This is a genomic window from Haloarcula sp. CBA1122 (assembly GCF_009741785.1).
GTDB classification, from domain to species: Archaea; Halobacteriota; Halobacteria; order Halobacteriales; family Haloarculaceae; genus Haloarcula; species Haloarcula hispanica.
This window is the reverse complement of the sequence record NZ_WPCB01000028.1, coordinates 1-46,476: the sequence shown is the minus strand read 5'-3', so window position 1 is coordinate 46,476 and position 46,476 is coordinate 1. Positions and strand designations below refer to the sequence as shown.

The window sequence follows — 46,476 nt, the reverse complement described above, 5'->3', positions numbered from 1 at the left end:
TCCCGGGTCGCGCCCGAGCGGGAGCGTGACGAGTGGCACCGACCGCGTCTCGACGGGTGGGTCCGCCCGCGTCCGGCAGTCGTCACACTGGGCCTCCGGCCTGTCCGGTGGACAGCCGTAGGGACAGTCCGCGACCGCGCGCTGCTCGGGCAGCAGGTCGGCGAGGGCGCGCACGGCCGTCGATTTCGCCGTCCCCTTCTCGCCGCGAACGAGCAGGCCGTCGAGGTCGTCGTCTGTCGCGACGGCCAGCAACCCGTCTTTGAGGTCCCGCTGGCCCACCACGGCTGCGAAGGAGGCCTCCTGCGAAGCTTTTTTGCCGTCGCCGAGTACAACCATACTTGTATTAGTGCAAACGGAGATTTAATAACGTTATGCCACAGCTAGGACTCTACACCGCGACGGAGAACGAACTCGGGGCCGTCCAGCGGGCCGCGGACGAGGTCGACGCCGACCTCGTCGTGCGCTCGGAGAGCGACCTCGACGACGAGCCAGCGGTCGAGGCGTTCGTCGACGAACTGACAGACGCCGACGCCGTAATCCTGTGGCTCCACGGAGCCGAGGACAGCATGCCCGGCTACGAGATGGCCGTCGAGCGGTTGCGCGAGGCCGGCGTCCCGCTCGTGGTGAAAGCGACGGGCGACGCCTTCGCCTTCGAGGACACGTCGGTTCCGGACGAGCACCGCGACACCGTCTACGACTACCTCGACAAGGGCGGGGCGAGCAACGTCGCCAACTGCCTCCGCTACCTCGTGGCGCAGTACGGCGACGCCGACCCCTCGTACGACGAGCCGGTGACACTGCCAACGGAAGGAGTGTATCACCCTGACCATCCGGGCGCGAGCATCGACGACCTGCGGGCGACATTCGACCCGGCGGAGCCGACGGTCGCCGTGTGGTTCTACGAGTCCCACTGGACCCACGAGAACACCCGCTACGTCGACGCGCAGGTCCGGGCCATCGAGGCCCACGGGGCGAACGCGCTCCCGATATTCTGTGAACCGGCGACCGACGCCGAGGGCCAGTGGAACGCCGAACAGGTCACTGAGGAGTGGCTCCTCAATGCCGACGGCAACCCGCTGGTCGATGCAGTCTGCTCGTCGTTCATGTTCTCGCTGTCGATGGACGAACGCGGCCGCAGCGCCGACGACGAAGGCCAGAGCGCCGAGGACGTGTTCCTCGACAAACTCGGCGTCCCGGTCATCCAGACCGTGACGACGATGCGCTCCCGGTCCCGCTACGACAGCAGCGACACGGGCGTGATGGGCTTCGAACTCGCCCTTTCGGTGGCGCTGCCGGAGTTCGACGGCAACGTCATCACCCACCCCATCTCGGGCAAGGAGCGCACCGACGACGCCGCTGACATCGGCAGTGCGCCGAAACAGCACTTCCCCATCGACGACCGCATCGACCACGTCGCTCGGCTGGCGGTGAACTGGGCCGAACTGCGCCACACGCCAAACGACGAGAAGCAGGTCGCCGTCGTGTTGCACAACTACCCGCCCAGCGACGACGGTATCGGGACCGCGTTCGGGCTGGACTCGCCCGAGAGCACGGTGAACCTCTTGGAGGAACTGGACAGTCGCGGCTACGATTTGGGAGACACAATGCCCGACAGCGGCCAGTCCCTCGTCGAACGCCTCACCGCCCAACTGACGCTGGACGACCGCTGGGTCGCGCCCGAGGACGTGCGCGAGATGAGCGTCGACACCGTCTCGCCGGCCCAGTACGGCGAGTGGTTCGAGACGCTGGACGCGGACTTCCGCGAGAACGTCGTCGAGGAGTGGGGCGACCCGCCCGAGCGCCCGTTCGCAATTCCCGGCGTGGAGTTCGGAAACGTGCTCGTGACGGTCCAGCCCCCACGCGGGTTCGGCATGGACCCCTCGAAAGTGTACCACGACTCGGACCTCCAGCCGCCCCACGACTACGTCGCCTTCTACCGCTGGCTCCGCAACAGCTACGAGACGGACGCTGTCGTTCACCTCGGGACCCACGGCAGTCTGGAGTGGCTACCGGGCAAAACTGTCGGGCTGGACGGCGAGAGCGCGCCGGACCAGCTCATCGACGACATCCCGAACGTCTACCCGTACATCGTCAACAACCCCGGCGAGGGGACCCAGGCGAAGCGGCGGTCCTACGCCGCCATCGTGGACTACTTGACGCCGGTGATGGCCAACGCCGGGACCTACGACGACTTGGCCGACCTGGAAGAACTGGCCGACCGCTACCGCGAGGCCGGCATGGAAGACGCCCGGACCGACGACGGCGAGCACCTCGCCGAGCAGCTCCGCCAGACCGTCGACGAACTGGACCTCGCCGTCGAACTCGGCATCGCCGGCGAAATCGACGAGAAGGCCGACGTACGTGGCCCTGACGAAGCCGGGTCGACGCTCGCTGAGGGTGACGTGGCTGGCGACGACCTCGACATTGACGCTCTCGTCGAACGGGTCCACGAGTACCTCACCGACGTGAAGACGACGCAGATCCGGAAGGGGCTGCACACGATGGGCGAGCCGCCGGCCGACGACCGACTGGTCGACTACCTGGTCGCGCTCACGCGCCTCGAGAACCCCGGCGCGCCGTCCCTGCGCGAGAGCGTCGCTGGCGTGCTCGGCGTCGATTACGACAAACTGCGCAACGCCCCCGGCGAGTACGACGAGGCGCTGGGGATGACCTACGCCGAGGCCGCCGACCACGTCCACGAGACCAGCAAAGACCTCGTCCGGACGCTGGCCGAGCACGACTTCGACGTGCCCGAGAGCGAACTCGAAGACAGCACCTCGGAGGTGAACATGAACCTCCTCGTGGTCGACATCGAACCGCTCGGGGATGCTCGCGTGCGCTCGGGCGCACACGACGACCTGCGCGAGGCGCTGGCGTACATCTGCGAGGAGGCGGCCCCCCGGGTGGCCGGCGCAGCCGACGAGATTCCCCGCACCGCCGATGCTCTGGCTGGCGAGTACGTCCCACCCGGCGGCTCCGGCGCGCCGACCCGTGGCGGTGTCGACCTGCTCCCCACAGCCAGAAACTTCTACACACTGGACCCGCGGAAGGTCCCGGCCAAGACGGCGTGGGACGTGGGCAGCGAGGTCGCCGACGGCGTGCTGGAACGGCACGAGACCGACGAGGGCGAGTATCCCGAGGAAATCGGCGTCGTCGTCTGGGGCACGCCGACGGTTCGGACCCGCGGCGAGACAATTGCGCAGGTGCTCGCGCTGATGGGCGTCGAACCGGTCTGGTCCGACGCCGGCCGCGTCGAGGACGTGGAGCCGATTCCGCTCGAGGAACTCGGCCGCCCGCGCATCGACGTGACGACGCGGGTCTCCGGCCTGTTCCGCGATGCGTTCCCGGCGGCAGCGGGGGTCGTCCACGACGCCGTCGACGCCGTCGTCGACCTCGACGAACCGCACGAGATGAACTACGTGAAGAAACACGTCGAGGAGGAGACCAACGACCTTGTCGCCGACGGCATGGACGAGGGCGACGCCGAGAGCGCGGCGAAACACCGCGTGTTCACCACTCGCCCCGGCGGCTACGGTGCCGGGACCAACAAGGCCGTCGACGAGGGCAACTGGGACGACCGCTCGGACCTCGCCGACGTGTACGTCCAGTGGGGCGGCTACGCGATGGGGTCCCGGGGCCGGGTCAGCGACGCCCACGACGCCTTCGAGCGCCGCCTGTCCTCGGTCGACGCGACGGTCAAAATCGAGGACACCGCCGAACAGGACGAGTTCGACTCCTCGGACTGGTACGCCTTCCACGGCGGTTTCATCTCCGCAGTCACGGAAATCGCCGGCGAGGAGCCCAATTCCTACGTCGGGGACTCCTCGGATCCGGACAACGTCGACGTCTACACCAACGAGGAAAAGGTCCGGAAGGCGATGCGCGCCCGCGTGCTCAACCCCTCGTGGCTCGACTCGATGGAGGAACACGGCTACAAAGGAGCCGGGGACCTCTCGACGACGGTTGACGTGGTGCTGGGCTGGGACGCGACGACCGACGTGGTCAGCGACACGCTGTGGGAGGACGTGGCCGAACGCTACGCCTTCGACGCGGACCGTCAGGAGTGGCTCCGGGACGTGAACCCCTGGGCGCTGGATTCGATCACCGACACGCTACTCGAAGCTATCGACCGCGGGCTCTGGGACGCCGACGACGAGACGCGGGACCGCCTGCGGGATCTGAACCTGGAGGTGGACGGTGATTTGGAGGCCCGTGCCGGGGCTGGCTCCAGCAACGATTCGACAGAGGTGACCTCAGATGACGACTAACACAGACGACGCGACAGACGGCGACACGAACAGCGAGGACGACTTCGAGGAGTACGCCGACCTCGGCGCGACCACCTCGAACGCGATGGATATCGCGGAGACGTCGATGGACCGCGTCCGCGAACTCGTTTCGGACGAGACGCTGGCCGACCGCATCCGCCAGAAGTCCGTCCACGCGACCGGCGACCCAGAGTTCCAGCACCTGATGCGGTTCACCGGGACGGACGACGACGAACCGGTCCGTGCGGGGGCTCGCGCTGTCCTCGATGAACAACCCATCGTCACCGACATCACGATGGTCAAGGCCGGCATCACCGGCCGCGGGCACGACTGTCCGGTCCAGAAGGCCATCGGTAACGGCGCGGAACTGGCCGCCGAAACCGGGATGACCCGCACGGCCGCGTCAGTGCTCGAACTCGACAAGCAGGGCGTCTACGACGGGGCGATTGCCGTCGTCGGGAACGCGCCGACCGCCGCGCTCGCGCTGGCGGACTGCATTGAGGACGGCACGCGCCCGGCGGTCGTCGTCGCCACGCCCGTCGGCTTCGTCAAGGCCGCCGAGAGCCGAGAGCGGCTCCGCGAGGTCGCCGCCGAGCACGGCGTGCCGACCATCACGAACGTCGGCCGCCGCGGCGGGAGCGGACTGGCCGCCGGGCTGACGAACGAACTGGTGCACGTAGCCTCAGACGTACGAGACGGGGAACTCACGCTCGATGAGTAGCGACGACTACGACCTCGATAGCGGGCCGGACCCAGCGGCCATCGCGGCGAGCGCGCCCGAGGACCCCGACGCCGACCGGCCGGTCCACGCTGTCGGCATCGGCCCGGGGAACCTCGATTTCCTGACGCCGCGCGGTGAGCAGGCGATTCGCGAAGCTGACGTAGTCGTCGGCTTCGAGACGGTCGTCGACTTCGTCGCCGACCGGACCGACGCGGACCTGCTGACCTGTGGCTACCGGGACGAACTCGACACGCTGGAGACTTTCGCCGAACGCGTGGCCGACGGCGAGCGTGGGACTGCGGTGGCGATGGGTGACCCGAACCATTCGGGCTACCAGTTCGTCGGGAAGGTCCAGCGCGCCGTCGACCGGCCGGTTCGTATCGTGCCGGGCATCTCCTCGCTGCAACTGGCTGCCAGTCGCGCCCGGACGCCAATGGAGGACACGACCTTTGTGACGCTCCACAAGAGCGGCGACCTCTCCATCGACCTCGACCGGCTCCGGAGTGACGTGGGCGACCGACACCTGCTCGTGTTGCCGCGCCCCTTCGACCTGATGCCCGAAGACGTCGCAGCCGAACTGCTGGACGCTGGCGGCAACCCCGAGCTGCCGGTGCTGGTCTACGAGCGACTGACCCACGACGACGAGGACCGGACCGCGACGACGCTCGGCGATCTTGCCAAAGATGCTGGCGGTGGCGGCAGGGACGACACGCGGTTCTCGGACCTGTCGGTGTTCGTCGTGCGGCGAGACTGAGGCCGTTTTACTGCGGTCAGCTAACTGCGGCGGGCTCTTGCTGCCGCCGCCTGTATTCGTTTATCAGACGGAACGCCAGCACGTACCCGATAGCAGCGAACACGATGGCCAGGATGATGTTCCCCGTCCACAGTCGGACCAGCACGTCGCCGCCCATCGACATCGACACACCGTCGAATGATAGCCCGGGTATCGGCCCCAGAATCCGGTTGCCGAGCCAGAAGCTCGACGCGTACACGCCCCACTTGACTGGCGGATTGAGTATCAGCACCGAGGCAAACAGCGCGACCTTGCTGAGCTGTCTGAACAGGTACGCGAGGACGAGAAAGGCGATGAACCCAGTGCCAAGCGTCGGTAGCGCGGTGAGGAACACACCGACGCTGAAGCTCATCGCGACCTCTCGCGGAGAGTGGTCCTCTATCAGCGCGGTCACCAGCTTCTCTTTGACCTGTTCCCGCGTCTGCGCTACTCGTCGGCGAACCATCTACGTGCCAGAATGTACCGTGGGTACAAATCGCTTCCTCTCGTCGACGGGAGCTCGGCACTGCCGCCGCGACAGCCCTAATCGCCCTCGCCGTCGGTCGCCATCGGCCGGTTTGTGGCGGCCAGCGTCGCCTCGAACGTCTGTGGCGTGCGCGTGTCGGCCATCGTCCGTGCCGTCTCGACGGCGGTTGCGACGGCCTCGGTGACGAGCGGATGGTCGCCCAGCGTGTCAGTGTAGGCGAGCCCGCCTCTGTCGAGGTCGAGCTTGGCGGGAATCTGCGTCTCAGTTGCGTCGGTCGGCGCGAGAAAGAGCGGCACGGCGACGGCGTGGTCGTGGGTGAGGTTGTACCTGACACATTCGACGGCGGGGTTTTGCAGCAGATAGCACGGTTCGACCTCGCCGAAGGCCGACCGCTCGCGCAGGCGCTCGGCGTGGTACTCCGTCACCTGCCGCTGATACGGCTTGCCGCTGGAGCCGAAGGCAACGAGTGCGACGGACGAATCGGCAGCTTCCGGTACCGCAGCGGCGGCACGATCACGGAGCGCTTCGGTCAGCAGTGGGCTTCGCCCAACCGGTTCGCAGTAATGCGTCTCGGCGTCGACCTCCTCGAGCGCCGCCGGAACGTCCGTGACTGTCGTGTGGTCGTGAGCGACGGTCATCGGGAGCGCAAACACCCGGTCCGCATCGATGGCTACCAGTTCGTCGCGTAACTCCCGACGGGGTTCGTGGTCGTAGGTCAGCACCCTCACGTCGGTGGCTACCCCGCGCTCGCGCAGACGGCGAGCGTGTGTCTCGTAGGGCGTAGCGCGTGACGTGTCCCGACCGATGAGCAGGAGTGTGTCGTGTGGCATTGGTAGCTCCTAACGCTAAAACAAGCTGAGTTGTTTTAGCGAAAGTTGGCTTGCCTGAACGTTGGCAGGAACCCACTAATACCTTTGGGTCCCCCGTCGTACCGGCTATCGACGACCGTCTGTGCAGCGCAGCGGGCACCGGGTCTTATGGATGCTGGACCGCAATCTCGGGCTATGGACGTGACCGAGAGTGACCTGCCCGGCGTGGGAAAGAAACACGAGGTGGACATCGGCGGTGGCCAACAACTGGTCGTCGTGACCCACAACACGGGCACTCGCGAACTGTATCTGAGAGAGAGCGAGGACGCCGACTCTGTGAAGTTGCTCGAACTCTCTGACCGGATGGCTCGGATAGTCGGCACGATACTCGAAGGCGCGTACTTCCAGCCGGTCGAATCCAATCACGTCGAGACGATGCTGTCGGAGGGCACGCTGCTCGAGTGGTACGCAGTCGAGGACGACTCACCGCTGGTCGGTGAGACGCTGGCTGGCGCTGATGTCGGTCAGCGGACTGGCGTCACTGTCGTCGCGATACAGCGCGACGACGACGTCATCGCCGCCCCCGCGTCCACCGCCGAAATCGAGGCCGGTGACACAATCGTCGTCATCGGCGAACGCGACAACTGTGAGCGGTTCGAGCAGCTCCTTGGCGGAGAGCTGTAGACAGATGCCTGTAGCCGGCTCGTTGGGGGGCTACCGCCGTGGCTGACCTGCTCGGTATCGGTGTGTTGTTCGCCGCCGTCGCGGTCGCTACCCTCGTCGCCGTGTGGCTGAACAAGTCGGTGATTCCGTTCTACATCGTCTTTGGGATGGTGCTGTCGCCGTCGGTTGCGGGGCAATTCTCCGTCGCCGGCTACGGCCTCCCCGTCGTCGAGTCCTCCGAGTTCATCGAACTCGGCGCGGAGCTCGGTATCGTCTTCCTGCTGTTTTTCCTCGGGCTTGAGTTCAATCTCGACCGGCTGCTGGACCGCTGGGAGCGCATCACCAGAGCGGGGACCATCGACCTCGCCATCAACTTCGGTGCCGGTCTCCTGCTCGGGTTCGCGCTGTTTCGCGACCCGCTCGCGGCCTTTCTGGTCGCTGGCATCGTCTACATCTCCTCGTCGGCCATCATCACGAAGTCGCTCATCGACCTCGGCTGGATCGCCAACGACGAGGCCGACCCGTTGCTCGGGACGCTCGTGTTCGAGGACCTGGTCATCGCAGTGTATCTCACGATAGCCGCCGCTCTCGTCGACGGCGGGTCCGACGTGGGGGCCGCCGTGACCTCCGTCGGCGTCGCGCTCTCGTTCATCGTCGCGCTCCTGCTCCTGGCCCGCTACGGGACGCCGTGGTTCGAGCGGGCCCTGCAGACGAACTCGAATGAGTTCACAGTGATACGAGCCGTCGGCATCACGGTTCTCGTCTCCGGCATCGCCCTCGCTATCGGCGTCAGCGAAGCTGTCGCTGCCTTTTTCGTCGGGATGGCCTTCGCCTCGACCACCCACACACATAAACTGGAGAACCTGTTGGAGCCTGTCCGCGACACGTTTGCAGCGGTGTTTTTCTTCTGGATCGGCGTCGAGACCGACTCCCGATTGTTCGCAAGCGTCGCGGGGCTGGTCGCCGCCGCTGTCGTCGTCACCACGCCGACGAAAATCCTGTCGGGCTATCTGGGCGGCCGCGCGTACGACCTCGACCCCCGTCGGTCGATACGCGTCGGCCTCGGCATGGTCACTCGCGGCGAGTTCTCTCTGATCATCGCCGCCGTCGCACTGACCGGCGCAGGCACGTCGCTGTCGTCCGAGCTAGCCAACGCCGTCTACTCCTTTACTGTCGCCTACGTGCTCGTGATGAGTATTCTCGGGACGATGCTGATGCAGTACTCTGCTCCCTTCGAGGACTTTGCAACGGCCCGCTTCGGGGCGGAGTAACGAGAAAAATGTGGGGGCGGCCCTACAGTTCGCTGTCGGGAACGACGACGACCTTCCCGAAGCCTTCGCGGTCCTCGATTATCTCGTGTGCCCGAGCGATCTCGCTCATCGGCAGCGTCTCGCGGACTCGCGGCTCCATCTCTCCTTGCCAGACCAGATCAAGCACTTCGTCGGCCTGCCCCGGGGTGGCCATCGTCGAGCCGATGACCTGCAACTGGTTCCAGAAGATGCGGTTGATGTCCGTCTCCGGGTTGCCGCCGGTGGTCGCGCCGCAGGTGACGACCCGGCCGCCCTTGACGAGGCTTTTGAGCGAGTCCTGCCATGTCTGTGCGCCGATGTGATCGACAACCATGTCGACGCCGCGGCCGTCGGTCAGGTCCCGAATCTCGCTCGCGAAGTCCGCCTCCTCGTAGTTGATGGTGTGGTCCGCGCCCAGTTCTTCGGCGTAGTCGAGCTTTTCCTGGCTGCTGGCAGTGGCGAACACCTCAGCGCCGGCGTGGTCGGCTATCTGGACGGCCGCGTGGCCGACACCGCCGGAGGCACCGAGAACGAGAACGGACTCGCCGGCCTTCAGGTCGCCGCGGTCACGGAGCATCCGCCAGGCGGTCTGGAACACCAGTGGCGACGCGGCGGCCGTCTCCCAGTCGACGCCCTCCGGGACTGGCGTGAGATTCTCCGCTGGCACGGCGGCGTACTCGCTGTGGACACCCCGGACGTGCTCGCCGATGATGTGGAAATCAGGCGCGAGCGTCGGGTCGCCCTTCCGCGTGAACTCGTCGCCACCGCCGCTCTTGCCGGCGAGGACGGCGACGCGGTCGCCCGGCTCGAACCGCGAAACGCCGTCGCCCACCTCGTCGACGACCCCGGCGGCGTCACTCCCCGGGATGTGTGGCATATCGAGGTCGATGCCGGGGAGTCCGCGACGGGTCCAGATGTCGAGGTGGTTCAGTGCGGCCGCCTTCACGTCGATGACGACCTCGTCGCGGCCCGGTTCGGGGTCGGGAAACTCGCCATACTCGAGCACATCACGATCGCCGTGACTGTCGAACTGAACGGCTTGCATCGTCATCACTTCCCGTGGCTCGCTTATAAACGCCAGCCTCCCGGAGGCTATTCTGGTTGTCGTCGCCAGTGTTCGGTCTACCAGCGCCGCTCAATCTGTGTCTATTGCTTATTCTATTCTGTCTATGCACTGTATGGTTACAGAATACACATCTTCTCTCTATCTAGCCGACTTCTATTATTATCTATCGTATATGCGGCCATATCAGCCTGAGATACTGTGGATATCTGGAGATAAAAACACAAAAGACGCTAATTCAGATATCCGAGCGTCCTTCTCGGCCTTGCAACACTGTCTGGGCTTGGTGTGTGCTACTACTCACCACTGCTGGCTCGATGAGGAGCATACTTATCGCTCGAACCCGTTCTCTACGGCACCAATGACACACACATCAAACACACCCACTGGTCGCTCTCGGGCCGTTCCGACACGCGACTGCGTGGCTCCTCGCTGTGGGACAGCGGTGACCGACCGATGAATCTCTCGCTCGTTATCGTCGCGACGATGACTGGCGTCGCAACCGGCGTCGTGTTCGGACTGCTTGACGTTCCCATTCCGGCCCCACCGAATCTCGCCGGTGTCATGGGTATCCTCGGAATCCTCGTCGGCTATCGCCTCATCGAGTACTTCGACGTCGGCGTCAGCCTGCTGTCGTTGCTGAAGGTCTGAGACGATAGAGCGCTTTTCGGACCTGAGCGTCCCAGCTTCTCGCTATCAGAACGACAGTGACGGCAGTGACGACACTGCCGCCGTCAGTGGTCCGCGTGCTCGGTTCCGTTGTGGTGCTGGTGAGAGCTTTCGTTCCCGCCGTGGTCGGTTCCAGCCTCCCCGTGATCGTGATCGCGAGTGAGGCGGCCGTGGTACGTGTCGAGCGTCCGTTCGAGGAGCGCGGTCCGCGTCTCGTGGCCCTCGACGACCGGTTCGACCCACCGCGATTCGGTTCGCCAGTAGCCCATCACGTCGCCGGACGGCTCGATCACCTCCGCGTCGAGGCCCTCGACCCCCCAGTCGTCCGTGTACGCCTGGATGAACGAGACGACGACCGTCTCGATGCCGGCCGCGAGTTCGTGGCCGCGCGTGCTCTTCGTGACGTACGTCAGCCTGACGCGGCTGTCTTCGACGGCGAGCGAGTCGATGTCGACGAACCACTTCCGCAGGTTGGACTCGAACGCGGCCAGTTCGGTGTCGGCAGTACCGTCGGCTTCGTCGTCGCTACCTGCGTGTTCGTTGCCGTGGCTGTGTCCCTCGCCATGGTCGTGACTGCCGTCTGTGTGCGTGTGGCCGTGCGCCTCGTCGTGATGTGGCCCATCGTCTCCCTGCGCGGGCGTTGGCGTCGAGCCGCCGGCCCCGATGTCGTCCGACTGGCTGTTCTGCGTCCCGCCGAGGCTGCTACAGCCTGCGCTGGTCGCCGCAGCCAGCGCGAGGGTTCCGAGGAACCCACGCCGACTCCGTCGCTGGCTGGTGTCCCGCATGGATCAGGTCCTCCGTCGTGTTGCGAGCAGCGCCGCGCCGATGAGCGCGAACAGTGTGACGACGGCGGTGAACCCGGGTCCGGACGCGGCGGTCGTCTCCGACTCCGCGGTTGCAGTGTCATCCGCTGCTGTTGCCGCTGACTCGCCCTCGGTGTCCGCCGGCGTCGCAGTCCCCGTAGTGCCGCCGGATTCGCCGTTGCCGTCAGTCCCGGATTCGGCCTGCTGGTCGGTCGAAATCCAGACCGGGCTGGTCAGCGCTCGGTCGCCGTCCTCGTCGACGACGCGGAAGGCGACCCAGGCGTTCCCGTCGATGTCCACGTCAGTGCTCATGGTGTCGTTCGTCCCGTCGAGCGTGACGTTCGAGACCGTCGTGCCGTTCCGGATGACCTCGGCGTAGGCCAGTTCGTCGAGGTTCCGGACCGTTGCGGACGCCTCTACGGACGACCCGGCGGTCGTGTTCACGGTCTCGCCAGGCATCCTGTCGTCGACGGTGAACTCGACGGCGGGACCGTACGTCGCGTACGTATGTCCGTCTTTCACGGACTGGGCCCACTTCTCAGGCGTGACGGGTCCCTCAACGTATGCCCGCGTGCGGGCGGTGCCGTATTTCGCCGGGAAGCACTGCGAACAGTGGTCGTCGCTGACACCGGTCGCCGTGATCTCGTAGCCCTCGTTCCAGAGGGTGAACAGCCCCTGAACGCTGGCAGCGTCGGATTCGCCGTACGGACCGTTGTACGCCTCGATGGCGTCGACCATCGGAAGGTACTCCTCGTGTTGGCCGGGCGCACTGTCGAGGCTGACAAAGCGGTCACCCGGATGGTTGATCTGGAACACCGTTGCGTTGTGTCGGTTCCGGGACTCCTCGATGAACTCCACGAGGGTCCCGTCGGAGTCGACCATCTCCTCGCCGTGCATCGGGTAGGGGTTGAAGTGCCCGAGGTCACCGGTGGTTATCTCTTCGCTCCGGATGAACATGATGTCGCGCTCTGCGGCCTGTGACTCCATCGAGCCCCAGCCGCCGATGGCGTTGTGGTCGGAAATGAACACCGCGTCGACGCCCGCCGATTTCTGGATGGCGACGAAGTTGTCGATGGGCGTCTTGCCGTCGAAGCTGACGCTGCTGTGGGCGTGGGGATCGATGCCGACCCAGTTGCGCTCGCTGGGGTCCAGCTCCTCGGTGAACGTCGCGTTGACGCTGACTTTCTCGCCGGGCGTCACCGAGATGTTCTTCTCGACTGGTTCGGCGATGTAGCCGGTCCCGTGGTTGAACACCAGCGTGTAGTTGCCGGGCGGAAGCTGGAACGAGGCCGTGCCGGCCGGCGTCGTCCGGGTGTAGACGGTCTGGACCGCGGTGCCGCCGTCGAGCACCGTAATCCGGGCATCGGCGGGACTGACCTCGCCCTCGTCGTCTATCGTTGCGGTGACGTTGACGGGAGCCGGTCCTTCTAGCGAGTCGAAGTCGGCGGTTGTCGTTTCGCCGCCGCTGACGGTGACGGACTTGGGCTCTGATGCTGCGAACCCGCTGGCATCGGCCGTCAGCGTGTACTCACCGGCGGGGAGTTCGAGTTCGTACGTTCCGGTCTCCGACCCGACGGTGTAGGTGAACGCGCGGTCGCCCTTCGAGGCGGTGACTGTGGCCTGTGAGACGGACTCGTTGTCCGTGCTTTCGATACTGCCAGTCACCGTCCCTGTCTCGGTTCCCTGCTGCTTGTTGTAGTACTCGCTGGTCGCGCTACTTGAACCGTCCTCGCCGACGAAGAGAGCGAACTCCGCTGACCGCGTTTCGCCGGGGTCGAGACGGTGTTCGAGCCACGGGTCAATCCAGGTTGTGGAACCCGTGTACGAGGTAAAGGAGTCGTTCCCGCCCCAGACGCCGTAGCTCACGCGGTCACCAGTGAGCGCGGCCCAGGGCTGGTCGAGTGTGTCGGCACTCACTGGCGGCGAGCGCGTCTCCTCGATTCTCCCCGAACCGGGGAGCCAGGTCGACTGCCCCTCGGAACTCAGTGCTGCCCCGCTCTGGAGACGCTCGGAATCATTGACCGGAAGGCGCTGGTCGCCGCCGTTCTCCATCGTGGTGTTGATCCAGATGTGGCTGGAATTGGCCGGCAGCGTGTACGTCGTCGTGACTGAAACGTTCGGGTTCGTACTGACGTGGCCGGTCGCGGTGACGACTGCTGCGTCGTTCGGACCGGTTGCGTTCTGGCGCTCGAAGGACTCGTAGTTCGGCCACGTTCCGAAGTTGTTGAACGCGAACTCGGCGACGCCGATCTGGTCGGTCGTCAGCCCGTACGCGTTGGCGTCGTAGATACCGCCCGGCAACGTGCCGAAAGGACCGTTAGTTTCAGTGCCGATAGCGGCGGCGACTTCGCTGTTTTTCAGGACGATGGTCTCGTTCGCCGGCGTCTCGCCGCCCTTGATTTGCTCGCCGGTGACGGCGACCGGCCTGTCCGGTCGCTCGACGTGGCCCGACGAGGCCAGCCACTTCACCGTTCGGAAGAGGAACGGCCGCGTATCGGTCTGCTGGTGTTCGGCCTGCCACTCGTCGGTGAGATACGTCGTGAGCGACTTCTGGCTGCCGAAGGCGACGACGCGGCCGTTGTCACCGATGTCCCACGTCGCGGCCGCACCGACGATGCGCTCGCCGCGGGGGTACTCTTTCTCTGTCGTGGAGTAGGTGTACTCGTAGGTATCGCTGTCACCGTACAGCAGCGGGGCCTGCGTCCCGTTTTCCGTGTCGGTGACGTTGAGACTGACCCCGTCGTACTCTACGGTGTCGACGTTGTTCATTATCGGATGGCGGCCCGTGTTGTGCAGGATGACCCGCCACTCGTAGTCCTCGACGGTCTTGTTGGTCGGATCTTGAACGTTCCGGAGCCACTTGTCGCTCTCGCCGTTGAAGTGGAGGCCGTACGGGTCGGTGATGTCGTTGAGCTTGCCGGCGTGGCCCTGTAGTGGTGAGGTCCAGTCCCCGACGACGAACAGGCTGCCGCCGTTTCTGACGTACTCGTCGATTGCATCCTGCTCGGCCTCGCTATAGGCCGTCTGGGGGACGGGAATGATGACCACGTCGTAGTCCGACAGCCCGTTCGCGGCCGAACTGTTCCACGAGGTCAGCCCGCCGGTCGTCGACCGTTTCGTGTCGACGTCGTACCCGCGTTCGCTGAGTCGGTTTGCGAACTTCGTGAACGTCGAGCCCTGATGACTCCCGTCGATCAACACGTCGACGCCGGCACCGCTGTTGTTGAGATCGACGGAATCATCAGGAACCGGACAGCTCCCGTCGAGCTGACAGGTCGCCCCACCAGCCGAAGCCGTCTGTGTTGCTGTCTGACTGTTCGCCGTTGCTAGCTCGTTTTGTTCGCTCGGTGCAGCAGCGGCGCTTCCGAGGAAGCCGGTGCTGACAACCGACAAAACGAGTAGTACGCTGAGTAGTACTGGCCGTATGTGATTTCTATCCATCACTTCCTGTACGGTATTGTGACTATATAGTTAAAATTTATGATAGACGCACTGTTGCCGGATACTGACTGTTCTCCGTAACGAATGATCGACTTTCCCCCTGAGCTGTGGCCCGGACTTCGGGGATGGATGAACCCTCAGCTGTCCCCCAGTATCGCACCGCTTGGGCAGTATAAGACGGCTTTGGCGGACACACCTGGTCTGTCGGCCACACATTCCGACACACGGATTGTGGTAGCGACGACGGCCCGACAGATCGCCCACAGGTCTGTCTCCGGCGGTGTCCGTGTCACAACCGGTACGTACCAGCTTTTAAGACCCGATGGGCGGAACTTCGGAGGTATGTCACGCAAAGTCTTCTTTGATACGGACCCTGGCTGCGACGACGCGGTCATGCTGGCGATGGCGCTCGGTCACGATGCAATCGACGTTGTCGGTCTCTCGACTGTCTGCGGGAACACGACTATCGAGAACACGACGCGAAACGCCCACGCGATACTGGGCCTCGGTGGCTACGACGTTCCGGTGTCCCGGGGCTGTGGGCGTCCGCTCGTCGACGATCTCACGACCGCCGAGTGGATTCACGGCGAGAACGGGCTCCACGGCGACATCCCCGACGCCGACGGCGACACGCGGGACATCCACGGGGCCGACGCAATCGTCGAAGCCGCCCACGAGTACGGGGACGAACTGACGATCGCAGCCGTCGGTCCGCTTCCGAATCTGGCGATCGCACTGGCCAAGGAGCCCCGGTTACCCGACCTCGTCGAGGACATCTATCTCATGGGTGGGGCGGCGATGACGACCGGGAACGTGACGCCGATGGCCGAGGCCAACTTCCACAACGACCCCGCGGCGGCCAGCCGCGTCCTGCAGGACGCCAACACGCGGATGGTCGGCCTGGACGTGACCAACCGCGCCACCGTCTCCCCCGAGTTCATCGAGGAGTTCCGCACGGCCGACGGCGTCCGCGGAACCATCGCCGAGTGGCTCGACTACCGACCCGACTCCGGGACCTACCCGCTGGCCGACGCGCCGGCTATCCACGACGCCGCCGTCGTCGCCGATCTCATCGACGACTCGGTCCTCGGCTTCGAAGAGTACCACGTTGAGGTAGACACGACCGGCGGTCCCTGCCACGGCGCGGTTATCTGTGACGAGCACGGCACGACCGACAACAAACCCAACAATCGTGTCGCTGTCGACATCGACGTGGACCGCTACCGCGAGGTTCTCGAAACTGGCATCAGAGCGTACGCGGCGGAATGATTCATACCCTTCTGTGACGGCTGCTTGCGGCGCTATTCGTAGATGTGGACGCTCCCGGTGGTGTTGTCCTCGATGTAGTCCCAGTCGTACTCCACGCCCAGGCCGGGACCGTCAGGGACGCTGACCGTCCCGTCGTCGTCGACCGCATCCATCAGGTCGGAGTAGCCGCCCTCGTACACCGGCGGCTGGGTGTTCTGGCAGTCCGGGTGGACCAGCGCCATCTCGTAGTAGTTCGAGTTCCGGCAGGCGGCGATGCAGTGGCGCTGGGCGGGGCCGGGTGCGTGGAACTCCACGTCGAGGCCGTACGCTTCGGCCATGCGAGCCACCTTGATCGCGCCGGTGATGCCTGCATCGTACTCGGGGTCGGCTCGGAGGAAGTCGGTTGCCTCGCTGGCGGCGAAGTCGGATTTGATCTCCAGTCCGCGGATGTGTTCAGTCTGGAGGATCGGCGTGTCGAGTTTCTGTGCCAGCTTCTTGTGGGCGTGCTGTGAGATACCGCCGTCGCGGAACGGGTCCTCGTACCAGAAGAAGCCCTGTTCATCGAGCGCCCGGCCCAGTTCCAGCGCGTCGGCGAACGTCTCCAGTTCGCAGGCGGGGTCGTGCATCAGGTCCATCTCGTCGCCAACCGCTTCGCCGACGGCGTGGACTGCCTCGACTTCGCGGTCGAGACTTCGGGCGTCGTCGCCGCCGCCCCAGCCGTGAATCTTGAAGCCGCCGAAGCCCTCGTCGCGGCACTCCTCGGCGAAGTCGGCGAAGGCCTCGGGCGAGTCCAGCCCGCCCGCGTCGTCGCCGTGGTACGTCGACGCGTAGGTGGGGATACGCTCGCGGTAGGTCCCCAGCAGTTCGTGAATCGGCGCGTCGTAGTACTTGCCGGCGAAGTCCCACAGCGCGATATCGATCGGGCCGATGCCCATCCGGTCGTACTTCCGGAGCGCGCGCTTGCATTCGGACCAGTGTTTCTCGCGTTTCAGCGGGTCCTTGCCGATGAGGTACTTCGCGATGATGTTGTACTGGGCGGCTGCCGGCGAGTTCCCGCCGACGTACTCGCCCGTGATTCCCTCGTCAGTGTGAATCTGTACGCCGAACAGTTTCCGCGTGGTTGTCTCGCCCGGCGCATAGACCAGATTGAAGCCGTGCTTGTCGGTCCCGACGTCATTAAGGGGGTACTCGAACTCTCGGCTTTCGATCCTCGTTATCGTTGGCGACATTTGCCGGACATACTGTGGTGGGGATATTAAAGCTACCCCGCGACAGATACGCCGTCTCTGTTTGAGCGGCCGGCACAGCAGCGACCGGAACCACGGTCTCACTCAGTCCAGCGCGTCAATACGGCGAATACCGGCCTCACCCAGCCGAACCGAACAGCCGATGTACAGCGGCTCGATGACTCGGGGGTAGTCGAACGACACCGCGTGCTCGTGGAGCACCTTCGGGTCGCCGGCTTCGCCCTGCCACATATCGTGATGTGAGGGGAGCAACCGGGATAGCTGGAGCTGATTTGCGGCCTCGATAATCTCGTTTTCGTCCATGTACCACTTCGTTCTGACACCGCAGTCCGGCTCGGGCTCGTAGATAGAGCCGACGGTGCCAAACGCCAGCGCGCCCACGTCGATGTCGAACTGTTCGCCGACGTCGGCAAACGCCTCGGCAGGCCGGCTATCGCCGGCGTGGAAGAACGTCCCGGCGTCGTGCTTGATGACGTACCCCACCGGTTCGATGGCGTCGGGGTCGTTGGTGCCAGTAACGTGAACGGTGAAATCGCCGACAGCGAACTCGTCGCCGACGGTGATTTCGTTGCGCTTCTCGTCGGGCACCCGCATCTCACCGTCGTAGTCCGGAGAGTCGTACGACGCCGACGGCGCATACAGGTCCGCTCCGAGGTCCTCGACCAGCGGGCCGTACGACGGCGGGTGCATGTGGTCGATGTGTTCATGTGTGACGAGCGTGGCATCACACTGGGTCGCGTCGGCGGGGTCCATCGGTACCGGAATCATGCGGATGAGGTTCGGCGGGTCGCCAGTCCCGAAGTAGGGGTCGATGTACAGCGTCGTCGACTGCGACCGGAGTACGAAGCCGTTACAGCCGAGATACCAGATTACGACGCCATCGCCGGGGTCTGTCGCCTCTATCTCGTCGTGGACGAACCAGTCGTCCCACGTTGACTGAACCATGCGCCGAACTACGCCTGGCCGGGTCAAAAAATCTCGTACCGCATTCAGTCGAGTGTGACTGTCGACTCCGTCTCGGAGGCCTCGTAGATTGCCTTGATCGTGTTGATGTCGACGAGGCCGTGTTCACCGTCGGCGTAGGGCTCAGTGTCGGTCAGCAGACAGTGGGCGAAGTACTCGAACTCTTCTTCCATCTGATCGATCTGTTCGAAGTCGATGTCGACCGTCGTTCCCTCGTGAGAAAGCTGGAGCGCGCGGTCGTCCCAGGGATAGAAGGCCGGTTCGACGCGGACCTTGCCCTCGGTTCCGAGTACGGAGATGTGACTGTCGAGATGGGCGTTCTGGCTGGCTGTACACATCGCGTACATGTGGCCGGGGAAATCTAACTGGAACGCGCCGTGTTCGTCTGGCACGTCGGCGAACTCTTCCTGTACCGATGCGACAGTCCCCCGGACGGCCACGGGGTCGGCATCCAGCAGGAATCGGCTCGTGTTCAGCGGATAGAGGCCGATATCCATCACGGCACAGCCGCCGGAAAGCTCCCCGTCCAGCCGCCACTGGTCGGGGTCGGGGACGAGTTCGAGGATGGGCTCGGTCATATTCCCGTGGACGAACAGCGGTTCGCCGATGTACCCTTCGTCGATGAGGTCTTTCGCCCGCCGGACGGCTGGCTCGGTGTGCATCCGGTAGGCGATCATCAGCGTCGCGTCGTGCTCGTCACAGACCTCGACCATTCGCTCGGCGCGCTCGATGGTGGCCTCCATCGGCTTCTCACAGAGGATTGCCTTCCCCAGTTCTGCCGCCGTCTCGACGTAGGGGAGGTGGAGCGCGTTCGGGGTGACAATGTAGACGGCGTCGTACGCATCGCTCGCAGCCCCGTCGTGGAACTCCTCGTAGGTGATCGCGTGTTCGACTGTCTCCGAATCAGCGGCCACATCGGCCGCCTTCTCGCGGTCACTGCTGACCAGCACAGTCGTTTCACAGAGGTCCCCCGCGTCGACGGCGGGCATCGCCTGTTCGGTGGTCCACCAGCCGACGCCGATCATCGCGAACCGTACTGGATCGTTGGTCTCTGTCTGTTCCTGCCAGTCTCGACGGTCGAATCCTCCCGTGAGCGCGTCAACGTTCATGCCACTGCCATCGACTGGCTGGATATTATCTTTTGTGTTGGCACGCCCGTGTCAGCTCCCGCTGTTCCAGAGTAGCGAATGGTAGTTCGTCTGTTGAGTAAACTAGTCCCAGCAGATGACATAGATGTTTGGTATTATGGAACGATATGACAGTCTCACCCGCATATATTCTACAGCGACCCGTCGATAATCCGGGCGGAAAATACTGTTTCACGGGCCGTCTGTGGACTGTCTTCGTCTACGCTCTCCGGTTTCCGTATCGAGAATAACGACAGTACAACCGTTACGGGAACATTCCATAATACTGAACGGACTGTCGAGAGTGGAGCGCCACGGTTCGTTTGACAAGGGGGCCGCTTCGAAGCTCCGCCCCGCTCGCTGTGTTCACATGGGGTGTCTACAATGACTGCCAACGATAGAACGGCGCTGCGCCCAATCGGATACCGGTCCCGTTTCTCGCCGTATTCTGACCGGTCCGGCTAGTGGCACTTCGCGGTAGTGAAACTTGCTTCGGATGCCGGGGCGCTAATAACGAGAGTGGAACGTCTGTACGGGACAGACAGTGTCGATGCTGGGACCGTTCCACCATCGTCGGCCGGTTGGGCTACGACCATGACTTTGTACGCTCGCTCTTGCGGTGGACAAGAGCAACAGGATATTAAGAATAATACTATATAACTTTATTGTAACAGAAACTACACTCCACCGTCAGCGACGGTGGCCGCCTCGATTAGCTGTTGCGGTACACCGTCTTGATGTAGCTGAAGAACTCCAGCCCGGCGTCGCCCTGCTCGCGGTAGGTGTTCGTCGAGGAGCGCTTGAGGCCGCCGAAGGGAACGTGCAGTTCCAGTCCGGTCGTCTTCTCGTTGACCTTGACCACACCAGACTCGGAGCGCTCGATGAACTCGTTTTCCTCCTCGATTCGGTCGGTCACGATGCTGGCCGAGAGCCCGTAGTCGATGTCGTTGGCGACCTCGACACCTTCGTCGAAGTCGGAGACAGGAATCACGGCGAGCACCGGCCCGAACACCTCTTCCTGTGCGATGCGCATGTCAGGTTCGACGTCGGAGAAGACGGCCGGCGAGATGAAGTTCCCGGCGTCGTACTCGCCACCAGCGAGCTCTTCGCCGCCCGTTTCGAGGGTTGCTCCCTCCGACTGTGCGATGTCGATGTACTCCAGGCTCCCCGCGAGCTCGTCCTCACTGACGTGGGGACCCATGCCGGCCCGGTCGAGGCCGTTTCCGATCTCGAGCGACTCTGCATAGTCGACGACGGCGTCGAGGAACTCGTCGTACACGTCCTCGTGGACGATGGCCCGGGACGTGGCCGTACAGGCCTGGCCCGTCCCGCCGAAGGCCCCTGCTCCGACGATGTCGGCCGCTTTGTCCACGTCGGCGCTCGGCATGACAACGGTCGGGTTCTTCCCGCCCATCTCTGCCTGCGCGCGCTTCCCGTTGCTTGTCGCCTGTTCGTAGACGTGCTCGCCGACGGCCGCGCTGCCGGTGAACGACACTACGTCGACATCCTCGTGGGTGGTCAGTCGCTCGCCGACCTCGCTACCGGGGCCACAGACGAGATTGATAGCGCCGTCCGGAATCCCGGCCTCGTCCAGCGCCTCGACGATCATCGCGCCGACGGTCGGGGCCTGCATCGCGGGCTTGATGACGACGGTGTTGCCGACCGCAAGCGCCGGGGCGATCTTCCAGGCCGGAATCGCGATGGGGTAGTTCCACGGCGTGATAAGCGCCGCGACGCCCATCGGCTCTTTTTTCGTCTGCAGACCGGCGCGGCCGCCGCTTGGCTGTTTGACAGTGCCGCCGAAGTCGCGGGCCTTCTCCGCGTAGTAATAGAAGATATCAATCGCACGCTGTACCTCGCCCTCGGCTTCGCCGAGCGGTTTCCCCTCTTCGCGGGTCAGCGTCTCCGCAAGCTCGTCTTTCCGGGACTTCAGGATTTCACCGGTCTCACGCAGGAGCACGCCGCGCTCCGGGCCAGGCATTCCGCCCCATTCGTCTGTTGCTTCCGCCGCGGCCGCGACCGCTTCGTCGGCGTCCGCCGCCGAGGCCACCGGAACCGTGCTGACGACGTCAGTCTCGTCTGCCGGGTTCGTGACGTCCTGTGTCTCTCCGCTCCCGGTCCACTCACCGCCGATATAGTTCTCATACGTCTGCGTCATACGTTTGATTCATCTCATTCCCAATACTTACGCGTTTCCCATCCTTCGCTGTGCCGCGTCGTTCGACGGTATGGAACGACCGGTGGGTCACGGGGGAATGCTGGATAACAGGCACCGTAGCCAGTGTACCCAGCGTCGCCGGTCCAACCCCGAATTCGCGATGCCCGACTCACAGCGGAACCGCAATTGAAGGCACTAAAATAGCTACCGCTGTCAAACAGCACGACAATACGATCTGTGTGTTGCCAGATCTGTCACAACGTCAGCGTGGCCGCGTTGCGGTATCTGCGTTGCTTGGAAATTACTATTCGTCGGTCCGTACCGGTCTCCCTGAGCTATTCGCATTCTGTTGCCGTGTCGCTACGACTGATCGCTGCTGCGCCTCCTCCTAGTATATAAATCTATCTCATAGTATAACATGTGTATGTATGTTATTGATCCGCTGCTGGTAGTTGCTGGACTGGCCGCCGCCCGAGTCGCTCTCCCGACATTTGATATAGCGGTATTTAATTTATAGCGATAAACAGCACCGACGAAAAAATATCAGCCAATGCGCTGTAGTACGCCCAAAGGCTCTTGAACCGGGTCGAATCTACCACGCGAACGGTGCCGGTGTTACCCTCAGATTTCAGAATATGGGTAACAAGTGGACAAGTGTGAACACAAATACTGTACTACTCTCTCCAGAATTAACTATTTAGTACTACCAGATGATACTGACGCCCGTACCGAAATTAAACCCGGGCCAGCTCGTCGCTGTCCACTCTTTCGAGAAGCGCGTCAACAAGTGCGCTCTTCCGGTGTGAGACAAGCAGATGGCAGTAAATGTCGTCTTCGCTGTCCGCACCACAGTTACACAGCGGGCATCCGTATGTGTGGCTCTTTGCCCCCTCGGTCGCTCGCTGCGGGATGCTGGCTTGCATATGCGGATGTAAGGGCCTTGCCGAACATAGCGGTTTCTAGGACCGCTATGTTGCTCTCAATGTGCATATAGAGACTCTCCCCGTGTCAGCCTCAGACGCGACACATCCGGCTGCTCACTCACCTCGACGAGATTGGTGTACAATGTTCGTATCTCTCTCACCCTCAAACGAGACTGTCGTTGGTCAGACACGCCCGCCAAAACCGACGTGTTTCGACCGGTATCTACCACGAAGAATACCGATTCTTAGTCATATATCTCCTATATGTTTACTGAAATGCAAGATATATCTCTAAAAGAGCTAGTGTGCATATACTACGGCGCTACCGACCGTCGCTGAACGACGCAGCTACCGACGGCTGCCTGACGACTCACTCACCCTCGCGGAACTACCGTGCTGCGATCTCCTGTAGCCGCTGTATCCGTTCGTCTATCGGCGGGTGCGTCGATAGGAGACGTGAAAGCTCGCTGTCCGCTTCGCTGTGAACGTATAACTGTCGCAGGAGACCGGTCTCCGGCTTCGACGCCTGCTCGATTTTCGTGAGGGCTCGGGCGAGTCCAACGGGATTCCCCGTTATCTCGATCGCGCGGTCGTCGGCTGCCAACTCTCGACGCCTGGAGTAGCCGAGTATCAGCAGCGTTACCGCGAACCCGAGACCAGCAACGACCTGTAGCGCGTACTGCTGTGCCCGCCCGAGCCAGGAACGCGACCACGACGACGGGTCGCCGCGAAGCAACGCGAGCGAACGGGCGATACCGCCGGTTAGCACCACGGTGGGGAACACCACGAGGCCAGCGAGCCCGACAAACGTCTGGACGAGGCTGTACGCGACAGTCTGAACGAGCGCGTCGCGGGTCTCTAAGTGTGCGAGTTCGTGTGCCAGCAGCGCCTCGAACTCCGTCGCGGATAACAGTTGGAACAGCCGCCGGTCGACGACGATGACCCCAGCGCCGCCGCCGATGGCGAACGCGTTCGGGATCGGCAGCTCCGCCAGTAGCAACGTCGGCGTCTCGACGTCCATCTGATCGACGAGCGTGTCGAGGCGGCGGTAGACCTCCGGCACACGCGCCCGCGAGAGTTCGACTGCGTCGAGAGACCGCTTGAGCCGCGCCGTAGCAGCCCAGTAGTTCACGATGCCGAAAACAATTGCCGTCACGATAACGACAAGGGCGGCTATCAGCGGCGACGGACGGCTGTCCCACACTGGTAGAAGCAGCGCGTACCCCACGTATGCCGCCGAGAGATAGACCAGCAACGACAACACTCCGACGACGGCCATGAGGAGCCGTCGGGTCACAGCCATGTTCGTCGGTACGCCGCTGTGCGAAAAAATCGCTTCGGTGGCGTCACCACTGTTCCGTCCTTCGAATACTGCGATGCCAGTTTCGCGGCCATCGAGGTGAAGATGAGACTACAGCGGGATTAGCGGGGCTGTGATGCGTGGTTTCGGCCGAATCGATGCGCAGAAACTGATTCAGATCGCTTTCTGGCCGGACGTTATAGTTGGATAGTCAACTCATCCGGAGTGTTTCCGAGACCGCGGGTAGTGTAGCCACTCAGACGTCGCGCTACCACGGTTAGAGATCCTCGCTATCCGATGCCGGTTTCCTTCTTCAACAGCGTAAGCGTGTTGTCGGCCGTTACGATCGGCGAATGTTCATACTCACCGGTCAACTCGACCTGTACCAGCAAATCCACTGCTCGCCAGATAGAGTACAGCAGACACGCAAACGAGAAGTAAAAGAAGCGAAGCCCAAAATTCTTCGAGGTCGTCGCAGCCATGAACCGCTTGATCGATTTGTACCCGCTCTCTATCTCCCAGCGGTAGCCGTACTCAGTGAGGTGCCCACTCCCCCGATTCGTCATGAACACTGAATACTGCCGGTAATCGTCGTGCTCGGAGTCTTCTTTCCGGCGGTAGATCAGCGTCGTCTCGTGCCACTCGTTCTTGCCCAGATGAAGCTTGCGGTCGGTTTCATACCGGTCTTGGCCCCGCTGGAGTAACCGCTTGGCCTGGGCTTTCTCGCTGGTCTGCATCCGCTTGGGAACGACGTAGGCGAGTCCACGCTGGCTGATCATCTCCAAGACGTGCTGACTGTCGAACTCCCGGTCCATCAGTACGTTATCGACGTGGACCAACTCTTCAGCCGAATCCAGCAAGTCCTCGACGATTTCCTTTCGTGAATCTCCTCGTCGAACCGGTCGTGCATCAAGCACGAGTGGAACGGCGTTGCCGACTAACTGGACCGTCGCCCACTGATAGGCGTACTCGTCAGTCTTCTCCTTCGTTCCGATGATCTCGTCCTCGTGACCCGTTCTATCGCCTGTGAAGGGGGTAGCTTCGGTAATGTCGATTGCGACGATTCCGGCTCGAACGAACTGCTCTGTCTCGGCAACTTCGTTCAGGAGCCGAGTGATGGCCTGCCGGTACATCGCTCGAACCTGTTCAATCGAGAGGTCCCGAATCTGCTCCCGATGGGCGTGCCCCAGCGGCGTCCGATCCCGAGTCGATTCGTAGACGAAACTGCGAGCCCCTTCGTTCGCAGCCAGCCGCTCGCGAAGTCCGAGATACGTTTGTAAGTCCCAGTACGCGTTCTCATGGATTTCACAGCCATCACCACGGTCCAGCGAGAATGACGGGAAGACAACACGGCTGACGTGATCGCTGATCTTCGCTGCTTCTTCCAAAACAGTCTGGTCGTCCGGATCGGTCGGCCCAGACTCGTCATTATGATACTGGAGCTTTCGTTCTGGGTCACGAGGCACCGCAATACCGGCGTTCTGTGCGTTGATGAGGAGCGTCCGAGCCGTTCTCTCGACTGTCTCACGGAGGTCGGCACTGAAGCGCTTGTTCCAACTGCGCCAGAGTGTCGACTGGTCGGGAACGGAATCGAACCCGAGCGAGCGACGGGTTTCTGAGTGTTGCCGGAGATACTCGACGAGCGCGGTTTCGTGGTCCCAGGCGTGTATCTCCTTCACCAGGAACGCCCTGAAGAGCTGTGACATCTCGTATCGAGTCGGACCGCAGTACTGGTCGTGAGAATTGAACTCCACATAGGACAGTGGATACTGACAGACGAACCCCTCAACCGAGTCGTGGGCGTCGTGCTCAAACCAGATTCCCGAGACGGTCCGGAAATCCTCAGTGAGCGCCGGCAGTGAACTCCGGTCGTACAGTGGCGTCGAGTCGTAGGCCGGCCAGTCGAGATACTCTGTTGTCGCTATCGAACGGAAGACATCGCGCCGAGAGACGGCAGTCGGTGCCATCGGAGACACGTCTGCTGTTCTCGGCCAATGGTATGACGTTCTCTCTGACGCTCCCGTGGGGACTCAGGCCTCCTCAGCTTCGGGATCGTTCACAGACAGCAATCCCGTCGCCATCAGCCGCCGAGTGATCGCGACCAGCCCGTTGTCGAATCCGCGGCCAAAGATTCCTTGTTCGTGCTCACGGCCGTCTGCTCTCGTTTCGGTGAACGAACTCACCAAAATCGCCTCACGGTCGGCCAGCAACAGCCGACTGATTTCCGTATCGTCATCTGGAAGCGGTGACCGGCTCAGCCAGTCCAATCCTGAGACGAACACTTCGACACTAGGCAGGGCATCCTGAATTGTGGCCTGGAGGTCTTCATCGACTGTCCCAATGATGACGTTCACATCGCGTTCCTGAGCCGCCTGCAGCTGTTCGGCCAGCTGGTCGGTGAAAACACTCTCGTGGCCGACCACAAGGATCAACTCCTCTGTCGACCCCTCGATCAACTGCTGCGTCCGACTCGTAATGCCTTGGTCGCCGGAGATGGACCACACCTCGTGGGTGGCCTCTGTCGAGTCTCCCTTATCGGTCGGCTCGAGCCCACTCAGGGCACTTCGGAGTGACTCGGTGCGCTCGGCGTACTCCGACTGGAGGGTGTTGACAGCCTCGTCGATGGAGACTGCTCGAAATATCTGTGGGTTCGAGTGCTGGGTTTCTACCAGCCCCTTCGATTCCAATACGCGAATCGCGTCGTAGACGCGCGTCCGGGGCACTTTGGAGGTCTCGCTGATGTCCTTGGCCGTCCCGCGCTGGCGGCGTGCGAGCGCAACGAACGACTTGGCTTCGTACTCTTTGAGCCCGAGTTGTTGGAGCAATTCGATCGCTTGGTCTTGATTTGAAACATCTTCCATTGGTCCCAACCTCGACTGCTACCGTATGGTTCGTGCCCCGAGTGTTTAGTACGTCGCACCGAGATGCGCCAATGTCACCCAAATTATCACAGGATTACTTCGATTGTGAGTGGTCTGAGCGCTTTAAATTCGGTGCTATTCAGCTATTCACTCACTTAATCACAATACTTCTTTGTGCGGGTAGCACGGAGGGTAGAGTGACGTGTAGGCACAGATTTGGTCCCAACCTCTCTGTCGCTACACGTCAGAAACCACCATACACGGTGGTTTTCACGAGACTGGTCACGAATCAATGTCCGGCGATCCATCCGACCAAGCACGATCCACGGCCGTCAAACAGCTCAAAGCGCTCGGCCTCAGTACCTACGCTGCCCGGACATTCGTCGCCCTCGTCAGCCTCGGCGAGGGAACCGCCCAAGACGTGAGTGAAGTTGCCGATGTCCCCCGAACACGCGTCTACGACGCGGCTGACGAGCTTCATGACCGCGGTCTCGTTGACGTGAAACAGTCGAGCCCCCAGCGATATTGGGCCATTTCGACAGAGACGCCGGCCGTCACTTCGAACAGGAGTACGACCACCGTGTGACGGTCCTGACAGACGCACTCGACCAGCTTGCATCGGCAGATCGCAGCACTGAACAGCAGGGTGTCTGGACGGTAACCGGCCGGGATACCGTGAGCGAACGCGTGGTGGATTTCATCTCGGCCGCGGATGATGAGGTCGTGTATATGACTGCCGAGGAGCTGCTGACCGACGAAATCGCTGAATGCCTCTCGACCGTCAGCGACCGTGGGGTCTCGATTCGGCTCGCAGAAATGTCCCAGTCCGTCGAAGCCCGGCTCGAACAGGATGTTCCTTACGCGCAACTGTTCGAATCGCTGTGGGACTGGTCGGATACGCCTGCTGGTCGCCTCCTAATGGTGGACCAAAATAAAACGCTCGTGAGTGTGCTCGTCGACGGCAACGGTGAACACCCACCCGAACCTCGTGACGAAACCGCTATCTGGGGCGCGGGTCAGACGAATAGCCTTGTCGTAGTCCTGAAAGCGCTGTTCACTTGGCAACTCGACAACAATCGCGACTCGCAAGATGAATAGTCACTCAGATACTCACAACAATGCTATACAGGCCCGGGTTCAATATACGGGGCCAGAAGCAATGGTGGTTGCTCCCGCTGTCGCTTCTTCCACAATAACTGGTGATCGCTAATGGGTGACGACACGAACAGAGTCGATGATTCGGAGATATCCGACCAGACCGACAGCACAGATGCGAGACCCCGACAGTTCGTCACAACTGGCAGCAGTCGGGCCGGCCCAGTGTGATGGTCGTCGAAGCAGTTGCTGCAGCCACTGACCGGCCCACGACGGAACTCCCACCGCTGCAGGGAACTCTCGATGCAGATGCACTCGACACACTACTCAACGGACAGTCATCATCAGTAACAGTCTCCTTCAGGTACGCCGACACCGCCGTCTCGGTGAGCGAGAACGGAAGCATAGAAGTCCACGTCGATGGAGACCTCAGAGAGGAAAACGACGGATAGGAACTGTGGCCCATCAAAACACGCCACCGGACCACGACCATGCGACTGTTGCTCAATCAAATAACGATCAGGAGATAGACGACGATGTCTCTTCTTGGTGATCGTCGATGGCCTCAAGCAGTCTGAGAACATTTTGGAACTCTCGACCTCGATGCACAGTTCCCTGGCTGGTGTCGTACTCGATCACGTTCGCGTCCTGTAACTTCGGCAGGTGAACGTGGTGAAGCTCGATACCTCGATGTTCTACAGAACCGTTGCCATCGGGTTGCAGTGAATCCTCCCCTTCCAGGTGCTGTGTGAGTTGGTCGACAGTCGTCCCGTCGGGTGTGTCAGCCACCCGGCGGAGGATCTGTTGTCGCTGCTGGTTGGTCAGCAGCTTTAGTGCTGTCTCGGTCGTCATCCGCTGTTCTGAGTTGCTCATGAGTAGTCCCACCATGTCCAGTCGGGGCATCGGCTCGCAAGAACATGGACTAGATACTTCACGGAGCTAGCGGATACCCGTGTCGTTAACCCGGATCCTCAAAGTGTGTAGACAGTTCGCGGTGTATCTGGGAAAATTTGGGGAGAAAATGATCTCAAAACCGTATGCATTGAGACGGCCAGTCTCAACTTCTGCCATCGAGGATTTGGTATAGCGATATCGAATTTACTTCGGCTCCAAAAACGGAATACCTACTTCGCCGGACCGGCGACAAATCAGCGTTTCAGGCCTTGCTGCCGGTGATAGATACGAAGCAGCGCACACTGTAGCCGACACGCCTTTTTCACCGCCACACGGACCACTCAGTATGCGAACCGCACGACTTCTGACCGAGGATGGACCGCTCACCGGCGAATACGTCGATGGCGTCGTCCACGCTGACGACGGCCAGTACGTGGTCGGTCGCGATGGACGACTGCTCCCGCCGTGTGAACCGACCGCGCTGTACTGCGTCGGTCGGAACTACGCCGCGACCAACGACCAGATGGATTACGACCGGCCCGAGGAGCCTGACTTCTTCATCAAGCCGCCGACGTCACTGCTCGCCCACGAGCAGGACATTCCCTACCCGCCATTCACCGACGAGCTCACCTACGCCGGCGAGCTAGCTGCGGTCATCGGCGAGCGGTGCCACGATATCGACCCAGCTGATGTTCCGGACGCAGTCGCGGGATACACGATCCTGAACGACGTCGACGCGCTGGACCAGCAGGGCCGAACCGCACGCAAGGCCTTCGACGGGTCCGGGCCCCTGGGGCCATGGATCGAGACTGATGTCGACCCCACCGGTATCGACATGTACACCGATATCAACGACGAGCGCCGGCAGTCTGCCAACACCAGCGAGATGCTGTTCGGTCCCCACGAGGTGGTCGCGTACCTTTCCGAGCGGTTCACGCTCCGTCCGGGCGACGTTGTTGCGTTCGGCAGTCCGGCCAACCCGGGGACGGTCGCGCCCGGTGACACAATCGAGATAACCTACGAGGGTGTCGGGACGCTCCGGAACTCGGTCGTTTCGCTATAACGGCATTAAGACGCTGGAATAGCCATATAGCGGCCTTCTTTAGCCTCTTCTCGACAGATTAGTGAATCTGAGCGCTATGGCTCGATAAACCACTAAACGCTATACAAAATCACTGCAGCCGGGACCGAATCGTCTCCGCGGTTTGCTCGCCGATACCGTCGATAGCCGTCAGTTCTTCATCAGAGGCTGTCCTGACGTTGTCCACACTGCCAAAGCGCCGGAGCAGTCGCTTCCGCGTCTCGGGGCCGATGCCGGGCACGTCGTCAAGGGTCGTCGACACTTCGTCCCGTAGCGTCTGGTGGTACTGGACGGCAAAGCGGTGGGCCTCGTCGCGAATCCGCTGGAGCAAGTGGAGCTGCGGGGCGTCGCTGTCCCAGTCGTACACGCGGTCGGGTGTGATGACCAGTTCCTCGTCCTTCGCCAGCGCGATGGCCGGTACGTCCCAGCCAGTCTCGGCGAGGGCGTCGCGGGCCGCCCCGAGCTGGCCGTCGCCGCCATCGATGAGTAGCAGGTCCGGGTCCGGCCGGTCGTCCCGTCCTTCGACGGCGCGCGCGGCCCGCCAGCGGAGGAGTTCGCGCATGTTCGCGTAGTCGTCGTTCTGTTCGGTGAGCTTTTTCCGCCGGTAGTCGCTCTTCTCGGGCGTCTCGTCGACGAAGGTGACGTTCGAACCGACGGCTGACCGACCCTGTGCGTGGCTCACGTCGAAGCCCTCGATACGGCCCGGACGGTCGATACCCAGTGCGTCGGCTAGACGGCCGCTCTCGTCGTCGGTCCCACCGCGCTGGCGGGCATTCTTCAGCGCGAGGTCGACCAACGTCGCCTCCCGACCGGCCCCGGGCACGCCGAGCGTGACGCCCTCGCTCTCAAGCCACGCTTCGATGTCCGGGTCGGCAGGGGCTTCGGCACAGAGAATCCGGTCGGGGAGCTCTCGCTCGGCGTAGTACTGCGGGATGAACGCCCGGTACACGCCGGCAGTCCCTTCGCCATCCGGTGCTTCGAGTGTATGCCGGTCCCGTTCGACGAGCTTGCCGCCTTCGGCGTGGAGCCGGGCGACGATGGCGCGCTCGCCCTCGATGGCAGCCCCAAGCACGTCTGTTGTCTGATACCCCCCAGAGTCGCTGACGGCAGTGTCGCCCTCGCCGTGGAGCGCCTCGACGGCCCCGAGCTTGTCCCGGAGGTTTGCGGCGCGTTCGAACTCTTGGTTCTGTGCAGCGGCCTCCATCTCGCGGCGCAACGGGTCCGCCAGAACACCGGTTTCACCCTCGAAGTACCGCGTGACGGCTTCGACGTCCTCGGCGTACTCGCCCTCGCTGATTTCGCCGGTGCAGGGTGCGGTACAGATGCCCATCTCGTAGTCGAGACAGGGCCGGTCCCGGTTGCTGTACTTGTGGTCGGAACACCCCCGGAGCCCGTACGTCTCCCGCAGTGCCTTCACCACCGTCTCGACCCGCCCCTTGTCGGTGAACGGCCCGTAGACGGTTGCGCCGTCCGCGGGGTCACGGGTCACCTCGATTCGGGGGACGGCATGGTCGGTCAACTGGACCAGCGGGTAGGACTTGTCGTCTTTCAGCCGGACGTTGTACGGCGGCCGGTGGCGCTTGATGAGGTTCGCTTCGAGGAGCAGCGCCTGCGTCTCGGTGTCGGTGACGGCGAAGTCGATGGTTTCGGCTCGCTCGACCATCTTGGCGATGCGCTCGCTCCGCGGGTCGGCGTACGAGCGCACGCGGTCTCGCAGGTCGACAGCCTTCCCGACGTAGAGGACCCGGCGTTTGTCGTCCCGGCCCTGTTCGAACAGGTACACGCCGGCTCCCGTGGCAACGACCCCGCGCGCTCTCGAACCTCGTCGGCGTCCATTAGCACGGGGTTGGCGCTCGGCGGGGTTGAACGTCACGGGAGCGGGTCGTCTGGTGCCGACTGGGCCGCACTGCCGGCATCGGCAGGCGGAGCCTCCGGAACGATGGCAGCTTCGATCCGGTCGACGACGCTCTCGTCGTCCGGTGCAGTCAGCTCGATATCGTCGTCGCCGGCGACGCGCACGACGAGCAGTCGGTCGCGGCTCCAGAGGTAGACACCGAGGACGACGGCGGCAAAGGCCAGTGCGAGACCGCCGAACAGTCGCATCAGGTCGTCCAGTTGCGCCATCAGCGTCAGCATCGTCTGGAGCATTCCAAGCATGCCCCCGATACCGACGGCGCTCGCGGCACCGCCGCTGTCCAGCGAGACGTTGCCCACGAGGCTGTCGAGGCTCACGGTCATCCCGGCGGCCACAAGCACGACACCGACGACCAGCGCCTTCACGCCGAGTTCGAGAAACGACCAGTCGCCGCTGGTGGTGACGTCGACGCCCTCGACGTTGGGGCGGTCGACCTGTCGGTAGTTCGACCCCTCGCGGTCCGGCGTGAACACGAGGACGCGGTGACTCGTCACGACGACCCCGCCACGGTCCAGCCTGACGTCCGCTTCGATCACCTCGCCGTCGTACAGGAGGCTCTCGGCCCGTGCGACCCAATCCATACACCCTGTTTACCGCGGACACCTGTATATTCTCCCCCCGTAACCGCTAACTGTGCGCCCTCGAACATGACAGTATGACCGCCGACCCCCGCTGCCCTCACTGCTCGGAGAAGGTCAGTGCGACCGCGACGTGGTGTATGCACTGTGGCCGGGACTTCGAGAGCCCGGTCGACGCCGGAACCGGAACGACGGTTCTCGATGCCGGCGGCAGCCAGACCACGTCAGACCTCGAAGCGGCGCTGAACGCCGGCGACGTCGACGGTATCCAGAACGCTCTCGCACAGAGCGACAACGGGCCGACACTCGTCGGTGTCGTACTTGCCGGTATCGCGCTGTTTACCCTCCCACTCGTCTCGCCCCCGGGCGCTGCACTGTATCTCCTCGTCGTCGCCGGTGTCGGGGCAATTGCCGCGACACAGTCGACGTTCGACGCGGCGCTCAGAACCGGCGGGAAGGCACTCGCACTCGCTCCCTTCCTGCTGGTGTTTCTCGACGTGTTCCTCGGATATCTGTTCAGCGGAGCGGTAGCGACCAGTGCCACAGTTCTGTTCGGCCCGGCAATTTACGCCGGTCTGGTCATGTACGGCGTCCGCTGGTATCGTCGTCGCTGAGCGGTCTGCGGTGACCCGAACCCGAGTTGGCGTGCATCTCGACCAGCGTGTCGGCGACTTGCTTGACCGCTCTATCCGCGACGGCCGCTCGCTGGGCATCCGTGAGCGGGGTGTGGCGGCCCATGGACGAATGTGGTTATTCAACTGATAAATACTTCGTGGAAGGTACAACCGCCATCTGTGTCTTTTCCTCGTGAGCGGTCCGCTCTTCTCAGGCCGCACGCCGGTTCGCTTCGCCCGGTATCAAAACTACCATGCCTCCCGGATTCGAGTGGTCATCTACTACAGGTGGTTCTGTGACCGAAAAACGCGAATACAAAGACGACTATCAGGACAAGACGCTGTATCTCCCGGGGCCGACCGAGGTGCGCGAGGACGTTATCGAGGCGATGGCCGAACCGATGTTCGGCCACCGGATGGACCGGATGACGGACCTCTACACCACCATCGTCGAGGACACGAAGGAGTTCCTCGGCACCGACAACGACGTCATCGTGCTCACGGCGTCGGGCACGGAGTTCTGGGAGTCGACGACGCTCAACCTGGTTGAGGACAGCATGCTCGTGCCGACCTCCGGCGCGTTCAGCGAGCGCCAGGCCAACGTCGCAGAGCGCCTCGGCAAGGACGTCGACCGCATCGAGTACGACTGGGGCACGGCGGTCAAGCCCGGCGACATCCGTGACGCGCTCGAATCCGGTGACTACGACGCCGTCGGGGCCGTGATGAACGAGACCTCGACCGGCGTCCGGAACCCTATCGAGGAGATCGGCGACGTGGTCGCGGAGTACCCGGACACCTACTTCATCGTCGACGCCATCTCCTGTCTCGGCGGCGACCAGATCGACATCGAGGCACACGGCATCGACGCCATCTTCACGTCCACGCAGAAGGCCTTCGCCATGCCGCCGGGGCTCGCGGTCTGTGCCGTCAGCGACGCGGCCTACGAGCGGGAACTGGAGAAAGACTCGGCGTCGTGGTACGGCGGCTTCCAGCGCTGTCTGGACTACTACGACCGGAAGGGCCAGACCCACTCCACGCCGGCGATTCCGCTCATGCTCGCGTACCGCAAGCAGATGAAACACATGCTTGATGAGAGCCACGACGCCCGCGACCAGCGCCATCAGGAGATGGCCGAGTACACGCGCGAGTGGGCGCGCGAACACTTCGACCTCTACCCCGAGGAGGGCTACGAGTCCCAGACGGTGACCTGCATCGAGAACACGCAGGACATCAACGTCGCCGAGACGGTCGAGACCGTCTCCGAAGAATACGACATGGTGTTCTCCAGCGGCTACGGCGACATCAGCGAGGAGAGTTTCCGCATCGGGCACATGGGCGAACACACCGTCGAGAGTATCAAAGAACTAACCGACGCAATCGAGGACGTCGCCGATCTGTAAATTGAGAAATAATCGACTGAGGCCGGGGCTATAGGCCGTTCTGGGGCGGTTCGATTCTACCACTTGGCGTTTTCACAGTTTGATAATGCTGGGAAGACTATATTACTGCCGACTACTTTGATGTAGATAGACGAACCATATGAGTAAAAGCAACAGGCGGAGTAGGGACAGCGACTCCTCAACACCGATGAACGTGACCAGAAAACAGTTCGACTGGAGCGAGACGCGACCGAGCGCGGCAGTGACTGAGTACATCTCCGCCATGACCGGCCGGGAACAAACTGACTTCGCACCGCTGTACGAGACTGTCGACCCCGAAGCGCTCGACTCACTCGTCGACTCCTCGAAGCGCTCGACGCCTGTCAGTATCTCGTTTGAATATGCCGGTCACTCGGTCACTGTCCGAAGCGACGGGGAACTCGTTATCAAGGCACCAAGCGCCAGTATTGGCCGATAGCTTTCGGTTTGCGGAGTTTTTGCCCCTCCTCTCCTGTTTTCCCCCTGATAGCGATTGTGCTTGTGCAGGATCGAAACGCTAGTTCCGAATATCTATAAAAAACCGTTTTTAGGCCTCGACACCCCAATTATCAGTGTTTGAATTCGAAAAGGTAGGCATAAGTCAGGAGGTCAGAAATTCGTACGTATGACTGGGACGAACGTGCGAGCGAGGGTTGTGACCCACTACAGCCGACGAATCGGGGTCGCAATCGGTGTGACGCTCGCAGTCACGCTCGCGTTCGGGGCTGTGTTTGCCGCGCACGCGGCAAATCAGGGGGCTGGACTCGCGGCCATTTCTGGGACGCTGTTCGTGGTAACGCTCAATCTCGGACTGCTCGCGATTGTTCTGGCCGGGAACGCGGCGGTCGAACTCCGGCGCCTGACCGACGCCGCGACAGCTATCGAGGACGGCGACCTTGAGACTAGTCCGGACGTCGACCGCGCGGACGAGTTCGGTCGCCTCGCATCGGCTTTTGACAGTATGCGCCGCTCTCTCAGCGACGCGTTCGACGAGTCCGAAACCGCACGTAAGGAGGCCGAACAGGCCAAGCAAGACGCACAGGCGGCGCGACAGGAGGCCGAGGAGTTCAACGAAACGCTCCTTGATCATGCGACGGACATCGGTGACGCAATGACGGCCGCGGCTGACGGCGATTTCACCCGAAGTCTCGACACAGACACCGGTGTCGATGCCGTCGAACGGATCTCGGTCGCCTACGAGGAGATGGCCGACGGCCTCTCGGAAACTGTCGTCGATATCCGGCAGTTCGCAACTGATGTTGAGGAAGCAAGCACGGCCGTCGCTGCCGACGCGACAGAGGTCGAGGAACTCAATCAGTCTCTTGCCGTCGATATCCGGGAACTGGCCGGCGATATCGAAGCACAGGCAACCCAGCTCGAAACGGCCATCGAAGAGACGAACGACCTGTCCGCGACCGTCGAAGAAGTCGCCTCGACGACTGACGAAGTCGCTCGACAGGCCGGGGAAGCCGCGAACGTAGGCGCGACCGGGACAGACCGTACGGCAGAGGCCATTGAGGCCATCGAAGGAATCGAAACCGCTGTGACCCACCTCGACGAGTTGGTGACTGACTTGGATGACCGCATGGACGACGTCGCGGCCACGACCGGGCTGATAGATGATATCGCCGAGCAGACGAATATGCTCGCACTGAACGCCAACATCGAGGCCTCACACGCCGGTGACGGCGGTGACGGGTTCGCTGTCGTTGCCGAGGAAGTCAAGACGCTCGCGGAGGAAACCCAAGCGGCGATCGACGAGATCGAGAGTATCGTTGAGGGGGCTCGCGGGGAAGTCGACGAGGTGGCCGACGAGATGGACCACACCAGAGAGCGCATCGACGCGGGCGTTACCACGGTCAATCAGGTCGGTGACGCCGTCGAGCGGTTGACTGACACTGTCGACGATGTCGACGCTGCGATGGCCGAGATCTCACGGGCGACCGACGACGGTGCCAGCGCGACCGAGGAACTGGCTGCGACTATCGACACCGTCGGCGAGGTCGCCAGCGACGTCGCCGAACAGTCCCACGACCTGGCCGATACGGCCCAGGAAACCGCCGAAACGATGAGTGCCGTCCGGCAGCGGGCAGAGGACCTCTCGACACGGACCCGAGAACTCATCGATCGACTCGATGCGTTCGAGACGCGGGCAGTCGGTCACGGTGGAACGGACGGGGCGACACCGACCGCCGGACAACAGCGCGTCGGGGGCGACGATGATTAGCGGGTCGGCCGTCTACGAGATCGCCGCGGTCCTGCTGGCCGTCGCGGCCGTCGTGCTCTCTGGGTGGCTCAGGCGCATTCCGTCGTCCCACCGACACTACTGCTACCCGGTGGTGGCCGTCGTCGGGATTTCGGCCGTGACGACCGCGCTGACGGCGGCCGGCGTCCTGCCAGTGCCCGGGTCCCAGCTCACTGTCCCGAACATCGTCGACGACTTCGTCGCGTACACGGTGCTGTGGACGCTCACGGTCGCGATAGCCGGGGCGTCCCGCCGAACGTTGGCTGTCGCCGCCGCCATCCCGGCGGTACAGGTCATCGCTTTCAACGGCGGGACGATCGTCGGCGGCGCTATCGGACTCGTCGGCTTTGGCGTCCTCGTTATCGGCCAGCTCCTGCTTGCGTACCTGTTACTCGGCCCAGTCTGGCGTCGTGCGGCCGACCTGCCCGACGACCAGCGGCTCCTGCACTGGAAGTCCCGGAACCTCCTGTTGTTCCTCATCGGGATGCTCATCGCCTACTCGTTGCTTGCGGTTGCGGACGTGTTCGACCCGTTCGTGTTGACCGTCATCAGCGAGTACATGGGGCTCCTGATCCGCGTCGGCTTCGCCGGGTTCCTGTTTGCCAACGTCGATGCTATCGCGGTCGACCGGACCGGCTTTGCGACGTAGCATCGGAGTCGGCTGGCGCTCAGCACGCTGATTGACGAGGGCCGCTGTTGTTGGTATAACACTCTGCAATCCCAGACGGAGTTGCTTAGTGGTCGGCACCCAGAACAGACTGTAATGGCTGTAGCCGACGACGCTGATCTCGCGGACAACCCCTATGTCGAGGGACCCCCGACCGAGTTCGAGGACACAACGACTCTCGACGAAGCGACGGCCCGCGAGCAAGCCGACCAGTTGCGCGAGGCGCTCCGCTACCACGATTACCGGTACTACGTCGAGAACGACCCGGTCATCGGCGACCGGGCCTACGACGCGCTGTTTGCCCGGCTCCAGCGACTCGAATCGGCGTTCGACCTCGACACCGACGGCAGTCCGACCCAGCGCGTCGGTGGCGAGCCACTGGACGAACTCCCCGACGTCGAACACGTCGCCCGGATGGGCTCTATCGACCAGGGCGGCGAGGAAGCGGACGTACGGGAGTTCGACGAGCGGGTTCGCGACGGGCTGGGAACCGACGCCGTTCAGTACTTCTGCGAGCCGAAGTTCGACGGCCTCTCTATCGAGATCGTCTACGAGGATGGCGTCTATCAGCGCGCTGCGACCCGCGGCGACGGCGAGATCGGCGAGGACGTGACCGAGAACGTCCGGACCATCTCCAGTGTCCCCCAGCGGCTCCGCGGTGACTACCCCGACTTCCTGGCCGTCCGCGGCGAGGTGTACATCCCGCGGGACGCCTTCACGGCGTTCAACCGCGAGCGCGTCGAGCGCGGCGAGGACCCCTTCGCGAACCCCCGCAACGCCGCCGCCGGGACGCTCCGCCAGCTCGACCCGGCGGTGACCGCAGAACGCCCGCTGTCGGTGTTCTTCTTCGGCGTCCTTGACGCTTCGGTCAGCTTCGAGAGCCACAGCGAGATACACGAGCGGTTCCCCGAGTGGGGCCTCCGGGTGTGCCAGCGGACCGCTGTCGTCGACGACATCGACGCCGCCATCGACTACCGGACCGACCAGCAGCAGGCCCGCGACGACCTCGATTACGAGATCGACGGCGTCGTCATCAAAGTCGACGACATGGACGCCTGCGACGAACTCGGCTCGACCTCGCGCGCCCCGCGGTGGGCCTTCGCCTACAAGTTCCCGGCCCGCAAGGAGGAGACGACGGTGCGGGACATCGTCGTGCAGGTCGGCCGGACCGGCCGGCTCACCCCCGTCGCGCTGATGGACCCCGTCGAGGTCGGCGGCGTCACCGTCTCCCGCGCCTCGCTGCACAACCCCTCGCTCATCGCCGACCTCGGCGTCGACGTGGGCGACCGTGTCCGCATCAAGCGGGCCGGCGACGTCATCCCGGACGTCGTCGAAGTGCTCGATGACAACGGCGACGGCCACTTCGAGTTCCCGGACACCTGCCCAGCCTGTGACAGCCCGGTCGAGCGCGATGGCCCGATGGCGTTCTGCACCGGCGGCCTCACCTGCCCCGCCCAGCGCGAGCGCAGCGTCGAACATTACGCCAGCCGCGACGCGCTGGACATCGAGGGCCTGGGCGAGAAGGCCGTCCAGCAACTGCTGGACGCCGACCTCGTCTCGGACCCCGCGGACCTGTACGAACTCACCGTCGAGGACCTCACTGACCTGGAGGGCTGGGGCGAGACCAGCGCCCGGAACCTCGTCGAAGGGATGGACGACGCCCGCGAGCCGCCGCTTGCGAACTTCCTCGTCGCGCTGGGTATCCCCGAAGTGGGCACCGTCACCGCACGAAACCTCGCCCAGGAGTTCGGCACGTTCGAGGCGATACTGGACGCCGCTGACGACGGCAACACCGACGCGTTCGAGGCCGTCCCCGACGTAGGTTCGACCGTCGCGCGCTCAATCGTGGAGTTCTTCGAGGGCGAGGGCAACCGCGCCGTCATCGACCGCCTGCTCGACCACGTCGACCCGCAGGCCGCCGAAGAAACGGGCGGTGATGCACTGTCGGGCCAGACGTTCGTCTTCACCGGCTCGCTCGACGGCTACACCCGCAGCGACGCACAGGACCTAATCGAGCGCAACGGCGGGTCAGCGACGAGCAGTGTCTCCGGCAACACGGACTATCTGGTGCTTGGCGACAATCCCGGCCAGCGAAAACGCGATGACGCGGAAGAACACGACGTGGAAACGCTGAGCGAGCGAGCGTTTGAAGAGCTGTTGGAACAGCAGAACGTACTATAAATCAGCCCCATTGAATAGCTGGTAGCCAATAGCGAGCGGGACAATACACCAGGCTAAGAGTATAACGAATGCAAACGGATCAGAAAGATACCACGGGACAGCCCCTTCAAGGATATTGAATGCTTGTTGCTCCCTTCCTGCTGAAAGGATTCCGCCGCTTACCATTTGTGCACGCACTTGTGCAACTGTGGCCTCGGAGTTGGTAGTTGACTGAACTAACACCTGATACGCTCTCGTCGGGTTGAGAAGTTTCAGAAATAGCTCGATTTTTATGCTAGTCGCGGATGCAACATTTGCATGCTCTTGAAGAAGGCTTCCAGTACCCCTTGCAGCCCTTCCCCAGAGCGCAAAGAGATATAAGAAGATTCCCGCTGCTACCATAAGCGACCGTTTTGCGGTTGCGGTCGCGGCTGAGGCACCGAGAGAGAAACCGATGAATGTCAGGGCCAGCACTAGGGTTAATCCGTAGAGCTTACTATAGAACCCCAATGCAATATCACTGCCAGCCTCTGGAAGGAAAACGAGTATCTGCAACACAAATATGACTACCAGCGTCGTCGCAATTGAAAGGTACCTCCCAATCAACTTCCCTATAATTACATCTTTACGAGTATATGGGAGCGACATGAGGATCTTTAACGAACCGCGTTCGCGTTCTCCTGAAATCGCAGTGTAAGTAAACCCAATAGCGGCAATTGGGATGATAACAGAGAGAACTCGGGGAGACGTAACTACCAGATTAAGCACTCCAGAGGCTGCTTTAGCGTTACTCCCTAATGGGCTGTAGAGGGCAATAATCGGGAACAGTACGAGACCTGTAAGGAAAATTATGGCTAATACGAGTACTGCCCGCGTGCGAATCATGTCTGCGAACTCTTTTTTCACGATTGGGTACCAATCGGCGAATTCTGAGTTCTTGATGCTCGTATCGACGTCGCTTATGAAGCGCTTGACGGGGTTCTGCTCGGGACTCATGCGTCCACCTCCTGCTGACTCTGTTCTGTCTCGGTGTATGCGGCGAACACTTCGTCGAGTGATGCCTCCTCAGTGTCGAAGTTGGCGACCTCGTGGCCGTTCTTCTCGACGGCGTTGAGGACCGCCATCTTCGCGTCGCCGTCGCAGGTGACTGAGAGCGTATTTCCGTCCGCGGTCACCCCCGACACCGCATCGATTCCCTCGATTGCTGCAATCACGTCGTCAGTGCCATCGCCGTCGGCCAGCGTCACACGGAGGACGGTGTCCCCGGCGGCGGCCTCGCGCAGCCCGGCGACGCTGTCTTTCGCGATGAGGCGGCCGTTCTGGAGGATACCGACCGTGTCACAGACGGCCTCGACCTGGCCGAGGATGTGACTGGAGAAGAAGACAGTCGCGCCGCGCTCGTTCTCCTCGCGGATGATCTCACGCATCAGCCGTGCGCCGTTCGGGTCGAGCCCAGTCGTCGGCTCGTCGAGGATGAGGAGGTCTGGCTCGCCGACGATGGCCATTGCGAGCACAAGCCGCTGTTGCATCCCCTTGGAGTAGCCGCCGGCCTTGCGGTCGATGGCGTCGGCGATGCCGACCCGTTCGGCCAGTTCGTCGGCGTCGGCGTCGGCGTCTTTCGATTCGATGACAAAGGAGAGGTGCTGGCGACCGGTGAGCCGGTCGTACACGTCGTAGCCTTCGGGGAGGACTCCAGTGCGGGCACGGATTCGCTTCGGTTCTTCGTGGATGTCGTGGCCGAGCACCGTCGCCGACCCGTCGGTCGCGCGGACGAAATCCAGGAGGATGTTGATCGTCGTCGATTTCCCGGCCCCGTTCGGGCCGAGGAAGCCGAAGATTTCGCCCTCCTCGACGGTGAGGTCGACCCCTTGCAGCGCGGTGAGACTCCCGAACTGCTTGGTGACGCCATCCAGTTCTATCGCTGCCATACGGCCGGTTTGTGACGGCCGCCTGTATAGTCTTTCGTGTTCCAGTTATCACGCAAGAAAGTCAGAACGCGGCTACACACCGTCTCAGGGCCGGTTATACCTCAGCGTCGGGGTCGTGGCGCTCGGCCATCCGCTGGGCCTCCGTGGCGTAGCGCTCCCGCGTCTCCTCGTCGGTTACGGGTTCGAGCTTGTCGACCTCGACATCCGTCGCTGCCGTAATCCGTTTCCGTCTGAGCAGGTTCGGCGAGAGCTGCTTGGTCAGGTGGCGGTCGCCCTCTGGGGGCGCGTAGATGAGCGTCACCATCCGCTCGTCGCCGAAACTGGAGCGTTCGACCAGCCAGCACTGGACCGTCTCCTCGTCGTCGGTCATTGCTGTGTCGTTTGCGGGCCGGCGGTTTATATCTTACAACGCTCCAGACCGCCGTCACCGGGTCACGTTCAGCCCTTGCTCAATGTCCGCGGTGAACTCCTCGTCGATGTCGACCGCAGTCCCGGCGTTCCGGACCGTATTCGTCGCGACCACGCCCGCGTTGCCCGACCGGAGTCGGATGCCGGCCGCTGAGGCGTTGCTGACCGTGTTGCCCGTGATGGTGAAACTGTACGGTCGCTCTGCACTCCGTGCGTCGGTGTTGTCCGCATCCGCTGGGACCGTTCGCACAAGGATGCCAACCGGACAGTTGTCGACCTGATTACCCGAAATAGTGATGTCGGACGACCGGGCTTTGGGGGTCCCGGCTACCTCGTCCCGGAGGTGGGTCTCCTTGTACTCGATTTCGATGCCCGCCTCGCCGCCAGGGTCGGGTGCGAACTCCGTCAGGTCCTGACAGACGTTCCCGACAATGGTTCCGCGCTGGGCCGGCGAGCAGGCGATGAGGCTGTGGCCGCCGTCGACGGTGACGTTACCGATGACGGCGAAGTTCGCGACGTTATACGGCGCGATGTTATTGAACTTCACGCCGACGACGCGGTTCCCGGCGATGACCACATCGCTGGACTGCCGGAGGTCGCGGTCGCTGCCGGTCGGTGCGGCCCGGCTGGTGATACCGTACCAGTTCGGATTGACGGCCTCGTTGTGCTCGACCGTCACGCCGGTACACCGCGTGAACGACAGCGCCATCTGGAAACCGTTCACTGTGCGGTTGCGAGCGATGTAGACGCCGTCGCACTGATCGGCCTGAATGGCTTGGTTGTTCAGCTGTGTCCCGTTGGCGTCGAACTCGATGTCGGTGACGGCGACGTTGTCACCGCGCACGCGAACGAGGTCGTGGCCGGCCGGCAGCGGGTTCGACTGGGACTCGGACGGTGCGGGGTCCTCGCCCGTTCCCGTCTGTGACGCAACGAACCGGGTTCCCTGCTGTCCGGTCAGTGTGGTGTTGTCGCCCATCGTCGCCGGCTCGCCAAATCGGAAAGTATCGGCGCTCGCGATAACGGCCCCGCCGCTGTCCGGCACGTTGTCGAAGGCATACTGGAACGCCTCATCGGCAGTACCGCCGGTCGAGAACGCGACGCTGCCGCTGCCGTCAAGCACCAGATACTCCGTACCGTTGCCGTTCCCGTTCGACTGGCCGGCTCCGGTCGTGACGACGTACACTGCCCCTGTCCCCGATAGTCCAGCGCCCGTCTGTGCCTGCCCGGTTCCGCTGAACAGTCCGATGCCCGCTACGGCACCGATACTCGACAGAACGGACCGTCGTGACGCGCCCCAGTCCGACTGTCGCGACCCAGTACTAGCTCCATTTGTGTCAGCAGTCATTCAAGTACGGCTGCCCGGCCGTTCGCAATAACCGCTTATAATAGCGGTCTGAACCATACGTACCCGTCAATACCTGAACTGTCCGGGCCGACTGACGCCGACTAGTGAATCTCTGGGGTGTCAATTTGTTGGCGACGTGGCACTCCAGACGACAGAACGCGACACCCGGGCTCACTATCCCCACCGTTGACAGCAGATTTATGCCGACAGCGACGGGACAGTACGACAATCCGACGTGGGCTCCGACGACTCGCCGTTCGACGACGTGTCGGCTGACCGGGACTACCTTCGGGTCCTGCTCACTGCCGTCTGTGTCGTCGCCGTGGTGCTGGCGACGGCGACGCTCCCGATTCTGGCCCCTGGTGGGACACAGAGCCCGATGGAGTCCCTTATTCCCCTCCCACAGGAGAACCCGTTCGGGGAGGCTGGGGGGACCTCGACTGGCGGCAGCGGCGGGCAACTCGGTGCGCTGAACCCGGGAAGCCAGACTGATGTTGGCGGCTCGCTCGATAGTGGCGACAGCGGCGACAGCCCGTACCAGTCACAGGACACGGAGCCACATTTCACCGTCACGAGTTCGGAACCGGCGTACTGGCGGACCGGCGCGTACGAAACCTACACCGGCACGGGGTGGGACGGGCGTGCGGAACCGCAGGCCTACGAGGGGCCGATGGCGGTCGACGGGATGTCCGACACGACAGTCGACTACGAGGTGCGACTGGCCAAGCCCGCCACGTCGCTGCCGACCGTCTGGCGGCCGAAATCCGTCTCGCGCGACGACGTAATGGTTACCGAGTACGGCGCGGTCACCTCCGAGCGACCGCTGCCTGCCGGGACGACCTACAGCGCGACCAGCGTCACGCCGCCCGACGACCCGGAAGTGCTGCGGACGAGTGGCCGCGACTACCCTGCGGACATCGAATCACGCTACACGGGCGTGCCGGCGTCAACCTCGGCGCAGGTGGGCCCGTTCACCGACCGGCTGACCGAAGACAGCGACTCGCCCTATCAGACCGCGGCGACCATCGAGCAGTGGCTAGAGGCGAACAAGAACTACTCGCTGAACGTCAGCCAGCCGCCCGAGGACGACGTGGCCTCGGAGTTCATCTTCCAGATGGACAAGGGGTACTGCGAGTATTTCGCCACGTCGATGGTGGTGATGCTGCGGAGTCAGGACATCCCGGCGCGCTACGTCGTCGGCTACTCGACTGGCGAGCGGACCGGCCAGAACCAGTACACTGTTCGCGGGATGAACGCCCACGCGTGGGTCGAGGTGTACTTCGAGGGCGTCGGCTGGGTGAAGTTTGACCCAACGCCGGGACAGGAGCGCCTTGCGTCCGAACAGCAGGCGATGCAAAACAGCAGTCAGGACTACAGCGCCGCGGAGTCCGGAAGCCCCGACGAGGAGTTCGCCGTCGGGACGCCGGCGGGCGAGCCACAGACCGAGACCCCGACCGACGGAGGTGGACAGGAGTCTGGCGGTGACGAAACTGAGGGCACTGAGACCGGTGCAGACGGGACCGGTGACAGCGACGAAACTGGCGACTCGGGCGACGGACAGACGGTCTCGCAGTCCGGTGAGTTCATCGTCGAACTCAATCGGACGGCGACGCCGGGCGCGGCGGTGGCCGCGACGGTAACCCGCGACGGCGCACCGGTCGAAGGCGCGACGGTCTCGTTCAACGGTGAGCCGGTCGGAACGACGGGGCCGGCCGGCACCGTTTCCGGGACGGTCCCCTACGAAGCCGAACTGACGATTACTGTCGATGTAGCCAGCGATGCGGACCCACTCATCGCTCCGTCGGTCCCGCGTGACAGCACTCGTGCTTTCGCTGTGACCGGCCCGCAGACCCAGCAGTCGACGAACGCGAGCTACGAACTGAACACGAACGCGTCGGTGAGCATCACCGGCCAACAGGTCACCGGCGGCGAGGTGACCGTCACCGCGACCGTCGACGGCGTGCCGGTGCGGGACGGCGACGTGCTGCTCGACGGCGAGCAGGTGGCGACGACGGACCGACAGGGGCGGGCAACGGTCACGCTCCCGACCGAGCCGGGCAACGCCTCGATTGCCGTCGAGCGCGACGCTGTCAGCGGGAACACGACCGTCGTGCTCGAACAGCTCTCCGTGGCAACGTCGCCGTCGCTCCCGCTGGCCTTGCCCGTCGCTGGCCAGACGGTGAACGCGACGATGGGCGGAGACCCGGTCACGAACGCGACAGTCGCCGTCGGCGGGGAGCCGACAGCACGGACCGGCGCGGCCGGTCAGGCAACGGTCGGGATGCCGTTTGCGGCCAGCGCCGAAATTTCCGTTTCGAAGTACGGCCAGACGGCCACGACGACGGTCGGTGGCCTGCTCGTCAACGCCGCGGGCGTCGTGCTCGCTCTCGGTGTTCTCGTCGCTGGGACGGTCATCGGTGCTCGTCGGAGAAACGTCACGCCGGGGACGGTATGGGGCTGGGTTCGGGCCGCACGCGAACTCGCCGTCGGGGCGCTCGTCGGCATCGCGGTGATGGCCGATGACTTACTGGGCCGTTTCCGAACACGACTCGAACTCACTGTCACGGCGCTCCGTGACCTGCTCGCCGGCCACCGGTCGCCAGCGGCGCTGCTCGACGCGTTGCGAGCGTGGATTTCTGAACGCTTTGCAGCGGCCGAAGACGCAGCCAGCGATGCGGTGGCGGCTGTCTCTACGACTGAATCAAACGGGGACAACGGAACGCCCGCCGCCCGCGTCACCATCCGCGAGGCGTGGACGCGCTTCCTGACCCACGTCTCCCTCCGGCGGTACTGGACGCGGACGCCCGGCGAAATCGCAACCCACGCTATCGAACGGGACGGTCTCCCGCCGGCCGCGGTTCGGACGGTCCGGGACGCGTTCCGGGCGGTCGAGTACGGTCAGCGAGACCCACAGGAGCACGTCGCGGCCGTCGAGGACGCGATTCGGACTATCGAGGCGGCCGCCGGACAGCAGTCCAGTGCGACCGACGGCACTGACGACGGGACGGAGGGGCGGCCCTGATGCGCCTGCGAACGGTCGTCTTCGGGACTGTGGGGCTGCTGGCGACCGCCGTCGCGGCCGCCCTCATCTTTGCGCCGACGGCCGCCGGCGAGTCCCTGGTCGCCGTGTTCGGCAGTGTTGCCCCGACGACCGCCCTCCTCGCCGGGAGCCTGACCGTCGGGCTCTGTGCGGTCCTTGCCGGCTGGCTCGGTGGGCTCCTCGGCGGTGGCTCCCCGACCGCCTTCGACGTGGCCATCGACAGCCCGCCGGAAGACGTGACAGCGACGGAGAGTCGGCTGTTCGCCGCTGACATCG

The 46,476-nt window shown here is 63.3% G+C and carries 38 protein-coding genes and 3 pseudogenes; 19 read left to right on the top strand and 22 right to left on the bottom strand.

The genetic code is table 11. The annotated features are described in order from the left end of the window. A pseudogene (locus GJ630_RS12230) lies at nucleotides 1-336 on the bottom strand (magnesium chelatase); the annotation flags it as partial. A 35-nt stretch (nucleotides 337-371) separates the two neighbouring features. Between GJ630_RS12230 and cobN the strand changes: the two are divergent. From cobN to GJ630_RS12215, 3 genes are read left to right on the top strand one after another with little or no spacing between them, the layout of a single operon-like run. After that, the gene (cobN, locus tag GJ630_RS12225) at nucleotides 372-4,268 is read left to right on the top strand and encodes a cobaltochelatase subunit CobN (protein ID WP_191449966.1); all 3,897 of its coding nucleotides are present in this window, start codon (nucleotides 372-374) and stop codon (nucleotides 4,266-4,268) included. Further along, entirely contained in the window at nucleotides 4,258-4,989 is a 732-nt protein-coding gene (locus GJ630_RS12220; protein ID WP_050037434.1) for a precorrin-8X methylmutase, read from the top strand. The genes cobN and GJ630_RS12220 overlap by 11 nt, the downstream gene beginning before the upstream one ends. Further along, the gene (locus GJ630_RS12215; RefSeq protein ID WP_191449965.1) at nucleotides 4,982-5,743 is read left to right on the top strand and encodes a cobalt-precorrin-7 (C(5))-methyltransferase; all 762 of its coding nucleotides are present in this window, start codon (nucleotides 4,982-4,984) and stop codon (nucleotides 5,741-5,743) included. Before GJ630_RS12220 ends, GJ630_RS12215 begins: the two co-directional genes overlap by 8 nt. A gap of 16 nt (nucleotides 5,744-5,759) precedes the next feature. On the opposite strand, the gene GJ630_RS12210 is transcribed toward GJ630_RS12215, so the two are convergent. Both GJ630_RS12210 and GJ630_RS12205 read right to left on the bottom strand, forming a co-directional pair. Further along, a complete protein-coding gene (locus tag GJ630_RS12210) occupies nucleotides 5,760-6,227 on the bottom strand; it encodes a DUF2062 domain-containing protein (protein WP_014039278.1) in 468 nt (155 codons plus the stop codon). A 77-nt stretch (nucleotides 6,228-6,304) separates the two neighbouring features. Continuing rightward, nucleotides 6,305-7,078: a CbiX/SirB N-terminal domain-containing protein gene (locus tag GJ630_RS12205; protein ID WP_014039279.1), complete on the bottom strand. Its 774-nt coding sequence runs from the start codon at nucleotides 7,076-7,078 to the stop codon at nucleotides 6,305-6,307. A gap of 174 nt (nucleotides 7,079-7,252) precedes the next feature. Here GJ630_RS12205 and GJ630_RS12200 point away from each other — a divergent pair, with 174 nt between their 5' ends. After that, nucleotides 7,253-7,741 carry a cation:proton antiporter regulatory subunit gene (locus GJ630_RS12200; RefSeq protein ID WP_014039280.1) on the top strand — a complete coding sequence of 163 codons (489 nt, stop codon included), beginning with the start codon at nucleotides 7,253-7,255 and terminating at the stop codon, nucleotides 7,739-7,741. Nucleotides 7,742-7,779: 38 nt separating this feature from the next. Next, nucleotides 7,780-8,991, top strand: coding sequence for a cation:proton antiporter (locus GJ630_RS12195; RefSeq protein ID WP_371727489.1), 1,212 nt, complete (start codon nucleotides 7,780-7,782; stop codon nucleotides 8,989-8,991). 22 nt (nucleotides 8,992-9,013) lie between these two features. Here the strand turns inward: GJ630_RS12195 and GJ630_RS12190 are convergent, their stop codons facing one another. Beyond that, nucleotides 9,014-10,054 carry a zinc-binding dehydrogenase gene (locus GJ630_RS12190; RefSeq protein WP_044951606.1) on the bottom strand — a complete coding sequence of 347 codons (1,041 nt, stop codon included), beginning with the start codon at nucleotides 10,052-10,054 and terminating at the stop codon, nucleotides 9,014-9,016. A 474-nt stretch (nucleotides 10,055-10,528) separates the two neighbouring features. Here GJ630_RS12190 and GJ630_RS12185 point away from each other — a divergent pair, with 474 nt between their 5' ends. After that, a complete protein-coding gene (locus GJ630_RS12185; protein ID WP_004518274.1) occupies nucleotides 10,529-10,723 on the top strand; it encodes a XapX domain-containing protein in 195 nt (64 codons plus the stop codon). An 83-nt stretch (nucleotides 10,724-10,806) separates the two neighbouring features. Here the strand turns inward: GJ630_RS12185 and GJ630_RS12180 are convergent, their stop codons facing one another. Both GJ630_RS12180 and GJ630_RS12175 read right to left on the bottom strand, forming a co-directional pair. Next, nucleotides 10,807-11,526, bottom strand: coding sequence for a hypothetical protein (locus tag GJ630_RS12180; protein ID WP_191449964.1), 720 nt, complete (start codon nucleotides 11,524-11,526; stop codon nucleotides 10,807-10,809). Between the two features lie 3 nt (nucleotides 11,527-11,529). Beyond that, nucleotides 11,530-14,985, bottom strand: coding sequence for a CehA/McbA family metallohydrolase (locus GJ630_RS12175; protein ID WP_129755915.1), 3,456 nt, complete (start codon nucleotides 14,983-14,985; stop codon nucleotides 11,530-11,532). A 342-nt stretch (nucleotides 14,986-15,327) separates the two neighbouring features. Here GJ630_RS12175 and GJ630_RS12170 point away from each other — a divergent pair, with 342 nt between their 5' ends. Beyond that, entirely contained in the window at nucleotides 15,328-16,254 is a 927-nt protein-coding gene (locus GJ630_RS12170) for a nucleoside hydrolase (RefSeq protein WP_191449963.1), read from the top strand. 32 nt (nucleotides 16,255-16,286) lie between these two features. Here the strand turns inward: GJ630_RS12170 and GJ630_RS12165 are convergent, their stop codons facing one another. From GJ630_RS12165 to GJ630_RS12130, 8 genes are all read right to left on the bottom strand, one after another. Then, the gene (locus GJ630_RS12165; RefSeq protein ID WP_014039289.1) at nucleotides 16,287-17,462 is read right to left on the bottom strand and encodes a mandelate racemase family protein; all 1,176 of its coding nucleotides are present in this window, start codon (nucleotides 17,460-17,462) and stop codon (nucleotides 16,287-16,289) included. Between the two features lie 102 nt (nucleotides 17,463-17,564). Further along, a complete protein-coding gene (locus tag GJ630_RS12160; protein ID WP_050037441.1) occupies nucleotides 17,565-18,425 on the bottom strand; it encodes an MBL fold metallo-hydrolase in 861 nt (286 codons plus the stop codon). 44 nt (nucleotides 18,426-18,469) lie between these two features. Further along, nucleotides 18,470-19,552: a D-xylose 1-dehydrogenase Gfo6 gene (gfo6, locus tag GJ630_RS12155; protein ID WP_014039291.1), complete on the bottom strand. Its 1,083-nt coding sequence runs from the start codon at nucleotides 19,550-19,552 to the stop codon at nucleotides 18,470-18,472. Between the two features lie 730 nt (nucleotides 19,553-20,282). Beyond that, nucleotides 20,283-21,728, bottom strand: a complete 1,446-nt coding sequence (locus GJ630_RS12150; protein ID WP_191449962.1) for an aldehyde dehydrogenase family protein — start codon at nucleotides 21,726-21,728, stop codon at nucleotides 20,283-20,285. Nucleotides 21,729-22,462: 734 nt separating this feature from the next. Then, complete coding sequence (locus tag GJ630_RS12145; RefSeq protein WP_014039293.1) at nucleotides 22,463-22,651, bottom strand: hypothetical protein; 189 nt, start codon at nucleotides 22,649-22,651, stop codon at nucleotides 22,463-22,465. A gap of 388 nt (nucleotides 22,652-23,039) precedes the next feature. Continuing rightward, nucleotides 23,040-23,954 carry a M48 family metallopeptidase gene (locus GJ630_RS12140; RefSeq protein ID WP_023843087.1) on the bottom strand — a complete coding sequence of 305 codons (915 nt, stop codon included), beginning with the start codon at nucleotides 23,952-23,954 and terminating at the stop codon, nucleotides 23,040-23,042. Nucleotides 23,955-24,241: 287 nt separating this feature from the next. Next, complete coding sequence (locus GJ630_RS12135) at nucleotides 24,242-25,918, bottom strand: transposase (protein WP_191449961.1); 1,677 nt, start codon at nucleotides 25,916-25,918, stop codon at nucleotides 24,242-24,244. A gap of 63 nt (nucleotides 25,919-25,981) precedes the next feature. Then, on the bottom strand, nucleotides 25,982-26,812 hold the full coding sequence (locus GJ630_RS12130) for a TrmB family transcriptional regulator (RefSeq protein ID WP_197427650.1): 831 nt from the start codon (nucleotides 26,810-26,812) through the stop codon (nucleotides 25,982-25,984). 292 nt (nucleotides 26,813-27,104) lie between these two features. On the opposite strand from GJ630_RS12130, the gene GJ630_RS20085 reads away from it, so the two are divergent. From GJ630_RS20085 to GJ630_RS12120, 3 genes are all read left to right on the top strand, one after another. Further along, nucleotides 27,105-27,398 carry a TrmB family transcriptional regulator gene (locus tag GJ630_RS20085; protein ID WP_252718799.1) on the top strand — a complete coding sequence of 98 codons (294 nt, stop codon included), beginning with the start codon at nucleotides 27,105-27,107 and terminating at the stop codon, nucleotides 27,396-27,398. Beyond that, nucleotides 27,395-27,910, top strand: a complete 516-nt coding sequence (locus GJ630_RS20080; RefSeq protein WP_371727482.1) for a TrmB family transcriptional regulator sugar-binding domain-containing protein — start codon at nucleotides 27,395-27,397, stop codon at nucleotides 27,908-27,910. Before GJ630_RS20085 ends, GJ630_RS20080 begins: the two co-directional genes overlap by 4 nt. Nucleotides 27,911-28,137: 227 nt before the next feature. After that, complete coding sequence (locus GJ630_RS12120) at nucleotides 28,138-28,359, top strand: HalOD1 output domain-containing protein (protein WP_252718798.1); 222 nt, start codon at nucleotides 28,138-28,140, stop codon at nucleotides 28,357-28,359. Nucleotides 28,360-28,426: 67 nt separating this feature from the next. Here the strand turns inward: GJ630_RS12120 and GJ630_RS12115 are convergent, their stop codons facing one another. Beyond that, nucleotides 28,427-28,780 (bottom strand): hypothetical protein, encoded by a 354-nt coding sequence (locus GJ630_RS12115; RefSeq protein WP_233560848.1) that lies wholly within the window; start codon nucleotides 28,778-28,780, stop codon nucleotides 28,427-28,429. A gap of 367 nt (nucleotides 28,781-29,147) precedes the next feature. On the opposite strand from GJ630_RS12115, the gene GJ630_RS12110 reads away from it, so the two are divergent. Beyond that, on the top strand, nucleotides 29,148-29,864 hold the full coding sequence (locus tag GJ630_RS12110) for a fumarylacetoacetate hydrolase family protein (RefSeq protein WP_014039295.1): 717 nt from the start codon (nucleotides 29,148-29,150) through the stop codon (nucleotides 29,862-29,864). Nucleotides 29,865-29,973: 109 nt separating this feature from the next. Here GJ630_RS12110 and GJ630_RS12105 read toward each other — a convergent pair. After that, nucleotides 29,974-31,718, bottom strand: a pseudogene (locus GJ630_RS12105) (excinuclease ABC subunit C). Nucleotides 31,719-31,751: 33 nt separating this feature from the next. Beyond that, the gene (locus tag GJ630_RS12100; protein ID WP_014039297.1) at nucleotides 31,752-32,378 is read right to left on the bottom strand and encodes a hypothetical protein; all 627 of its coding nucleotides are present in this window, start codon (nucleotides 32,376-32,378) and stop codon (nucleotides 31,752-31,754) included. Nucleotides 32,379-32,515: 137 nt separating this feature from the next. Here GJ630_RS12100 and GJ630_RS12095 point away from each other — a divergent pair, with 137 nt between their 5' ends. Beyond that, entirely contained in the window at nucleotides 32,516-32,989 is a 474-nt protein-coding gene (locus tag GJ630_RS12095) for a hypothetical protein (protein WP_050007531.1), read from the top strand. Here GJ630_RS12095 and GJ630_RS12090 read toward each other — a convergent pair. After that, a complete protein-coding gene (locus tag GJ630_RS12090) occupies nucleotides 32,955-33,113 on the bottom strand; it encodes a hypothetical protein (RefSeq protein WP_154020793.1) in 159 nt (52 codons plus the stop codon). The two genes, GJ630_RS12095 and GJ630_RS12090, sit on opposite strands and share 35 nt — an antisense overlap. A gap of 172 nt (nucleotides 33,114-33,285) precedes the next feature. Between GJ630_RS12090 and GJ630_RS12085 the strand changes: the two genes are divergently transcribed. The 5 genes from GJ630_RS12085 to ligA all read left to right on the top strand — a co-directional run bounded on the left by GJ630_RS12085 (nucleotide 33,286) and on the right by ligA (nucleotide 39,500). Continuing rightward, nucleotides 33,286-34,389: an alanine--glyoxylate aminotransferase family protein gene (locus tag GJ630_RS12085; RefSeq protein WP_014039299.1), complete on the top strand. Its 1,104-nt coding sequence runs from the start codon at nucleotides 33,286-33,288 to the stop codon at nucleotides 34,387-34,389. Between the two features lie 187 nt (nucleotides 34,390-34,576). Continuing rightward, nucleotides 34,577-34,846 carry a HalOD1 output domain-containing protein gene (locus GJ630_RS12080; RefSeq protein WP_008311299.1) on the top strand — a complete coding sequence of 90 codons (270 nt, stop codon included), beginning with the start codon at nucleotides 34,577-34,579 and terminating at the stop codon, nucleotides 34,844-34,846. Between the two features lie 186 nt (nucleotides 34,847-35,032). Then, entirely contained in the window at nucleotides 35,033-36,634 is a 1,602-nt protein-coding gene (locus GJ630_RS12075; protein ID WP_014039302.1) for a methyl-accepting chemotaxis protein, read from the top strand. Beyond that, nucleotides 36,627-37,301, top strand: coding sequence for a bacteriorhodopsin (locus GJ630_RS12070; protein ID WP_252718797.1), 675 nt, complete (start codon nucleotides 36,627-36,629; stop codon nucleotides 37,299-37,301). Before GJ630_RS12075 ends, GJ630_RS12070 begins: the two co-directional genes overlap by 8 nt. A gap of 114 nt (nucleotides 37,302-37,415) precedes the next feature. Beyond that, on the top strand, nucleotides 37,416-39,500 hold the full coding sequence (gene ligA / locus GJ630_RS12065; protein ID WP_191449959.1) for an NAD-dependent DNA ligase LigA: 2,085 nt from the start codon (nucleotides 37,416-37,418) through the stop codon (nucleotides 39,498-39,500). On the opposite strand, the gene GJ630_RS12060 is transcribed toward ligA, so the two are convergent. From GJ630_RS12060 to GJ630_RS12045, 4 genes are all read right to left on the bottom strand, one after another. Continuing rightward, complete coding sequence (locus GJ630_RS12060) at nucleotides 39,495-40,475, bottom strand: ABC transporter permease (protein WP_050037446.1); 981 nt, start codon at nucleotides 40,473-40,475, stop codon at nucleotides 39,495-39,497. The genes ligA and GJ630_RS12060 overlap by 6 nt on opposite strands. Next, the gene (locus GJ630_RS12055; protein WP_050037447.1) at nucleotides 40,472-41,407 is read right to left on the bottom strand and encodes an ABC transporter ATP-binding protein; all 936 of its coding nucleotides are present in this window, start codon (nucleotides 41,405-41,407) and stop codon (nucleotides 40,472-40,474) included. The genes GJ630_RS12060 and GJ630_RS12055 overlap by 4 nt, the downstream gene beginning before the upstream one ends. Nucleotides 41,408-41,501: 94 nt before the next feature. Further along, nucleotides 41,502-41,777, bottom strand: coding sequence for a hypothetical protein (locus GJ630_RS12050; protein ID WP_008311289.1), 276 nt, complete (start codon nucleotides 41,775-41,777; stop codon nucleotides 41,502-41,504). A 54-nt stretch (nucleotides 41,778-41,831) separates the two neighbouring features. Then, nucleotides 41,832-43,160, bottom strand: coding sequence for a right-handed parallel beta-helix repeat-containing protein (locus GJ630_RS12045; RefSeq protein WP_191449958.1), 1,329 nt, complete (start codon nucleotides 43,158-43,160; stop codon nucleotides 41,832-41,834). A gap of 235 nt (nucleotides 43,161-43,395) precedes the next feature. On the opposite strand from GJ630_RS12045, the gene GJ630_RS12040 reads away from it, so the two are divergent. Both GJ630_RS12040 and GJ630_RS12035 read left to right on the top strand, forming a co-directional pair. Then, entirely contained in the window at nucleotides 43,396-46,182 is a 2,787-nt protein-coding gene (locus tag GJ630_RS12040; RefSeq protein ID WP_371727475.1) for a transglutaminaseTgpA domain-containing protein, read from the top strand. Continuing rightward, a pseudogene (locus tag GJ630_RS12035) lies at nucleotides 46,182-46,476 on the top strand (hypothetical protein); the annotation flags it as partial. The gene GJ630_RS12040 and the pseudogene GJ630_RS12035, both read left to right, overlap by 1 nt.

What these genes read in the sequence shown, in the direction of transcription:
- cobN (WP_191449966.1), top strand. Translation starts at nt 372, where the DNA reads ATGCCACAGCTAGGACTCTACACCGCGACGGAGAACGAACTCGGGGCC.
- GJ630_RS12220 (WP_050037434.1), top strand. Translation starts at nt 4,258, where the DNA reads ATGACGACTAACACAGACGACGCGACAGACGGCGACACGAACAGCGAG.
- GJ630_RS12215 (WP_191449965.1), top strand. Translation starts at nt 4,982, where the DNA reads ATGAGTAGCGACGACTACGACCTCGATAGCGGGCCGGACCCAGCGGCC.
- GJ630_RS12210 (WP_014039278.1), bottom strand. Translation starts at nt 6,227, where the DNA reads ATGGTTCGCCGACGAGTAGCGCAGACGCGGGAACAGGTCAAAGAGAAG.
- GJ630_RS12205 (WP_014039279.1), bottom strand. Translation starts at nt 7,078, where the DNA reads ATGCCACACGACACACTCCTGCTCATCGGTCGGGACACGTCACGCGCT.
- GJ630_RS12200 (WP_014039280.1), top strand. Translation starts at nt 7,253, where the DNA reads ATGGACGTGACCGAGAGTGACCTGCCCGGCGTGGGAAAGAAACACGAG.
- GJ630_RS12190 (WP_044951606.1), bottom strand. Translation starts at nt 10,054, where the DNA reads ATGCAAGCCGTTCAGTTCGACAGTCACGGCGATCGTGATGTGCTCGAG.
- GJ630_RS12185 (WP_004518274.1), top strand. Translation starts at nt 10,529, where the DNA reads ATGAATCTCTCGCTCGTTATCGTCGCGACGATGACTGGCGTCGCAACC.
- GJ630_RS12180 (WP_191449964.1), bottom strand. Translation starts at nt 11,526, where the DNA reads ATGCGGGACACCAGCCAGCGACGGAGTCGGCGTGGGTTCCTCGGAACC.
- GJ630_RS12175 (WP_129755915.1), bottom strand. Translation starts at nt 14,985, where the DNA reads ATGGATAGAAATCACATACGGCCAGTACTACTCAGCGTACTACTCGTT.
- GJ630_RS12170 (WP_191449963.1), top strand. Translation starts at nt 15,328, where the DNA reads ATGTCACGCAAAGTCTTCTTTGATACGGACCCTGGCTGCGACGACGCG.
- GJ630_RS12165 (WP_014039289.1), bottom strand. Translation starts at nt 17,462, where the DNA reads ATGTCGCCAACGATAACGAGGATCGAAAGCCGAGAGTTCGAGTACCCC.
- GJ630_RS12160 (WP_050037441.1), bottom strand. Translation starts at nt 18,425, where the DNA reads ATGGTTCAGTCAACGTGGGACGACTGGTTCGTCCACGACGAGATAGAG.
- gfo6 (WP_014039291.1), bottom strand. Translation starts at nt 19,552, where the DNA reads ATGAACGTTGACGCGCTCACGGGAGGATTCGACCGTCGAGACTGGCAG.
- GJ630_RS12150 (WP_191449962.1), bottom strand. Translation starts at nt 21,728, where the DNA reads ATGACGCAGACGTATGAGAACTATATCGGCGGTGAGTGGACCGGGAGC.
- GJ630_RS12145 (WP_014039293.1), bottom strand. Translation starts at nt 22,651, where the DNA reads ATGCAAGCCAGCATCCCGCAGCGAGCGACCGAGGGGGCAAAGAGCCAC.
- GJ630_RS12140 (WP_023843087.1), bottom strand. Translation starts at nt 23,954, where the DNA reads ATGGCTGTGACCCGACGGCTCCTCATGGCCGTCGTCGGAGTGTTGTCG.
- GJ630_RS12135 (WP_191449961.1), bottom strand. Translation starts at nt 25,918, where the DNA reads ATGGCACCGACTGCCGTCTCTCGGCGCGATGTCTTCCGTTCGATAGCG.
- GJ630_RS12130 (WP_197427650.1), bottom strand. Translation starts at nt 26,812, where the DNA reads ATGGAAGATGTTTCAAATCAAGACCAAGCGATCGAATTGCTCCAACAA.
- GJ630_RS20085 (WP_252718799.1), top strand. Translation starts at nt 27,105, where the DNA reads ATGTCCGGCGATCCATCCGACCAAGCACGATCCACGGCCGTCAAACAG.
- GJ630_RS12120 (WP_252718798.1), top strand. Translation starts at nt 28,138, where the DNA reads ATGGTCGTCGAAGCAGTTGCTGCAGCCACTGACCGGCCCACGACGGAA.
- GJ630_RS12115 (WP_233560848.1), bottom strand. Translation starts at nt 28,780, where the DNA reads ATGAGCAACTCAGAACAGCGGATGACGACCGAGACAGCACTAAAGCTG.
- GJ630_RS12110 (WP_014039295.1), top strand. Translation starts at nt 29,148, where the DNA reads ATGCGAACCGCACGACTTCTGACCGAGGATGGACCGCTCACCGGCGAA.
- GJ630_RS12100 (WP_014039297.1), bottom strand. Translation starts at nt 32,378, where the DNA reads ATGGATTGGGTCGCACGGGCCGAGAGCCTCCTGTACGACGGCGAGGTG.
- GJ630_RS12095 (WP_050007531.1), top strand. Translation starts at nt 32,516, where the DNA reads ATGCACTGTGGCCGGGACTTCGAGAGCCCGGTCGACGCCGGAACCGGA.
- GJ630_RS12090 (WP_154020793.1), bottom strand. Translation starts at nt 33,113, where the DNA reads ATGGGCCGCCACACCCCGCTCACGGATGCCCAGCGAGCGGCCGTCGCG.
- GJ630_RS12080 (WP_008311299.1), top strand. Translation starts at nt 34,577, where the DNA reads ATGAACGTGACCAGAAAACAGTTCGACTGGAGCGAGACGCGACCGAGC.
- GJ630_RS12075 (WP_014039302.1), top strand. Translation starts at nt 35,033, where the DNA reads ATGACTGGGACGAACGTGCGAGCGAGGGTTGTGACCCACTACAGCCGA.
- GJ630_RS12070 (WP_252718797.1), top strand. Translation starts at nt 36,627, where the DNA reads ATGATTAGCGGGTCGGCCGTCTACGAGATCGCCGCGGTCCTGCTGGCC.
- ligA (WP_191449959.1), top strand. Translation starts at nt 37,416, where the DNA reads ATGGCTGTAGCCGACGACGCTGATCTCGCGGACAACCCCTATGTCGAG.
- GJ630_RS12060 (WP_050037446.1), bottom strand. Translation starts at nt 40,475, where the DNA reads ATGAGTCCCGAGCAGAACCCCGTCAAGCGCTTCATAAGCGACGTCGAT.
- GJ630_RS12055 (WP_050037447.1), bottom strand. Translation starts at nt 41,407, where the DNA reads ATGGCAGCGATAGAACTGGATGGCGTCACCAAGCAGTTCGGGAGTCTC.
- GJ630_RS12050 (WP_008311289.1), bottom strand. Translation starts at nt 41,777, where the DNA reads ATGACCGACGACGAGGAGACGGTCCAGTGCTGGCTGGTCGAACGCTCC.
- GJ630_RS12045 (WP_191449958.1), bottom strand. Translation starts at nt 43,160, where the DNA reads ATGACTGCTGACACAAATGGAGCTAGTACTGGGTCGCGACAGTCGGAC.